Raw genomic sequence first — 57,671 nt, 5'->3', positions numbered from 1 at the left:
AAACACTGACCCTCAATCTGTACTTAATGGAAACTTAGATTTATTTATAGAGGCATCACTTGCCAAGCGCGTTCATGGGAAAGAGAAAAACATTGAGAACGCATATTAATCCGAATTTTTTATAGTTTTTTAATTTTATTTCGCTGAACCTCAATTGATTAGTCAAAATAACAGAGCTTATGCCATTTGAATAGAAGCAAGGGAAAAACCTTTTTTGCTATCATGAATAGCTAAATTACAATAACTTTTATTTTTTATTTTTATAGCTGTATTAAACAATTGAGTTAATTTATGATCCCTGATCATATAAAAGCTTAGCAGCAGCTAAAACATTTTGAGCATGCCCTGATACACTGACTTTACGCCATTCTTCCACTATTTTACCAGATGCATCAATCAAAAAAGTACTTCGTTCAACACCCATGTATTTACGCCCATACATGCTTTTTTCAACCCAAACCCCATATTTATCAAGGGTCATTTTTTCTTCATCTGAGACAAGAATAATATCAAGCTCATGTTTTTCCTTGAATTTGTTATGTTTTTTAACATTATCTGGAGACATACCAATAATAACAGCGCCAATTTCATCAAATTTCGTCTTCAATTGTGTAAAACAAATAGCTTCGGTTGTACATCCACTAGTGTCATCCTTAGGATAAAAGTACAAAACAATCAATTTACCTTTTAGGTCAGAAAGACACACTCTTCCTCCACCATCACATGGTAAATTAAAATTAGGAGCTAAGGTACCTTTCATTGATTTTGTCATTATTTTATCTTTCTTTCTTTATTTATTGGGAGGTAAGCACTAAAATTCATGAAAAAATAGCTATTCAACCCCAATGGGATATATAATACGCATAAAAAATGTAAATTAAGATACAATTATAAATAAATTACATTATGAGATTTTAATTAAAACGTGCTTTTTTTTACCGAAAGAAAGCTTAATTACTCCCTCTGGAGTAATATCATTTTCAGTAATAAGGCGTGTTTCATCTTCGACAATTTGGTCATTTACACGTATACCTCCACCTTGAACATAGCGACGAGCTTCACTCTTGGATTTCGCCAACTCTGCTTGTACTAAAAGGGTTAGTAATCCAACACCTGTTTTAAATTCTGTAATATTAAACTCTATAGTGGGAAGTTCTGCTCCTAAAGTTTTTTCTTCAAAAGTTTTTCGAGCAGTTTCTGCTGCTGCATTTGCAAGATCACGTCCATGTAATATCGCTGTAACTTCTGTGGCAAGAATCTTTTTTGCTTCGTTAATTTCAGTACCTTGCAACTTAGAAAGTTTAAGAATCTCATTCATTGGTAATGTGGTATAAAGTTTTAAAAACCGTGTAACATCAGCATCTTCTGTATTACGCCAATATTGCCAAAATTGATAAGGTGAAAGCACATCGGCATTAAGCCATACAGCACCATTTAACGACTTTCCCATTTTCGCACCAGAAGAAGTGGTAAGCAATGGTGAAGTTAATGCGTATAATTGTGGTGTATTTAAACAATGACCCAATTCGATTCCGTTAATGATATTACCCCATTGATCAGAACCACCCATTTGCACACGTAATCCATAGCGCTTATAAAGCTCAAAAAAATCATAGGCTTGCAGAATCATATAATTGAATTCAAGAAATGATAAAGAATGTTCGCGTTTAAGTCTAAGCTTAACAGAATCAAATGATAACATACGATTAACAGAAAAATATTTTCCTATATCCCGCAAAAATTCTAAATAATTCAAATGGCATAACCATTCAGCATTATTAACAATACATGCACCAGTTTTCGTATCATCAAATGTCAAATAATTAGCAAATACCCTTTGAATACCAGAAATATTTTTTGCAATATCATCTTGTGTAAGTAGACGTCGAGCTTTATCTTTGAAAGAAGGGTCACCGATCATACCTGTTCCTCCACCCATTAAGATAATAGGTCGGTGTCCAGTTTTTTGTAACCAATAAAGCATCATAATTTGAAGAAGACTTCCAGCATGTAAACTCGATGCTGTCGGATCAAAACCAATATAAGCAGTTACAATCTCTGTAGAGAAGAGGGCATCCAAGCCTTTTTCATCCGAAACTTGGTGGATAAAACCACGTTCACTCATAATATTTAAAAAGTCAGATTTGAAGGCAAACACAGATTTTTATTTCCTAACTAAGATTGTACTTAATTTATAATAGGCTCCTAATATACTATCTTTATCACAGATAATATATAGATCACAAGACAACGAAAAATAAAGATGATACCTAATAATGGCTTTACTTGTATATTTGAAAGTAAATTTTATATCAATAAAAGCACGTTTATTTTCCTTTTATTATAAGAGGAGTTAACAAAGATACGGAACAATTAATTTTCATCAACCTTTAATGTTTTTAAGTAAGTAAAGATATTTCGTGTAGTGGAAGCGCCAATTCATTTGTAAGATGACTATCTAAATAGTGCGCGCATCGTTCAATAAGTTCTTCATTATGGCCACTAAAAAAGTGATTAGCACCTCTTAATATTTCTTGTGTAATGACGATACCTTTTTGTGTTTTTAATTTATCAACAAGACCCTGAATATCTTTAGGAGGAGCAACCTTATCTATATCACCATGGATAATAAGGCCAGAAGAAGGGCAAGGAGCAAGAAATGAAAAATCATAAATATTAGGTTGAGGGGCAACAGATATAAAGCCTTCAATCTCTGGTCTGCGCATTAAAAGTTGCATACCGATCCAAGCGCCAAATGAATATCCAGCTACCCAACATTTTTTAGAATCAGGATGTTGGGCTTGTATCCAATCGAGTGCAGAAGCAGCATCTGAAAGTTCTCCTATTCCATAATCAAACTCTCCTTGGCTACGTCCAATACCACGAAAATTAAAGCGCAATGTAGTAAAACCACGTTGTTGAAACATGTAAAATAAATCATAGACAATTTTATTATTCATCGTTCCACCAAATCGGGGATGAGGATGCAAAATAATTGCAATTGGTGCATTTTTTTGTTGTGAAGGCTGATAACGTCCTTCAAGACGGCCTGCGGGACCATTAAAAATAATTTCTGGCATTAAATATTCCTTAAATGCTATTAAAGCTCTCTCATTGACCTTAGTTTATTTCTGTTATAGTAACTTTTTACATGATCATTTCATTTTAATGAACCGTTAGATATTCTGTTTTTGATGCATTTTTCAAGAAAATTGCATCATTTTAAAAAATCAATTTATAAGATTAATGATTGAGATGCAAAATGGTTATAAAACGCCGATACTTTGATCATAACGCAACAACACCTCTTTCAAAAGCAGCACGAACAGCATTATTAGAATCTCTAGAAGTATTTGGTAATCCATCATCTGTACATGCGGAAGGGCGAGCTGCTAAAGCTTTACTACAAAAAACGCGACGGCAAATTGCTAGTAGACTTAATGCAGATCCAAATCATATTGTATTTACATCTGGCGCTAGTGAAGCAGCAATGACTGTGCTAACACCATTTTATAATATGGGGAAATCTAAGATTCAGTTTTCCCATTTATATATTGGAGCTACTGAACACCCTTCTGTTGCAGAAGGGGGGCGTTTTTCTAAAAAATTGATTAGCGTAGTTTCTGTTGATCGGAACGGTTTAATTCAACAAGATAAATTAAATTCCCTTTTAGCTATTCACGATAGCACAAAAGGTCTTCCTCTTGTTGCTATTCAAGCCGCAAATGGTGAGACTGGAGTCATTCAAGAAATAAAGGAAATAGCTGCTATTGTTCGAAATGCCGGAGGCATTCTGATTGTTGATCTAACACAGTATGTAGATAAAAATTTTATTAATGTTAATGAAATAGGAGGAGATTTTTTTATACTATCTGCTCATAAAATTGGTGGTCCTAAAGGAGTTGGTGCTTTTGTTTCATGCGGTAATCTTTTAATGCCTTGTCCACTTATTGTTGGAGGGGGACAAGAAAGAGGATTGCGGGGAGGAACAGAAGCATTACCACTTATTGCAGCATTTGGAGCAGCAATCACTGATTGTTTTACTCAAGAAGAAGTAAAGCAATTAATTTATTTACGTAATAAATTAGAAGATGGCTTACTAAAAATTAGTGATGATGTTGAAATTTTTGGAAAAGAAGTGCAACGTTTGCCAAATACAACTTATTTTTCTGTACAAAATATAAAAGCTGAAACTATGCAAATTGGTTTTGATTTAGCAGGGTTTTCTGTATCATCGGGTTCAGCTTGTTCTTCAGGGAAAGTAAAACAAAGTAAAGTTTTGCAAGCAATGGGATATAACATTTTGAACGGTGCAATACGTGTTTCAACAGGACGTGATACAACTGCTAAGGATATTGACGATTTTTTATTCGCTTTTTCTCAAATCATAAATAATCATAAAAAGTGAAGTTTATCATTTGAAATTTAGAATTATTAAAAAAATAAAATAGCTTGATTGAAACTTTTTCATTTTGCATGTAGTTTAAGGGAATAAATTGCTTACTATAATTCTTGTAAGACAAGTAGAACAAGATTTTTATTACCTACTCTTAATACAAGAAAGAATGGAGAAAGCTGATGCCTGCAGTACAGGAAACAATACGCCAGGTACGTGAGATAGATGTCGATCAATATAAATATGGTTTTGAAACTAATATTGAAACAGATAAAGCTCCTAAAGGGTTAACTGAAGATATTATTCGGTTTATTTCGATTAAAAAACGTGAGCCTGAGTGGATGTTAACGTGGCGTTTGCAGGCTTTCCAACGTTGGCTGGCAATGGAAGAGCCACATTGGGCGCGTCTTCAATATCCGAAAATTAATTTTCAAGAACTTTATTACTATGCCGCTCCTAAAAATCATACTGGACCAAAGTCTTTAGATGAAGTTGATCCTGAATTGCTGTTAACTTACGAAAAACTTGGTATTCCCCTTAAGGAACAAGAAATTTTAGCAGGTGTAAGAAAGCAAGGAGATCCTTCTAAACTCGATGATAATGTTTATGCTTCGGGGAGAGTAGCTGTTGATGCGGTTTTTGATTCCGTTTCTGTTGTCACAACATTCAAAGAAGAGTTAGCGCGTGCTGGCGTCATTTTTTGTTCCATTTCAGAAGCAATTATTCAACATCCAACTCTTGTAAAAGAGTATTTAGGGGCGGTTGTACCAACTGGTGATAATTATTATGCTGCTTTAAATGCAGCTGTTTTTACAGATGGTTCTTTTGTGTATGTTCCTAAAGGAGTTCGTTGTCCTATGGAGCTTTCAACCTACTTTAGGATTAATGAACGTAATACGGGGCAATTTGAGCGGACACTAATTATCGCAGATGAAGATTCATATGTCTCTTATCTTGAGGGTTGTACTGCTCCTCAACGTGATGAAAATCAACTTCATGCTGCTGTTGTTGAGCTTATTGCATTAAAAAATGCAGAAATTAAGTACTCTACAGTGCAAAATTGGTATCCTGGTGATAAAGAGGGCAAGGGCGGTATTTATAATTTTGTGACTAAGCGAGGAGATTGTCGAGGCGATAATTCCAAGATATCATGGACACAAATTGAAACTGGTTCTGCAATCACATGGAAGTATCCATCTTGCTTGTTACGTGGCGATAATTCACGTGGAGAGTTTTATTCTATTGCTATTGCAAATGGCTATCAACAAATTGATTCTGGAACTAAAATGGTGCATTTAGGAAAAAATACATCAAGTCGTATTATCTCTAAAGGCATTTCTGCGGGTTTTTCAAATAATACCTATCGAGGACAAGTGTCTGCACATCGAAAAGCACATAATGCACGAAATTTCACTCAATGTGATAGTTTGCTGATTGGTAACGACTGTGGTGCTCACACGGTACCGTATATTGAGGCCAAAAATGCGACAGCTCAATTTGAACATGAAGCGACAACATCTAAAATCTCAGATGATCAGCTTTTTTATGTTATGCAACGAGGAATTCCTGAAGAGGAAGCTATTGCGTTAATAGTTAATGGTTTTGTAAAAGAAGTTATTCAAAAACTTCCAATGGAATTTGCTGTTGAAGCACAAAAGCTCATTGGTATTAGTCTTGAAGGTAGTGTAGGTTAATTTTTCTATAAAGAATAATATGCTGAGTATAAGCGGCAAGAACAGGATTAAATATGTTAGAGATAAAAAATTTGCACGCTCGTATTTCTGGAACTGATACAGAGATCATCAATGGTTTAAATTTAACTGTTAAAAGTGGTGAAGTTGCTGCTATCATGGGACAAAATGGAGCCGGAAAATCTACGTTGTCTTATCTTCTAGCTGGTCGTGATGACTATGAAGTCACAGAAGGTGATATTCTTTATAATAAACAATCGCTTTTAGAAATGGATCCTGCAGAGCGTTCTGCATTTGGTGTTTTTCTTGCATTTCAATACCCAATGGAAATACCTGGTGTTGCAACAATGGAGTTTTTAAAAGTTGCAATAAATTCTCAACGTAAAGCGCGCGGCGATGAAGAACTTAAAACACCTGATTTTATAAAACGTGTTAAAGAAATTTCTTCTAAGCTCGATATAGATATGTCTATGCTAAAACGCCCTTTAAATGTTGGCTTTTCAGGTGGTGAAAAGAAAAGAATTGAAATTCTGCAAATGGCGTTATTAGAACCAAAACTTTGTGTTTTAGATGAAACAGATTCTGGTTTAGATATTGATGCACTAAAAATTGTTGCAAATGGTGTTAATACATTTCGTGATTTAGAGCGTTCATTTTTACTTATTACGCATTATCAGCGTCTTCTTGATTATATTATTCCTGATACGGTGCATGTTCTTCATAAAGGTCGTATTATAAAAAGTGGAGATAAATCATTGGCGCTTTATTTAGAAAAAAATGGATATGCTAATATCATTAATGCAGCAGCTTAAGGTCATTGGGTATGTCCATGAATTTACAACGAAAACTGATACAAGTTGAAACAGATATTATAGATAATTTTAATCAATGTATTGATATTTTACCTGGAGATGAAACGGTACGCACAATACGAAAAGGAGCTATTGAATTATTTCAAAAAGCACAATTACCTTCGCGTAAAATTGAAAATTGGCATTATACCAATTTGCGCGCTTTATTGAAATTTGTCAGTGATTTTGTAGAAACAAATAATAACCAATTTGTTGATGCATTATTTCCAGAAAATAGAGTATTTTCTATTGAAAATGGAAAAACATTTATACAGTCAAAAATATTAAATGTTTCGGTAAAGAGTCTCGCAGATTCTTTGAAAAAAAATTGCATTAAAATAGCTCCAGTTACTGTTAATGAAGACTTTATTGGACAATTAAATACAGCTTTTTTTTCAGATGGTTGGGTTTTTCATATTCCTGAGAATACAAAATTAAATACTCCTATAGAGATACAAAATATTCAAAAAGGAGGACAATCGCATACTTTTTCAGAAATAAAAATTGATAAAAATAGCCAAGCTACTATTATTGAACGTCAGATCGGTAATGATGAAGATACTTTTGTCAGTTCAGTATTTTCGTTACATGTCGCAGATAACAGTGATGTAACATGGATTCTTATCCGAAATAGAGGAATGAATTCTACTCAATTTAGTCGATTACGGGCTGCGCTTGGAAAAAATGCTAATTTAGCGCTTTATATCATTAATGTAGGCAGTCAACTTAATCGTCAAGAGGTTGATGTTAAATTACAGGAAGAATCTAATTTTCAATTACGAGCAATAAATTTGTTGTCTGGCAAAACGCATAATGATCTTACAATGACAGTTCGTCACGTTGCAGAAAAATCGACTTCAACAGAAATTGTTCGCAACGTTGCTACTGATAAAGCGCGTGGCGTATTTCAAGGAATGATACGAGTAGCGCAGGAAGCTCAGAAAACAGATGCTCGTATGGCGTGTAATAGCCTGATTCTTTCAGATGATGCAGAATTTGATGCAAAGCCTGAATTAGAAATTTTTGCTGATGACGTTGCATGTGGTCATGGAGCAACTGTTGCTAGGATTAACCGTGATCAGCTTTTTTATTTAATGACGCGTGGTATTCCTTTTAAAACTGCTAAAGAAATTTTGATTAAAGGTTTTGTTTTAGAGTTAATTGATGAGATTACTCATGATAAAATTAAAGCTGCTCTCAATGATGTTATTGTTCAATGGTTAAAACAAAATATTTAAGGCAAAATAAAATGGAAAATAACGTACCAGCGTTAGATTATGATGTAGAAAAAATTCGTCGTGATTTTCCTATTTTACAATGTGATATTTACGGCAAGCGGCTGGCTTATCTTGATAATGGTGCATCTGCACAAAAGCCGCAATCAGTACTCGATGTAATAGATTACTTTTATCGATATCGTTACGCAAATGTGCACCGAGGAATGCATTTTTTATCGAATACAGTTACACAATCTTATGAAGATGCTCGAAAAACAGTTTGTACTTTTTTAAATGCTCAAACAACCAAGGAAATTGTTTTTACCAAAAGTGCAACGGAAGCTATTAATACCGTCGCTTATGGCTGGGGTATGTTTAAATTGAATGAAGGTGATGAAATTGTTCTTACCATTATGGAACATCATTCAAATATTATTCCTTGGCATTTTATCCGTGAACAAAAAGGGGTTAAGCTCACTTTTGTTCCAGTTGATGAGAATGGCGTTTTACATATTGAAGATTTTCAAAAAGCTTTAAGTGATAAAACAAAACTTGTTGCCATTACCCATATGTCTAATGTTTTGGGAACTATTCCTTCTGTTAAAGAAATTATTAAAATAGCCCATCAAAATGCTATTCCTGTTCTAGTAGACGGTTCTCAAGCAGTTGTACATTTAACAGTTGATGTGCAAGATTTAGATTGTGACTGGTATGTTTTTACAGGTCATAAGCTTTATGGCCCTACAGGTATTGGTGTTCTTTATGGAAAAGAATATCGTTTAGAGGAAATGCGTCCTTTCCAAGGGGGAGGCGAAATGATCGAGGATGTAACGACTGAAAAAGTTTTTTACAATGCTCCACCATCTCGTTTTGAAGCAGGAACTCCTCCTATAGTCGAAGCTATTGGGTTGGCTGCAGCCATTGATTATATACAAAAAAAAGATAAAAATGCTATTCATGCACATGAAACAGCTCTTTTAACTTACGCACATGAACAGCTTGAAGCGATTCAATCATTAAAGATTTATGGTCGTTCTCCCCATAAAGGGGCTATTATATCATTTGAAATGGAAGGTATTCATGCACATGATATTGCTATGTTTATTGATCGGCAAGGTGTAGCTATACGCGCAGGAACACATTGTGCGCAGCCTTTGTTACGGCATTTTGGTTTAACATCTGCTTGTCGCATATCGTTAGCAATGTACAATAATCATGAAGACATTGACCAATTAGTGGAAGCATTAGAAAAAACAAGGACATTTTTTAATGGCTAAGTTAACTGATCTATATGGTTCTGTTGAATCTAGCAGTAAAAACAATGAAAAAGACAAATCTTGTATGTCAGCAATTTCAGAAATTGAAATTGAGCGTATGACAAATGATATTATTTCTGCTCTTAAAACAGTTTATGATCCAGAAATTCCTGCTGATATTTATGAACTAGGACTCATTTATCGTATTGATATTGAAGATGATCGTTCAGTAAAAATTGAAATGACTCTTACAGCGCCGGGATGTCCTGTTGCAGGTCAAATGCCTGGTTGGGTAGAAGATGCCGTAAGTGCGGTTGAAGGTGTCTCACATGTTGAAGTTATAATGACATTTGATCCACCGTGGACACCAGACTGTATGTCAGAAGAAGCTCAAGTTGCTATAGGGTGGTATTAAAGGCTTATTTCACTTATATTTATCCAGATATATAATTCAGATTATTATCAAAAATGAGATGTTGCTATATCAAGAGAATAGAGGGTTTCTATATTATTTATAAATTTATTTTATTTTCATGAAATAATAATTTTCTCTATTTTTGATAGTTTTTTAATATATTAGTATAATTTCTAAATGGTTTTTTATACGAGTTTTAAAAAGAAAATACTGTAAACATCAAATTATAGTATTAATAAACTACAGAAAAATTATATTCTTCTGTAGTTTATTACACATTTCATATTTTTTACTCTATAATACCACATGCAAGACGTGCACCGCCTCCACCCAATGGCTGTGGTTCATCTGAATGGTTATCTCCCCCTAAATGAATAATTAATGAGTGATTACTAATTTCAGAAATCTTTTTAATTCGTGGTGCGAGAACACTCATTGTCGCTTGTCCATGTTCATTAACATAAAGTGCTGGTAAATCACCGAGATGACCATTAAGGTTATAAGGACCAAGGTGTTTTTCAGTATTTTTGGGATCATAATGTCCTCCTGCAGCCCCACCAACTACACCATCTTTTGTATCACACGAAGGATTCATGTGAACATGAAAGCCATGTAAACCCTCTGGAAGGTTAGATAAATTTGGTGTAAAAATCAATCCGTGCGCATTTTCCTCAATTTCTATTACACCTATGCTTTTTTTAACATTGTCTTTTTCTAATTCATAAATTTTTACTTGTGTTGGTGCAGACAATGCTAAAGTGATACAATTTAAAAATGCAAATAAACCCAATAAAGGAAGAAAGATTCTATTCATAGAACACCTCTTTTTATTTTTGAATAAAATAAATACTTAATAAAAATATAATTACTTTTATGATAAAGTGTTGAACTTTATATTTTATTACTTTAGTAAAAATATTTTTTTTATAAATAGGACATGATTTTTTTTCAGCAAATGTAATTGATAAAAACGCTTATAAATTTTACAAATTTAAAAGAGCTATCAAATAAAGGGCTTTTAAAGCATAAAAAATATTAATAATTCAAATAGTATTTTTATTAATTACAGTATAACTTTTCAGATTATAATCTATAATTTATCGGCTATACGTATTTTCAAAATGTTTTGAATAAAAAACAAATTTCCTATAAAAGCGCAAAATGCTCCAGCAATAATACCTATTATTGATCCTATTATTGCACCAATTGTCGCGCTAATTAAAAATGCTACGCTAACGCCCATTGCAATAATTGGTCCAAATCCAGGAAGTGCAATGTAACCATGAGCTGCAAGAATTGCCGCAATTGCTCCTGATACACTACCGTTTAAGCTTCCAATGAGTGCAAGCTCTTTGATAGGATAGAAAACTTTTTGTAATAAAATTCTTTTCCAATTATTTGAGTTAACGTTGCTGTATGGTTTAAAGTCCACCATGTTTTTTTCTTTCATTTTTGATAATAATTGTTCCTGAATAATCAACAGATACAAGGAAATGGCATTTTTTAAATTTTACTAAAGCACGCCAAATTCCTTGATCATCTAGACGCAATCGTTTAATATCTTTGAAACCTTTTCGCATAAGATATTTCTTAATTTGCAAAGCGGTGAATGAGTTTTGTCCTGGTTTAGCTATGTTTTTATTGAAGTTTGAACTAGAGATTTTGTAACAGAGGTCGCTGACTTCCATACTCGTGGAGTCTGTAATTGTAAATGAAATACATATGATCGCTATCAAAAAGACAGTTAAATTAAAGTTTTTATTTAATTTCATTTTCTCACCATCTATTTAATTAAACGATGCTTTTAAGTATTCACCTCATACGATCAATTAACCTTTTTATTGCTTTCAAGTTCCCAGGCCTATTTTATTTTTGATATTATACTTAACAGTAAGATTATTAAGAAATTTAACCAATTAATTAAAATCGTTTTCTAAGCGTAGTTTTTGCATTGTAAAAACCATTTTTTCATAAAGTCGGATATTTTTGAATTCATTTTAATAATATTCATATCATTTAAGGAAAAATGATACGAAAAAGGATATTTATACAATAAATTCTACGTATATTGATTTTAATGCGGTTTATAATTTAGAAAAATGTTTTTAAGTTGTGGTTCATTAACACGCCTTATCGCTTCTGAGACTGTAACCCATTCATATAATCGTTGGTTTTTTTCTGGCCATTTTTCTTCTTGATGCGAATAGAGTACAGCAAAAACGTAAACACAAAGTTTGCCATTTTTTTTAATTAACAAATCTGATTTCTTATATTCATATGTACCTATAGGATTTGTATCACTAGTCCCTCGCACCCCAGCTTCTTCAAACGCTTCTTGTAATGCAGCTTGAGAAAAAGACTTTTTGGGAATAGGCCATCCTTTCGGTATGATCCATCGGCCGGAACCTCTGCTAGTAATGAGAAGAAACTCAAGGTTATCATTTCTTATACGATAAATTAATGCACCAACTTGCAAGAAATATCCATTATCTAGCAAAATATATTTATTATCAGCTATATCATAGTTATTAATTTTTATCATGTAGGCTAAATTATTGATTTGATTTAATTGAGAGTATTTGCATAATTTCTTTAAAACCATAACCAGGATACATACCTTCTCGCATCAAGAAGTGACGTAACGGTGAACAGCGGCGCAGCACTTCAAATCCAAGGCTTCGTATGATATGAATAGGTAACATATTAGAAAGTAAAGTATTATTAAGCATATGAATAGATCCGCTCCTAATAAGTATATCAGATTTTCGAAGTTTGTTATAATGCGCAATAAGCGTTTTAAAGCTAAAATTTGATATCTTGTTAGGCAAAATATCGATCAAAGTTTGAACATCACGAAATCCTAAATTTAAGCCTTGTGCTCCAATTGGAGGAAAGACATGCGCTGTTTCTCCCACTAAAATTGTTCGATTAACAGCAAAACAACGAGATATCTGTCCGAAAAGGGGCCATGCTTGTACTGATGTTGTTAATGTTAACTTTCCAAGTATTGATTGCATTTGATCTTCAATTATTTTTGCAATCACTTTCAAGTCTAAACTTAATAGTTCTTTAGCACGCGAAGGATGAACAACCCATACAAGACTAGACTTATTCCCTGGTAATGGAACTTGTGTAAAGGGACCATATTCTGTATGGAACTCAATCGATGTGTTTTGATGAGGAACATCGTGTAAGAAATTCATAACCAATGCTGTTTGTGAATAGTTCCATCGTTTAATATCTATACCAGCAGCGGCACGCGTTGGGGAATTTCGCCCGTCAGCAGCAATAACAAGAGGCGTTTGAATAACTTTATCATCTGCAAGAGTAATGTACACATGATCTTTTTGATGATCAAAAAGCTTTGCTGAAGAATAATACCTTATGATATTGGGCGTTTGCGTAATAAGATTTTCTAACGCATTATTTAATTCAACATTAGGAATATTATACCCAAAGCTTTCTTCACCAATCTCGGCTGCACAGAAAGTTACAGGAGGAGCGCGTACAATTCTAGATGTTATATCAATAATTTTTATAAAAGATAAAGCTGCAGCATGATTCTTAAGACAATTCCAAATATTTAGTTTTTGCAACATATGAATTGCTGGCATCATAAGGGCAGTTGTACGTAATTCATTAGTATGAGCAGGAGGACCAACAAGGAAGACGGAGTATCCTTTGTATGCAAGATTGAGTGCTGTCACCATACCAACTGGACCTGCACCAACAACAGTAATATCGTTATGTTTTTTCTTGTTAGATGTCACAACTTTTAAAGCCTTTCTCATCTTCCAACTATTTTAATATTGCTTTCTAATAAAAAATTCCTTTTTATTGCATAAATATCTTCTATTATTATATTATGTAATTAATTATGCGATATAAAAAAGTAACTTTTTTGTGCTTTTTTATCAATGAATCATATCATAAAAAAATGACGTATTGATAAAGGGGGGATAAAGGCTTTTGAAAAAGTAAGGATAAGAAAACTTTGAAACGTAAATTGACCAAAAAAATAAAGACTAAAGCTGATTTGTTGCGCCATAAAAAAGTAACAATGCCGCAAGCGAAAGCTTTTTCTGTCCATTTATTAACAGCTTCCGGTTCATTCTTGGCATTTCTATCTCTTATATCCGCATCTGAAAAAGAATGGACTTCTATGTTTTGCTGGCTTGGTCTTGCACTTTTAGTTGATGGTATCGATGGGCCAATTGCGCGCAAACTTGATGTTAAATACGTACTTCCAACATGGTCTGGAGAATTACTGGATAATATTATTGATTACGTAACATATGTTTTAATTCCAGCTTTTGCACTTTATCAAAGTGGCTTTATGGGGTCAGGAGTATCGTTTTTATTAAGTGCTATCATAGTTATTTCATCAGCTATTTATTACGCAGACACTGGAATGAAAACAAAAGAGAATTTTTTTAAAGGATTTCCTGTAGTTTGGAATATGATGGTCTTTATGCTTTTTGTGGTAAGGCCAGAGGAATGGATTGCTTTTGTCATCATTTCCTTATCAGCAGTTATATCTTTTTTACCAATTTACTTTATACATCCAGTAAGAGTTATCCGTTTACGTAAGCTTAATTTTCCGATTTTTCTTTTATGGTGTACTTTTGGTGTTATCGCATTTTTTTATCAACTTAATGCTCCGTATTGGGTAAAAACAGGTATCTCAATAACAGGTATCTATATGTATTGTATTGGTGCTATCATGCAATTATTTCCTCAATTAGGTGCTCAAAAAGAAACAAAGTAACTGCTTTAAGAAAGAAATAAAATGCGAATTGATTTTGGGGGAGGCGATGATATTTCTTTTACGAAAGAGGGGTATGCTGGAATTATAAAACTTACACGTCCTTTTGCACTAAACGCCCTTAATCACAGGATGATTTCTGCTTTTCAAGAAGCTCTTAGTACATGGGAAAAAGATGATAATATTTTATGTGTTTTAATTGAAGGGGAGGGGCGCGCTTTTTGTGCTGGTGGCGATATTGTAGAAATTTATCATATGAAGGAAGCTGCTTCTTCTTATCAATATTTTAGTGATACTTATCGCTTAAATGTCTATATTAAAAATTTTTCAAAGCCTTATGTTTCTTTCTTAGATGGTATTTGGATGGGAGGCGGAGTTGGTATTTCTATCCACGGTTCATATCGAATAGTTACAGAAAATACGCTTTTTGCTATGCCTGAATCGGCTATTGGCTTTTTTCCAGATGTGGGTGCAAGCTTTTTTTTGCCGCCACTTCCTGATTATTTTGGCGTTTACCTTGCCTTAACAGGTATGCATATAAAATGGGGAGATTGTTTAAATTTAAGGTTAGCCACTCACGCGGTTCCGGAAATTGAACTAGATACGGTTAGAAAAGCAATCATTGAGCAGGGAAGTCCTATTTTAGCCTTGAGAGAACGAGCAATCACAAAAGATTATGAAACAAATCATGAAATACGTTGTATTATTCGCTCTTGCTTTGGTGTACATACATTGGAAGAATGTATGGAATTGCTTTATAAAAAAAGTAATGAAGGAATTTTATTTGCTAAAAAGTGTTATGATATTTTGCAACTACGTGCTCCAACAAGTTTAAAAATTATTTGGAGACAAATGAAGCAAAACATATTTCAAACTTTAGAAGATTGTATGAAAGTTGAAAATCGTATTGCTTATCGTATGATTAATTCGTATAATTTTCGTGAAGGTATACGTGCAGCCTTAATTGATAAGGATCATGCACCTAAATGGCATCCAGATAAGCTTTCAGATATAACTGATGAAATGGTTAATCTTTATTTTCAATCCATTGAATGAGAATTATAGTTTTGATAAATAGTACCCAAAAGCAGGTTTCAAAAATCGATATTTTGCTATTAATTTACAGCTTTTATCTAAGATTTTTAGCGTTAGTTTGCTTTAGTTTAGGTGCTCTTTACTGGTTACGCCTTGTTGGAGTATTTCCCGGTTCTCTGTGGCGGTTTGACCTTATGCCATGGCAATGGCAATTTTTATCAGGAACGTTAGCTGTTATTTATCCTATCGCATTAATTGGACTTTGGATGTATTCACCTTGGGGAATTGTTTTATGGTGCATAGCAGCATTTACTGAAATATTTATGATAAAAAACTTCTTTTTTGATATAGTGTCGTCTTATCAATCACTCATGCCATTATTTCATGGGATATTATTCTTAATGTTTATGATATTACAAATTATGATAGTTTTCTTAAAAAAAATCTACAAAAATGATATTACTCGGATAGACTCAAACTAGTGATATTAATTCTATCCGAGCGTTCTCGTTTATCTTAAGTAAATGGAACCCACCATAGATCCCATACGCTGGTTATTTTTGTTGAAAATATCCATAATATTGTTGCTATTGCTCCCCAAAGTGATGCTGCTACCATATATTTGTCCTTTCTATTCAAAAAAGTTCCATAATATATATTATGCGATAATAGGTGCAAAACGAATAAAGAACTTATAACTTCGTTAGCAATAATCATATTATCGTCACGCATTTCACTTTTAAAACACAATTATGTTCAAAATAAGTCTTTTATGAGTATATAAAGCAGCATGACATATTTTATACATATTGCTATAGAAGTCGATTTGGTTTTAAATATTTTGTTCGTTATGGAATAGTTGATCAATAAAAAAATAATTTGAAAAGTATTACACTTATTCAAAGTTATAATTTCATTAAATTTTGACTAGAGAACAATGTCTAATTACAGCAAGACAAAGATAACAAAATTGGAAATCTATATTTGCTTTATACAGAACTACTCCCAATTTTATTTTTTATTAAAAGCTCATTATGGCAGTAATAAATATCCGCATAACTTATCACTTTGTGGTGTTATTGTATTAAGATATTTTTCTCTGCATATACATCACATGCTATTTTCCTTAAATATGAAATAATATTCGAAATATTTCTTATTATATTTCAAACACGAGACCTTGGTATGCAGGTTTTACATATGGGGGAATATACTTTACAAGCTCATCGTAATCGAGTGATTTATCCATATGTGTTAATATGGCTTTCTTTGGCTTGAAATATTCTATCCATTGCAATGCTTGATCAACTGAAAAATGACTTGTATGAGGCTCAAACTGAAGAGCTTCAAGAATTAAAACATCCAAATTCATTAATTTGGGTAATGTCTTCTCAGGAAATTTATTAACATCGGTACAATAAGCTACATTTCCAATACGAAAACCTAAGGAATGGATACTACCATGAAATTGTAAATGCGAATTAATAGTAATTGTACCACCCTGCCCCTGAATTATAAATTGACTATCTTCATTTATAAGGTTTTCTTTCAAAATAGGAGGATAAAGTGAACCTGTAGGTTCTTGAAAACAGTATTTAAAAGAATGTTTGAGATGTTTTAACGTAAATGCATCTGCATAAATATTTATTAAGCACTTTTGAGCGAGTGCATAGCTACGCAAATCATCAATACCATGAATGTGATCTGCATGAGAATGCGTATAAACAGCGGCATCAATATGATTAACATGCGCATCGAGCATTTGTGACCGAAAATCTGGACCAGTATCAATAACCACTGTTGTTTTTTTTCCTGATTTATTGATACGTTCGATTAATAGAGAGCTTCTATAGCGTTTATTTTTAAAATTATTAGGATTACATGCTCCCCAGTCTCCATTGGGACGCGGTACTCCAGGAGAAGAGCCACAGCCTAATATTGTAAATCGATATCGATCAAACATACCTTGTCACATTACTTCATTTTATTAAATAAACGAAAAGCATTCTGCGTTGTTATTTGAGCTATTTCTTCAATATTTAAATCAATAGTTTCAGCTAAAACAGCTGCTGTATAACGCACAAAAGATGGTTCATTTGTTTTCCCTCTATGAGGAATAGGCGCTAAAAAAGGAGAGTCTGTTTCAATTAATAAACTCTTATGAGGTACAATTTTAGCTACTTCACGGATTTCCAATGCATTTTTGAATGTAAGAATCCCTGAGAAAGATATATAACCACCAAGCTCTATACCAACATGAGCTAATTGCATTCCTGATGAATAACAATGAAACACAAACGGGAAAGCTCCCTCTTTTGTCTGTTCATATAATATTTTTGCCATATCTTCATCAGCATTGCGAGTATGGATGATAACAGGTAACTGCGTTTCTCGAGCAGCAATAATATGTTCCAGAAAAATCTTTTTTTGCTCTTTTGGTGAAGAATAATCATAATAATAATCAAGCCCCGTTTCTCCAAATGCGACAACTTTGGGGTGTTTGGAGAAATGAATAAGCTTTTCAGCTGTAATATTTTGTTCTTCATGAGCATGATTAGGGTGAGTGCCAACAGAACAAAAAACTTGATCATATGCCTGTGTAATTTCCAATAGTTTATCTAATTTATGAACATATGTTGAAATTGTTATCATACGCTTTACGTCAGCATCTAAAGCTCGTTGTATTACATTATCAAAATCTTGTGAAAAATCTTCAAAATCAAGATGGCAATGTGTATCAATCAGCATGATGGAGGTTATCTTTCTTAAGCATAAAACGAGGGAAAATAGGCTGTGGTGGCGGCAGATCAAAACCTTCTTTAATTTTTGAATTATTTACGTGATACAATAGCCTATCTTCCTCAGGAATTGCAAGACTATCAAGGATTTTAGAAGCAGACTGAGGCATGAAAGGCAATAACATAATTCCAATTTGTCGTAAAACTTCTGCAGTTACGTAAAGAACTGTACAAAATCTTTTTTGATTATTTTTTCGTAAACTCCAAGGTTCTTCATTGGCAAAATAACGATTAGCATTTGCTACAACAGAAAAAATAGCTGAAAGCGCTACATGAATTTTTTGGGATAACATAGCTTCGCGCATAATTTGAAGTGTTTGAAGAGATTGTTTCAAAAGCTGTTCATCTTGATCTGATAGTATAGCTGGTATAGGAACTTTTGCATCGCAATTTTTAGCAATCATAGATAAAGAGCGCTGAGCTAAATTCCCAAGATCATTTGCAAGATCTGCATTAATGCGATTTACAATACTATCATGGCTATAACTTCCATCTTGTCCAAAAGGCACTTCACGAAGAAGAAAGTAACGAACTTGATCAAGACCATAATTATCAACCATTTCGAAAGGATCAACCACATTTCCAATGGACTTGGACATTTTTGTACCACGGTTAAGTAAAAAGCCATGAGCAAAAATACGTCTAGGCAATTCAATTCCAGCAGACATTAGAAATGCAGGCCAATAAACTGCATGGAAACGAATGATATCTTTCCCAATGATATGAATATTTGCAGGCCAAAAATGATGTTTTTCTGACTTTTTATCAAAAAAACCAATCGCCGACAGATAATTTGTAAGAGCATCGACCCAAACGTACATAACATGTTTTGGATTTCCCGGAACACAAACCCCCCAATTAAAACTTGCTCGTGAAATAGAAATATCCTTTAGGCCAGATTTGATAAAACTAATAACTTCATTGCGCCGTTCTGTAGGAGCAATAAAATCAGGATGTTTTTCATAATATTCAAGAAGAGCCTTTTCATAACGGGAAAGTCTAAAAAAATAACTCTCTTCTTCATTCCATTCAACTGGAGAGCCCAATTCTTTTTCACGGCGAATTTTATCTTCTCCAATTTCAGTATCTTTTTCTTCATAATAAGATTCTTGGCGAACTGAATACCAACCACTATAACGATCAAGATAAATATCACCATTGGCTTCCATTTTTTTCCAAATTTCCTGACACGCCTGAAAATGCCGTTCTTCTGTTGTACGAATGAAATCATCATTAGAGCAATTCAATGCTGCAAGCATTTTTTTAAATACAGCACTGTTATTATCTGCAAGTTCTTTAGGTGTTATACCCAATACCTCTGCTGTCTGTTGCATCTTTAAACCATGCTCATCCGTACCAGATAGAAAAAACACATTTTTACCATCTAGTCGTTGAAAACGAGCCAAAGAATCGCTAGCAATTGCACTATAAGCATGCCCAATATGCGGAGTACCATTGGGATAAAAAATAGGAGTTGTTATATAATATGTGTCACGCATGTCATACTCGTTTCAAAACGCAATAAAGAATAACACTGACATAACGTTTGTTAATCACATTGTCACGGAAAAAGCTCACTTTCACGAATGATCTTATGAACTCTAAAAAGCAAATTAATAATAAACTGTTTTTTATCAATATTAAATAATTGTATTTCCCTTATTTCTTGATGAATTTCCTGCCACATTTGTGCGCACTTTTTTGAAAGAGCAATATTCCCTTTTTCAGCTAATATGATAGCTTTTTTATAAATTTTATCAAGAATTTCATCACAAAGCTGTTGAAATTGAATACTTCTAGAAGAAGATAAGTATGTTTGAGCAAGATTATGCACGATAATTGGATTATAAACAGGATTTTCTAAGAGAGCATCAACAGTTTTTTTAACTTCAAATCCACTAGGGCTAAGAAATAAAGCTGCTTTTCGAGGGACTCCTTCAGAGGTTTCAATAATCATCTCAATATTTTTTTCATCAGTAACTGCTTTATTGAAAAAAACATGCTCAATAACTTGCTTCATCTCGTAATTACATAATGGACGAAAAAAGATTCGTTGGCACCGTGAGCGAATTGTCGAAAGCAGCCTTCCCGAAGAATGAGTGATAATAATAAATAAAGCTTTTTTAGGAGGTTCCTCAAGCGTTTTAAGAATTGCATTAGCTGCATTTATATTCATATCATCTGCGGGATCAATAATAACAATACGCCATCCATTATCCTGCGATGTTTGGTTTAAAAATTGAATAATATCGCGAACATCATCAACAGATATTACTGTTTTAAACTTTTGCGTTTTTAAATCAAAACGACGTGAAATGTATAAAAGATTAGGATGACTTCCTTGCGCAATTTGGCGCCATATAACTGAATTATGCTCTGGTTTTAAGAAATTATCTCTTTGAGCGCTTAAAATATTCCAAGCAAGGTGAAAAGCCAACGTTGCCTTTCCAATCCCGTACTCCCCCTCAAATAACAATGCATGATGCAAACGCTCTTCTTTTTGCATTTCTACTAAAAAATGACGAATAGCTTCATGTCCAAAAATAGTATCATTTTCTGAAGGTAATAAAACTGAATCTATCTCATCATATTGACGCAAAAAATTTATATTATTCATAACACATGATTTACCATTATCTGATGAGAAATGCATTGTATTTTATGAGCAACAGCTTCTACTGTTTTTGTAGCGTCAATTACATGAAATCTATGAGGTTCCTGTTTTGCTAGCTGAAGGAAAGCTTGACGTCTTTGTTCCTGAATCTCTAATTCACTTTTTTCAAAATAGTCAATTATGTCCCTTTTTTTTCTTCGCAAATTTGCACGTTTCATACCAGATTTTGCTGACATATCTAACAAAAATGTTAAATCAGGCATTACCCCATTTACAGCAACACATTCTAGAACTGAAAGAGTCGAAGGATTTATCGCATCATTGAGCCCTTGATAAACACGTGTAGAATCGATGAAGCGATCACATAAAACAACTTTTCCTTTTTTTAAAGAAGGAGCAATGACTTCAGTGACATGATCAATGCGTGCTGCTGTAAATAAAACCGCTTCAATAAAAGATCCATAGGATTGAGCTTGACCTGACAATAAAATATGACGCATTGCTTCTGCACCTATTGTTCCCCCTGGTTCTCGTGTTGTAATAACATCATAGCCTTGGCTATAAAGGTATTGAGCAAGCAAAGATATTTGGGTCGTCTTTCCTACTCCTTCCCCTCCTTCAAATGTAATAAAATAACCTGACATGTATAAAGCCTAAATCTTTAATTAATGATGCTTTTCAAATATTTACGTAACCAGCCAATGGTTATCTCATAAAGTGCATCCTTTACTTTTTTTAAAAACCTTCCTTCGTGAACAGTAACCCCAGAAAAAACTGGTTTTTCAATAAGAACTTTATTATCCTTTATAATTTGGATAACACCAACTTTTTCCAAAAAAGAAATAGGAGCTTTCAATGGACCTTGATATTTAATTTTTGCTTTAATATCATTTCCCTCTTCATTTGAAAGCATAAAATTTATAGGTCCTTCAACAATGAGTGGGATAGAGCTTTGTGTTCCACCATAAACAGAAGCTTGGCCAACCATTTCTCCTTTCGAAAAAACTGTTTTAACATCAAAAGATGTCATCCCCCATTGAAGAATGCGTTCTATTTCTTTTGTATGCCCTTTGCCATCATGTAAACCATTTATTGCTAAAAAAAGACGCCGATGGTTTTCATAAACAGTAACAATCATTGAAAACCCCTCCTCTTCACTATAGCCAAAACCGAATCCTTCTACACCAACTCTTTTTAAAATAAGAGGATTCTTATTACGTTGAAAAATTTTATTCCAAGTAAAATGAGGCTCACGATAAAGTGCGTAATAATCAGGATATTCATTAACAATATGACGGGCTAAAGTAATCATATCACGTAATGTCACAAACTGCCCTTTTTCTGGAAGTCCTGTTGCATTAACAAAATGGCTGTGTAACAATCCGATTTTTTGGGCTCGCTGATTCATCAATTTTGCAAATTCATCTTCACTTCCTGCGATACCTTCAGCAAGAGCAATGGCTGCATCATTGCCATTCACAACAATTAAGCCGTGTAAAAGATCAGAAACACTAATCTCTGTTTTCACTTTTGCAAACATAGTTGTCGTCCCAGAGGGAGCTCCACCTTTGCGCCAAGCATTTTCACTTACCTTGAATATTTTTGTACTGCTTAATATGCCTTCCTTTAATTGATGAAATACCACTTCTGCAGTCATCAATTTTGTTAATGAAGCCGGAAAAAAAGTAACGTCACTCTGTTTTTCAAAAAGTATCGTATCTGTCTTATCATCTATCAATAACAGTTGTGATGCAGAAGTTTTAAAACTTTTTGTCTCTCCTCTTTCACTCACCATTAATGCCAAAAGTAAAGTTAATAAAACTCTTATCACTGTATGCATAGCTGTCCCTCTCCACAACCAGCATAAAAAATCTTTTGATATAAGAAAAGGCTTGTTTATTTTTAACAAGCCCTAAATTATTTCTATAAAGTGAAAACAGACTTTTACTTCTATCTATTCACAAAGCGGGACAGCGTAACACACTATTCTTAAAAATTCTCCATATTTTTATGACACAGAACATAATCTAGTTCTTACATAAATAATTTTTATTAAAAACATTCAAATTTATATCATCTTATTACAGTTAATCATTTAAAATATTCTTGGCTACAATATTATGTATAATTGAAAAATAATACTATTTTATCTTCTTGCTCAATGCATTCATAAAAGCTATCTGATTGAACGATGTTGGCTTATCAAGCAAAACAGGACCAATTTCCGGTAATTTTATTGAAGCAAGCTTATTCAACTGCTTTTTCTTTAATGTAACATGATTTGATTGGCTCTTATTATCTTTTAAAGCTAATAAAGATGGCACATCATCCCCAAGCGTATAAGAGGCCATTAAATAAGAATCATCATAATAATTAGCAGGCGCCTCAGAAACATATTCGACTTTAACATCCGTTACACCTGCATTAACATAACCAAGCATTGTTGCTGCTTGTTTTGATAAATCAATGATTCTATCCTTCATAAAAGGTCCTCGATCATTTACTCTAACAATGATGGAAGATCCATTTTTTAGATTAGTAACACGAGCATAACTAGGTAAAGGCATCGTAGGATGAGCTGCAGTTAAGAGATTCATGTCATAAACTTCACCATTTGCAGTTAAACGTCCATGAAAATATGGACCATACCACGACGCTTCTCCAACACGTTTATAAGTTGGATCATTTTGAGGGTAGTACCATTTTCCTTTTATTTTATAAGGCTTTAAGTTTATTGCCTTTTTTCTAGATTGATCTTGTTCATTCATCGTCTTTTTAGGTAAAGAAACAGATTTTGCATCTATCTTCTTATTATGATCAGTATCTTTTGCTGCAAATTGTGCTGTTTTAATTATACTGCAAGATATTAATAACTGAGAAATAGCTATTATAAAAGAAAACCGAAATGTTAATTTAATAATAGAAATAATTTTTTTTGAGCTGTTAAGCATTTGTTATCCCGCTTATTTTACTAATTATTTATCATAAAAACATGGATATATCTCTATACGTGATAAGAAAGTTGACTCAATAAGTTACTTTTCTTAATCATTAATGGGTATCCTTAAAATTCACTTTTTATCAAGAGATTAACACATATTAATTTTTCATTACCTGCAGAAAAAAGGTGAATATTATTTAGTAAGATATCTAAATGCAATAAAATTTAAAAAAAATCAATATGTTACTAAAAGTACAACATGAATATATAAATTGTGAATAAATAAAATACATTTTTGAAGTAACAATAAACAACTTCAATTAACGAAAAAAAGCTACAAATTCCTAAAATGATTGTTTGCTTTTGAAGAATCTCAAAACACTAACAATTGGTGAGCGCGCAGGGATTCGAACCCTGGACCTACTGATTAAAAGTCAGTTGCTCTACCAGCTGAGCTACGCGCTCTCCGACAAACTTATATGCTTGTAGAAAGTGAATGAAACATACGGTCGACTTTTCATTTGGTCAACACTTTTTAAAAAAAATATTATCATTTATTGAAGTTATCAATATATTTTCCCACTAATCTTACCTTTTTATTGCTATATACAGTTTTTTTCTGTCTGATTTAAATAAAATTAAAGACTTACCAATGAAAATATATCTATCGAGAAATACAATCCTTATTATTGTTCATTCCGTACTCTCGAAAATTTGTTTCCTGATTCTTAAAGTTTGAGCAATGGCAATAACCATACAGTTATGTTTTTAAAGTTTAAACTCAACATAGTTAAAACAACAAAGATAAAAAACACGATTAAAATATTTTAAATTATAAAAAAGTTATTCAAAAAGTAACACGTAAATTATTTTAAATACGCCCTTATAATATATTAATTATAAAGTTTTTATTTTATAAAATTTTATAATATAAACAAATATATATTAAAATTTATTATAAATAATATTACTTTATAAGTACATTATATCTATAATACATAACATATATATTTTATTTATTTTTCAATTTCTATTGGAATGTTTAATGCTTACATATAAACAATATGAGCTTCTCCTGTTCATTTATAATCATACAAAAGAAACCGGTATTCCTCCCTCTTTTGATGAAATGAGAGCCGCTTTAGAACTTGCTTCAAAATCTGGTATTCATAGACTTGTTACAGCTCTAGAAGAGCGGGGTTTCATACACCGCCTGCCTAATCGTGCTCGCGCAATGGAAGTGATTCGATTCCCTGAGAAGATAACATTTAACCTTTCTTCAGCACGTAAAATTTTCCCCCGTATAATAGAAAAAAATAAAAGAGAAGTATCACAAAATTTGAGTGAATTTAATTCAGAGGATAAAAAAAACGTTACCATTCCCATTATGGGTTGTATCGCTGCTGATGTACCTATTACTGCTATACTACAACAAACGAGTACGCTTTCTTTACCACAAAATATGATTAGTTTGGGTGGACATTACGCTTTAGAAGTTAAAGGGGACTTTATGACTGAAGCTGGTATTCTTGATAAAGATATTATCATTATTAAATGCCAAAGTGCAGCAACATCAGGTGAAATTGTTATTGCGCTTATTGACAAAAAAGAAGTGATTTTAAGACGTTATAGATATGAAGGAGTTTCTGTTTTATTGGAAGCGGCAAATTCCCGTTACAAAACGCGTATATATAAATCTGAACGTATACAAATACAAGGAAAAGTTATCGGACTTATTCGCAAATATTAAAAATATTTCGGACATTTTTTATATATGGTAAAAAATCATCGAGTATATTGTATACGTTGATTATTGTTATTTTCAATAAAATATTGTTTATCATATCTAATGTATCTATAATAACAAAATACTAATTTTTAGTAAGTTAATAAGAATAAATTAACATCTTAGATAATATTCTTCCCCCTATAAACAACACATTATACGAAATACTATTATCATGTGAGGAAAAATATTCTCTTTAAAATTATCGTTTTATAAATTTATAATATTGCTATTCAAAACTATAAAAAAATTAAAATTTTATTTTTTATATTTAATATTTTAATAAACTTTCAAAATCAAAAAGCTTTTTATCAAGTAAATGGCTGGGACGCACATTTGTTAAAGCACGAATCATTGTATCTTTACGCCCAGGCATTCTTTTTTCAATATTGTTTAACATTTCCTTCATTAAATTACGCTGTAAACCATCCTGACTACCACAAAGTCTACAAGGAATGATGGGAAACTGCATTGCTTGAGAAAGTTTTTGCATATCTTCCTCAGCTGCATAGACAAGAGGACGCAAAATAAAAATATCTCCTTCATCATTTATAAGCTTTCCCGGCATAGCCGCTAATCGACCACCATGAAATAAATTCATAAAAAACGTTTCTAAAACATCATCTCGATGATGACCAAGAACCAATGCAGAGCATCCTTCCTCACGTGCAACTCTATACAAATTACCCCGTCGCAACCGAGAACAAAGCGAACAATATGTTTGAGTATGATTTAATTTATCTGTAACAACTGAATAGGTATCTTGGTATTCAATGCGATACGGAATTTGATAAGAATTTAAAAAATTTGGAAGAATATGTTTTGGAAAGCCTGGTTGCCCTTGATCAAGATTACAAGCTAAAATCTCAACAGGCAAGAGCCCACGCCACTTTAAATCTAAAAGAAGCGCTAATAAGCCATAAGAATCCTTTCCACCTGACAAAGCAACAAGCCACTTTTTTCCAGAAGAAAGCATCGAAAAATCATCTAATGCTTGCCGCATATGGCGTAAAAGTCGTTTACGCAGTTTATTAAACTCAACAGTTGAAGGTGCAGTCCGGAATATTGGGTGACAATCATCAACTCCTTCTACAAAAGAATCAACCTTATTTACGTTCTTTTTCATTGTATGACACTTAACTGATGGAGTACCCATAAACACCATATCTGCACAATATAAAATAAAAATTATTATGCACTAAAATAGGTATAATTAATATAAAGCCAACTTAAACTATATTGATTCTAATTATTAAGATGCTATAGGATCAAGTAAAAAATATATCCATATAGACCATGCTACTAACACAACAACAAGATAGCATGACCCTGTGTTTAAAACTCAATATCTTCAGCGAAGCTAAAATAGTACCCCACGCACAGAAAGAGTACTATCTCTCTTATAAAATTTAGCGAGAATAAAACTCAACAACTAAATTAGGCTCCATCTGTACAGCGTAGGGAACATCCATAAAAGCAGGAATACGGGTAAACGTTGCTTTCATTTGGTTATGATCAGCTTCAATGTACTCGGGCACATCACGCTCTGCCAATTGGACAGACTCTAAAACCAAAACAAGCTGTTTCGACTTTTCTCGAACCTCAATAACATCACCAGGCTTGCAGCGATATGACTGAATATTTGTGCGTCGACCATTCACATTAACGTGGCCATGATTTATAAATTGACGGGAAGCAAAAATTGTAGGTACAAATTTTGCTCGATAAACAATAGCATCCAAACGCGATTCTAAAAGCCCGATGAAATTTTCTCCAGTATCACCACGGCGACGAGCAGCTTCTTGGTAAATTTTACGGAACTGCTTCTCTGAAATATCACCATAAAACCCTTTCAATTTTTGCTTAGCTCGTAATTGCACACCGTAATCAGAAAGCTTTCCTTTACGGCGCTGACCATGTTGACCTGGACCATAATCGCGGCGATTAACAGGAGATTTTGGCCGTCCCCAAATATTCTCTCCCATACGGCGATCAATTTTATACTTAGTTGTTTCACGTTTACTCATCGCATTTCCCTTTTTAAACACAAGATACTGCTACTAGATTTTCAGGAAACGCGCCCTCCTCTGCCTTAAAATTAAAGACTGACAGGATAATATCTCAACATATAATCTGCAAAGCTACCCACGGGACACGTTAATGAACACCATTTTCCGAAAGAAAAATCTCGAGTGATACTATTATCTTATACTAAAAAGTCAACTCTTTTCACTATCTCTAAGCCAAATCTTTTTAACAAATTCTTAGTTGAAGGAGTTATATTTTCTGATGTAAATAAAGCAAAATCTTTATATTTATTTATATCTTTGCGAGATATTTTTTCCGGCAGCAATGACCTTGCATGCTTAGCGACGTCTTTTGCTGGATTAATCCATCTAACTGGCCATAAAGCTTGTTTACGCAATAAGTTAATTAAAAACGGATAATGTGTACAAGCTAAAACGATGATATCGGTGTATTTACCATCTTTTTCCACAAAACATGGTAAAATTTCATGACGTAACTTCTCAGAATCTATAGGTTTTCCACGTAAATGATCTTCAGAAAATTCAGCAAGTTTTTTACTTCCAACAAGCTGAACATGACATTGTCCAGCAAACGAATTAATTAATTCATGTGTATATGCACGCTTAACTGTTCCAGGAGTGGCTAATATAGAAATAAAACCAGACTTTGTTTGTTTAGCGGCTAATTTTACTGCAGGAACAGTTCCAACAAATAGCATATGTGGAAAATGCTCTCGCAATTCTTTTATCATCAATGTAGAAACGGTATTACAAGCAATCACGCACAAAGTGGGATTGTAATATGTTAAAAGATTTGCAAACAGCATTAAAATACGATCTTTTAAAATATCTTCTTCTAAGTTTCCATAAGGAAATCCTGCATCATCAGCTACATAAATAAACTGAGCTTCAGGAATAAGAACGCGCATCTCTTTCAAAACAGTTAAACCACCAATTCCACTATCAAAAAAAAGGATAGATTGTTGAGACATCGATTTTAACACTTATTTTGATTTTTTTTACGATCACGCCCTTCTGGTGCTCCACTTCCCCGCGGACATTGAGGAGAAAAATGATCTAATGAGGACACAATTCCCCGCAACAAATAAATTTCGGATTCACTAAAGTTAGCGCGTGTAAAAACAGAACGCATATTTGCAGTCATTACTTCTTTTCGTTCTTTGGGTCTAAAATATCCACGCATATCTAAAGCATCTTCTAATTGAGATAAAAAACCATGAAATGTTGCTTTATCAGCCGGCTTCATTTCTGCTGCACGAAAAGCTGTATCGTTTATATCCTGTAAACCTGATTTCATCCATTCGTAAGCCATAAGCAAAACTGCTTGAGCTATATTAAGTGATGCAAAAGCAGGATTCACTGGAAAAGTTATTATTTCATCAATCAAACTAATTTCATCATTTTCTAATCCCCATCTTTCTCTTCCAAATAAAATACCCGTTTTATGTCCAATATTTTCGCGTTGACGCAATATACTCGCTGCTTCAACAGCACTTTTTACAGTCTTAAAACCACATCTTTCACGAGCTGTTGTAGCAAAAACATAATTCAAGTCTGCAATTGCATCACGCAACGTATCAAAAATCTTTGCATCATCAATTACATGATCCGCTTTACTCGCTGCAGCTTTAGCCTTTGTATTTGGAAATTTTTCTCGCGGTTTTACCAATCGGAGCTTGGAGAGCCCAAAGTTTGCCATTGCTCTTGCTACCATACCAATATTTTCTGGCAATTGCGGCTCAACTAAAATAATGGCTGGGCCATTTGTTAAATTTTCACGACTCTTATTTGTTCCAGCCATCAATCTCACCTAATTTTACCAATTATGCTATATTACTGACTTTTTGTACAAAACAGTCATTTTATTAACAAACTATAATCAATTTTATTTTTTACTTAGCATTAATAAATTAAATAAAAACTCCTAAAAAATTGCAAATGAATTCTTGCACTTAAATTATGTAAATTACCATAATAGTTCCCCCCCACTGAACTAATACATGGTATAAATTATTGCGAGCTATAATTTGAGTTGCATTATAATATCATGCGCTTTAAAAAAAGTTATGCTCTTTACTTCTAAACTCTTTCCTGCAAAACTTATTCGCCGTTATAAACGTTTTCTTGCAGATGTTAAACAAGATGACCAGAATATCTTCACCGTTTCAGTTCCTAATACAGGATCAATGCTTGGATTAACAATTAGTAACTCCAACATTTGGCTTTCATACAACAATAATTCTAAGCGAAAATATTCGTACCAATTAGAAATTGTTGAAGCGAATAATACTTTGGTTGGCATCAACACAACTTTACCGAATAAACTTGCACTAGAAGCAATCCAAAATGGACTATTGCCAGAATTAAACGGATACAAAACAATTTTAAAAGAACAATACTATGGGACAAAGTCACGTATTGATTTTCTTTTGCGTGATAACACCTTCCCCGACTGTTATTTAGAAATAAAAAATGTTCATTTTATTCGCAAGAAAGGAATAGCGGAATTTCCTGACACTGAAACAAAGCGCGGTGCACGTCATCTTGATGAACTTACAAAAATTGTACAACAAGGGAAAAGAGCTGCTATGCTCTATGTAATTCAACGGGAAGACTGCTCCTCTTTTGCAGTTTGCCATGATCTTGACCCCATTTATGGAAGCAAATTTGATTCAGCACTCAAATCGGGGGTAGAATTTTATGCTGTAAAATGTCACGTAAGTACAGAAGGTATTTTCCCGATTCATCAAGTGGAAATAGAAAACAGAAAAAATAATGATTAATTATATTGAATATAACAAAATACCCTTAAGTTTAAATGGAAAAATACGCATTTTTGATGACTATGCTTTTACTAAAATGCGTGAAGTTGGTCGTATTGCCGCAGAATGTCTTGATGCACTCACAGATATTATTAAACCTGGCGTAACCACACAAGAAATTGATGATTTTGTATTTATTTTTGGCGTTAAACGAGGAGCTCTACCTGCTGATTTAAATTATCATGGATATAGCCATTCATGTTGTACATCCATTAATCATGTTGTTTGCCACGGAATCCCGAATAAAAGACCTTTACAAGAAGGCGATATTGTTAATGTTGATGTAACTTTTATTCTCGATGGCTGGCACGGTGATTCAAGCCGTATGTACCCTGTTGGAAAAATTAGAAGAGCTGCAGAACGTCTACTCAAAATAACTCATGAAAGTCTCATGAGAGGAATTTCTGTAGTTAAACCTGGAGCAACTACAGGTGACATTGGTGCAGCTATTCAACATTTTGCAGAATCTGAGCGATGTTCAGTTGTAAGAGATTTTTGTGGACATGGAATTGGTCAACTTTTCCATGACGTACCTAATATTCTGCATTATGGAAAGCCTGGAGAAGGAATAGAGCTAAAGCAGGGGATGATGTTTACTATCGAACCCATGATCAATCTTGGTAAACCACAAGTTAAAATTCTATCCGATGGTTGGACCGCCGTTACACGTGATCGATCTCTTACTGCACAATATGAACACACAATCGGTGTAACAAATGAAGGATGTGAAATATTTACTGAGTCTCCCAAAGGAATTTTTTATATTTCAAATTCACATATCTAAGTCAATGTAGAAATGTTATGGCTAAAAAAATAACGAAAAAGGAAAACAATCAAAGCAATTATTCTGCATCGAAATTGGATTCTTCGCTTAACCCAATAACGGAAGAGAAAAATAAAAAGCTTAAAAAAAGATCGCCAACGCATAAGTATTACCATGGTCATCGTGAACGTCTTCGCCAACGTTATTTAAAGACAAAAGGAAATGCAATTGAAGATTATGAATATCTTGAGTTATTACTTTTTCGTACTATTCCTCGAGCAAACACAAAACCAATAGCTAAAAACTTAATAGAATATTTTGGATCATTGGCTGATGTATTAGGTGCAGATATTTATAGACTTCAGGAAATTCCTGGATGTGGTCCAGCCACTGCAATTGATTTAAAAATTATCTCAGATGTAGCCGGACGTCTTGCCCGTACACAATTATTTAAACGTGATATTTTTTCATCGTGGGATAAAGTATTAGCTTACTGTAAAGCTGTTATGGCTCATGAAACACGTGAACAGTTCCGCGTCTTATTTCTTGATAAGAAAAATGGTTTACTTGCAGATGAGGTACAACAGACTGGAACTATTGATCATACACCTGTTTATCCTCGTGAAGTAATTTCTCGAGCTTTGCAATTATCTGCCTCAGGACTTATCTTAATACATAATCACCCGTCCGGTAATGCTTCACCTTCTCAAGCAGATATATCAATGACATATAGATTGAAAGATGCAGCAAACGCATTAGGAATTATTGTTCATGATCATCTTATTATTGCTCGTAACAGCCACACAAGCTTTAAAGCATTGAAACTTATATGACCCTTTAATTCACATATATACAGAACAGCACTAATGCCTCTACTACAGTTTTAAAAAAATTGTAATATAGCTTATAAGCAAAATATTTAGAAATTAAACATATAAAAGGTTTCATTCAATTATTTTAAATCGTTTAATTTTCTAAATCTATATCTAATATGGCCATTGAAAAATTGTATGACAATTCATCCTCATCTTCATCTCGATAAATGATACCTAAAAACTCATCCCCGATATAAACTTCACAAGAATCATCTTTTTTAGGCCGCTTTCTTACCTGTAATGCTGAATTTTGGAATGTATTTTTAAAATAACTGTCAAGTTTTTTTATTTCATCAGCATTCACTACACTCTCCTATTATTAGAGATCATAAATTAATTCTTTTTGTCCAATAAGAACTTTTTATAATTTTATAAAGATGATCAAAACTTTAATATTCAATTTATATTTTATAACATGTATTAAAAGAAAAACCACCTAACACTTTCGCTAAAATGCTTTTATTTTAAAACTAACCACTCCAAAACTTATTTACACAAATAAAATTGCAAATTAAAAGAAACTCTTATCTGTAGTTTCTTTAATTATAATTATATTTTAATAAAATATCGAATACTAGCCATTAATTTTTTATCTGATACAAAGCTAAATAAAAACGCGCTCCTCTTATAAGAGGGTTACTTATCATAAAATCCATTTTATAGACTCTAATACCAAATAAAATAAGTTCTGAAAGAATAAATAAAGACGAAATTCTTTTGTTAACGATTTAACCTATAAACTGTTTAAAAAATAGGATAACGAGAAAGAAAATCGATTACCCCTTTTTTATAGATTTTGTCTCCCACAGCAAGCATATGGTCTCGATCAGGAATTGATAAAGATTCACCATGAGGCAATAATGCAACGAGCGGTTCTGACGCACCACCAATATCATCTAATGAACCAACAGCAACGAGTGCAGGTTGCTTAATTTCATACACTTCAGATACCGTTAGTTCTTGTTTTGACGTAATAACACAAGCTGCAAGAGCACGTTTATCACTCTTAGTTTGATCTGCAAATTTACGAAACATTAAACCGCGCGCATTGGTAATGGTAGAAATATCTTCCGCCAACAAGGCTTCATGAACAGGTTTCCAATCCCCTGCTCCTGTTACCATACCAATTCCTAAACCACCAAAAATAACACTATGTACATATGTTGGATGAAGAAGAGCCATGAATGCACTGATTCTAGCACCCATAGAGTACCCCATAACATGAGCTCGAGATAATTTTAAATGCTGTAATAATCTAACAGCATCACAAGCCATAGCTTGAGGTGTATAAAAAGAAGGATCATAGCTTTTACATGAATCTCCATGCCCACGATTATCAAGAGCAATAACACGGTATCCTGCTTCAACAAGAATACGAAACCAACCGGTTGCATACCAATTTATATATGCAGAAGAACCAAAACCATGAATCAATAAAACAGGTGTACCCTGACCTTCTTCCCGATAAGCAAAGCGTAAACCATCATATTCAAAAAAACAAACATTTTCAGCGGTCATTTTTATTACTTTTACACTCCCCACAAATAGCAGAATGAATAACACGTTGTCCTTTTTGTATCTGTTTTTCAGAAACTTCACCAGCATTAACTTCAATAACAAAAGTTGCAGGCACTTTTGACGAAATTATATCCGTTGAAAACGGCTCCGTCTTTTCAACAATTGAAACAATGGTTCCTTCAGCATTTAAAAAAATCATATCTAAAGGCAAGGGTGTATTTGCCATCCACATAAACATTTCCTGCTCACTTTTTTGATCATTCACCCGATTCTTAAAAAGCACTGCACGATCACGTGGAAAATCAGTGCGGTACATCAAACCAGTTGATGATTGCAATGCCGTAAAAGCAAGTTCCACTTTATATATAACTGCACCCCGTTTTGTTTTTATTACTAAAGGAACTGGATGTACAGGAATCTTTATTGGTTTTTTTATTAAACCTATACCAGCTACTAATAGAAAAGACAGCCCCAAGAAAACAACTATTCCTTTTCGATTGAACATTGACACCCCTTCTCCATCACAACCCCATTAGCTCTATTACATAAAATGAAAAGCTGCAGAATTTTAAAAGCGGAACAAAAATGAGATAATCAATTCAATATCAAATTAATGTGTAGCAAATGGAATCCCCATATCCGGGTAAATTTCAGCTGTCATCAAACCTTTTTTCCCTTTGCCAAAGCGAACAAGAACGACCTGACCAGAACGAAGCTCTGCTAAACCAAAACGACGCAGCGTTTCCATATGAATAAAAATATCTTCCGTTCCTTGCCCTCTACTAAGAAAACCAAACCCTTTATCACGATTAAACCACTTAACGATTGCACGTTCTAAACCACTTTCTGGTGTTACGATGACATGTGTACGTGGTGGAATCTCAGAAGGATGAACAGCCGATGAGCAATCTATAGACTTGACTTGAACACACTTCAATCCTCGCTCAGTTTTTTCTACAGCGCAAACGATTTTTGCCCCTTCTAACGCCGTTTGAAAACCATCCCTCCGCATTACTGTGACGTGCAACAATATATCTGAAAATCCCGGTAAATCAGGTAAAATAAAGCCGTAACCTTTACTCCCATCAAACCACTTAATGACGCCACTAATCTCAATAATTTCACCACAAGCGCCTAAACCGTCCTCAGATATGAAATGATCTTTTAATGCATCCTTACTCGTCATAATAAAACGCGATCCCGTTAGGTCTAAATTACACCACATTGATTCTTTCGTGTAAGTAAATATCGTTCCTACATTAACACGCAAGTCCCAAGATAAGATTTCCCCACATTGTCGCATCTCACGTATTTATATAGGCCTATAAAAATATTTTAAAATACGTTGTACGTTTTCTTAATAAAATAGACGACATAAAAGACTTTTTACACAGTTATATTTTCACGAATGAAACTTGCATAATGAATAAGTTCAAGATAAGGTGCGAGAAATTTGCTACTAAAAAGGGAGGCATGCAATGCAATTAAAAAAAATTTTTGTTGTATTCGCTATAATAATGACATTTATAACAAATGTTTATGCAAGCGAACCTATTAAGATTGGTGTGTATCTCCCTTTAACCGGGCCGTTTGCTTTTGGGGGAGAGCTTGAGGGTGCAGGTATAAAATTAGCACATAAAAAAATTCCGGAAGTATTAGGCCGTAAGGTTGAGCTCATTATAGTTGATAATAAATCTGATAAAGTGGAAGCTGCTAATGCTATCATGCGTTTAACCGCTAATGATAAAGTTAACGCGATCATTGGAAGTTATGGCTCTTCATTATCTTTGGCTGGTGGAGAAGTAGCTGAAAAAGCGAAAACTCCCGTTGTAGCATCTTCAGCAACAAATCCACTAATAACGCTCGGTAAAAAGTACTATTTCCGTGCATCTTTTACTGATTCTTACCAAGGTGAAAGCGCAGCAGCCTATGCAATTAAAACTTTGCACGCAAAAAAAGCAGCAATACTAAAAGATATATCAAGTGATTATGGTGTTGGTCTTGCAAATTATTTTGGAAAATCATTTAAACAATTAGGTGGTGAAATTATCGCGAACTTGAATTATAACTCTGGAGATCAAGATTTTTCAGCTGCTCTTATGCAAATTATAGCGAAGAAGCCTGATATCTTATTCATCACTTCTTATTTTTCTGAAGGTGCTATTATTCTAAAGCAAGCACGTGAATTAGGTGCAAAGTTTCGTATTATGGGTGCTGATGCTATGGATAACCCTGAAACGGTGACAATAGCTGGAGAATCTGCAGAAGGCTTTTTACACACTACGCTAGCCTACGATGAGGATATGCCAAATATGTCAGAAGCTGCACAACAGTTTACTAAAGAATGGCAAGAAACCTATCCTAATGAAAAAACGAATATGAACGCAGTTGCTGGCTATGTAAGTTACACAATGATTATGAAAGCCATTGAAAATGCGGGCAGCGCTAATCGTGAAGATATTACGAGAGAACTTGGAAAATTGAAAAATTTCCAAACACCTTTTGGCAAAATATCTATCGATAAAAACCACAACCCTATAATGCCAGTTGGTGTAATTGAAATAAAAGGTGGAAAACGTGTCTATTTAGGTGAAGTAGAATCCGACGTTTGAGAAACGTTTTTGGAAGATGAATCGTTCAAATAAAATATGCTATGTATTTAAAAATTAATCAAAATAATAAAACAAAAACATAGCATTTCATCTTGTATAATTATAGTATGGAAGGATGAGAGATGAGCACTGAAATGTTCATCCAGTACTTTTTTAATGCGCTTGCATTAGGGTCGCTTTATGGGCTTATAGCGATTGGTTACACCATGGTCTATGGTATTTTAAGATTAATTAATTTTGCCCATGGCGATATTTTTATGCTAGGCGCATATTTTGTTTTCTTTTCTACAGTTAGTTTTATGCCTGCTTGGGTTGCTACTCTTCTTGTATTACTAGCTATTCTCATGTATTACTCAGTATTTATAGGATTTAAAAAACGACCTCAAATTCATTGGATTTGTCTTTTTTTAATTCTTACTATTGGATTTGTTTATTATTTAAAAATTGCTCCTCAAGATTTTGCACCAGTTTGGGTTTTGGCGGTCTGTTTTTCAGTTTTTATTACAAGTGCTATAGGTATTTCTATTGATCGATTTGCCTATAAACCTTTGCGTGACGCTCCACGTGTCTCAGCTCTTGTTGGTGGGATTGGTGTTTCTTTTCTTATCGAGAATTTAGCAACTGTTCTCTTTAGTGGTGTCCCTAAAAGTGTAAAGCAGCCAAGTTTTTTTGTAACACCAATTGAATGGCATTTAGGACCAGACAGTGTAGCTCGCATCGTTCCTATGTCTATCATAGTTCCTATTATTTCATTTATTCTTGTTGTTTTGTTGTTGTGGATTGTTAATAATACGAAGCCTGGTCTTGCTATGCGAACGATTTCTCATAACATTGAAGTCGCTCGCCTAATGGGTATTTCAGTCGATAAGGTTATTGCATTAACATTTGCTATAGGATCAGCGTTGGCAGCTATTTCAGGGATTATGTGGGCTTTACGTTACCCTCAAGTTCAGCCTTACATGGGTATTTTCCCTGGATTAAAAGCATTTATAGCTGCTGTTGTTGGAGGGATTGGATCAATTCCAGGGGCAATGTTTGGTGGACTGTTGTTAGGATTTATTGAAATTATGACTATCGCCTTCTTTCCAATTCTATCTGGATATAGAGATGCTTTTGCCTTCATTTTATTAATTCTTATCCTATTATTTATGCCTAATGGTTTGATGGGCAAAAAAAATCAGGAGAAAGTTTGATGGCGAAATCAACAGCGATTCTTTTATCACTTATTGGTATTATAATCATTATAGCTTTTTTATTTTATGCTGGAAGTCATTTCAACGACTACACGCTTCGTATTATCAATCTTATTGCTATCAATGCTATATTAGCTATCTCTCTTAACTTAATTTATGGATTTACAGGCATGCTCTCTCTTGGGCATGCAGGTTTTATTGCTATCGGTTCTTATACATGTGCTATTTTGCTTCTTTCTCCTGAACAAAAAGAAATAATGTGGATTCTTGAACCTATAGCTGAACCGTTGCGCTATATGCAATTACCGTTTTTCGCAGCTGTTATTGTAAGTGGCTTATGTGCAGCAGTTATAAGTTTATTAATTGCTCTTCCAATATTGCGGCTTGGTGGTGATTATCTCGCAATAGCAACATTAGGTTTTGCAGAAATTATTCGCATCATTATCGTCAATGCTACTTCTTTAACGAATGGTGCATTGGGAATAAAAGGGATACCACAGAATGCTACATTATGGTGGAACTATGGTTGGTTAGCATTTACAGTTGTTTTTATTGTTTTTTTGCTACGAAGTAATACTGGAAACGTATTGCGCGCTATTCGTGATGATGAAATTGCTGCAAAAACAATGGGGATCAATGCATTTTTCTATCGTATCATGTCCTTTACTACTGGTGCATTTTTTGCTGGTATTGGAGGTGCATTAATGGCTGCTCTTATTTCGTCTATAGATCCAAAAATGTTTAACTTCCTATTAACTTTTAATATTTTAATGACTGTTGTTGCTGGTGGCCTTGGTTCTGTAACAGGTAGTATTATAGGAAGTATTATCATTACGATAGCATTAGAATGGTTTCGTATTATTGAAAATCCCATAGACTTAGGATTCATATGTATCCCAGGGGTTCCAGGTCTGCGTATGGTTATTTTTTCGCTTTTGTTACTAGCAATTATTTTATTTTGGAGAAAGGGGTTATTAGGTCAGCGTGAATTTTCATGGAATGGAATTTACTATTTTTTAATGAAGAGAAAAACTCTTAATAAGGAAAAACCATGAAGAATACTATTCTTTCGCTGCATGATATTGTAATGAATTTTGATGGATTGATTGCTGTAAATAATGTTAACATGGAAATTCAGCGTGAAACAATCACTGGCTTAATTGGCCCTAATGGTGCAGGAAAAACTACTGTTTTTAATATAATTTCTGGTTTTTATGTGCCTACAAGTGGAAAAATTCTTTTAGATAAACAGGAAATTTATAAACTGTCGCCGCACATCATATGTAAACGCGGCATTGCACGAACATTTCAAAATATTCGACTCTTTTCAGGATTAACAGTATTACAAAATGTCATGGTTAGCGCTCATGTTAGACAAAAACAACCGTGGTTTGCTTCAGCTTTATTTTTACCAAATGCTGTTAAAGAAAAAAATGAGCTTTATAAAAGTTCAATGGAACTTCTTGAATGGTTTCAACTTGATCACCTTGCTGACCAATTAGCAACTACCCTACCTTATGGTGCGCAACGGCGTTTAGAAATTGCTCGGGCATTAGCAACAAAACCAAAGTTGCTTCTTCTTGATGAGCCTGCAGCCGGCATGAATCCTCAAGAAAGTGAAGAGCTAAGGCAATTTATAGACAAAATAAGAAAAAGATTTAACCTGACCATTTTAATCATTGAACATGATATGAAAGTCGTTATGGGGCTTTGCGAATATATTTATGTACTCGAATATGGCCGCTGTATAGCTGGTGGTACGCCTAATGAGATTCGTAATGAGCCTAAGGTTATTGAAGCTTATCTTGGTGGAGATATACATGAATATTCTTGAAATAAAAAACCTTCATGTTCATTATGGTAGCATTCAAGCTGTTTATGATCTCTCTATGTCTATTAAAAAGGGAAGTATAGTTACTTTAATCGGTGCGAATGGAGCAGGAAAGAGCAGTATTGCGCGTTCTATTATGGGACTTAATAAATCAGTTACTGGAGACATAATTTATAAAAACCAGTCTATTATAAAAAGTCCGTCAGAAAAAATTTTGCGATTAGGCATTGCTCTTAGTCCTGAAGGAAGGCGTATTGTACCTTATTTCACTGTTTTAGAAAATTTACAATTAGGAGCTTATATTCGTACTGATAAAGCAAGCGTTGCTCGTGATATTGAATGGATATTTGATATGTTTCCACGTTTACGTGAAAGATCAAAACAATTAAGTGGTACCATGTCAGGTGGTGAGCAGCAAATGCTAGCTGTAGGTCGCGCGCTTATGAGTAATCCTGATACTGTAATATTGGACGAACCATCCCTAGGCTTAGCGCCACTTCTTGTACAGGAACTTTTTTCAATTATTCGAAAAATTAATGAAATGGGAAAAACTGTTCTTCTTATTGAGCAAAATGCGTTTGCAGCCCTTTCCATTGCTGATTACGCTTATGTTTTGGAAGTAGGACAAGTTCTATTTCACGGTGAAGGAAAAGCCATGCTTTCTGATCCACGTGTCAAAAAAGCTTATCTTGGCGGATGATAAATATTTAAGCCACATGAATCATTAATATTAAAGCTTGCAGTTTATATTATTTTTTTCCATTTCACTTTATTTAAAGCACTCAACTTTATATAAAATTATATGATATAAAGTTGTGTTTGCATAGAGGAATCAAATTTTTGATTTCATATCCACCATTTTTTAGCACTTAGAGTTCCCGCTTCCTTTTCTATAACATGAGCTATTTGAAAAATTATTTCCTCTGCAAAAGGCTTTCCAATTAATTGTAACCCTAATGGTAAGCCATCCAATGATAAACCTGCAGGAACAGAAATTCCTGGTAAACCTGCCATATTAACTGGCACAGTAAAAATATCATTAAGATACATTGTTAAAGTACCACTTTTAACTTTTTCATCAAAAATACCAAATGCTGGTGTTGGTGTCATCGGTGTTAAAATAGCATCAATACCGTCTGCAAAACAGTGATCAAAGTCACGTTTTATTAATGTTCTAACTTTTTGGGCTTTAAGATAATAAGTGTCATAACAACCTGCTGAAAGAGCATAAGTTCCAATTAAAATACGCCGTTTAACTTCATTACCAAAACCTGTTGAACGTGTATTTTTATACATCTCAGTAATATCTTTTCCTGGCATACGAAGCCCAAAACGAACACCATCATAACGCGCCAAATTAGAAGATGCTTCTGCAGAAGCCACTATATGATAAGCAGGCAAGGCATACTGTATATGAGGGAGTGAAATATCAACGATCTCTGCTCCCGCATCCTTTAACCAACTCATTCCAGTTTTCCACAATTCAATAATTTCAGTAGATAGCCCTTCGATATAACACTCTTTTGGAATACCAATTTTCATTCCTTTAATTGATTGACCAAGATAACTTTCATAATCAGGCACTGGTAAATTAACAGAAGTTGAATCTTTTTCATCAAAAGAAGCCATAGACTTAAGCATAATTGCACAATCACGCACATCACGTCCTATGGGACCAGCCTGATCAAGCGACGAAGCATAAGCAACAATCCCCCACCGCGAACACCGTCCATAAGTCGGTTTTATTCCAACGCTACCAGTAAAGGCTGCCGGCTGACGTATTGACCCACCAGTATCAGTTCCTGTTGCACCTGTACAAAGTTGTGCAGCAACAGCAGCTGAAGAACCGCCTGAAGAACCGCCTGGTACAAGTTTTTCATCAGAGCCTTTTTTTCTCCATGGATTAACAACCGGACCATAATATGATGTTTTATTGGAAGAACCCATAGCAAACTCATCCATATTAAGCTTGCCCAACATAACCGCCCCATCTTTCCATAAATTAGCAGTCACAGTCGATTCATATTGTGGTTTAAAGTCCTTAAGCATATATGAGCAGGCTTGAGTGTGAACACCTTGTGTTGCAAAAATATCCTTAATTCCCAATGGAATTCCCTCTAAAATACCCCCCTGCCCTTTAATTAAGCGACTATCTGATTCGGCAGCCATTTTCATTGCTTGCTCTTCTGTTATTGCCACATAAGCATTTAAAATTGGATTCGCCAATTCAATTGCTTTTAAATAAACTTCTGTTAATTCAGTTGCTTTAAAATCTTTTTTTACTAAAGCATCACGGGCTTGTGCAATTGTTAAGGTTGTTAAGTCAGTCATATTGATTCTCAAATTTTTTAAATATAATAAAATTACTCGACAATTTTTGAGACAAGAAAGAAATTTTCTTCAGAAACAGGCGCATTTCCCACGATGTCTTCCGCTTTATTACCATCTGTGATAACATCTTCACGCATACGTAAAGCCATCGAAGTTACTGAGGTTAATGGTTCCACTCCACTGACATCAACTTCATTAAGCTGTCTTACAAAGTCTAAAACAACATTAAACTCTTTCGTCATACGCTCTACTTCATCGTCATGGACAGCAATACGTGCTAGATGTGCCACCCGCTTGACTGTTTCTTTATCAACCGACATACTACGCCTTTCTACTTTTTTTGTTTTGACGTTTGTGTATTCATACTTTGGCTATACAAGGCTGTGTTTGTAAGCGCAAGAATATTGATATTTAAAATAGAAAATTTAAACTCAAATCCAAAATATTAAAAACTTAAATTATAGATCACATGACAGTTATTAACATAGAAGAAGTTACTAAGCATCTTTTACCCAAGCAAACAATAGCGGGCTTAGATTTAGGGACAAAAACCATTGGAATTGCAATTTCTGATATTGGTCTAACTTTTTCAAATCCACGTTCTACACTTCAAAGAAAGAAATTTACGCTAGATGCTCATGCGCTTGTACAAGTCTTTAAAAAAGAAAATGTAGGAGTTGCCATCATTGGTTTACCTCTTAATATGAATGGAAGCAGTGGTCCTCGTGTTCAAGCAACCAAGACTTTTGTCAGTAATATGGCGGCTTATACAAAAACTCCATTCATTTTTTGGGATGAGCGTTTGTCAACAGTTGCTGCACAACGCTACCTTTTAGAAATGGATGTATCACGCAGTAAAAGAACAACCCGCATCGACTCCGCTGCTGCCGCCTTTATATTGCAAGGTGCTCTCCATAGAATCAAAGCTATTAGTCAAACAGAAGGATAAAGAACATTCAACAAATGTCCTGCATTATATCGTGCAATCAGCATACCATAGGAAGATCTCCATTGGCCTCCAAGACGGCTTTCCATATAGGCGTTTGCAACGTGATCTATGTTTAGTGAATGTAAAGATGCAGCCGCAACTGCATATGCTACTTGTTCAACAAAAAATCTACCTGCTCCCTCATTTGTTGAAGCCATCCCTACCGCAGACTTAATAATTTCAATTGCTCGAGATCCCGCTGGCCCAATATCAACTGCAACTCTTTCCAATAATTTTTGAAATAATCCAGGTGCTTTTTCAGCTATGAGAATTGAATCCTTTATTAATTGATTAGCAGAACTATTTCTTACAGTTCGGGCAGGTCCACTACACAACATCTGCGATAAAGGATTACCCTCTATGAAACTTTCTGTCCCAAGCTGCGCAACAATTTCACCAATAATGGGAATAACCAATTGGCTCACATGATAAGCAATAATAGGCGTCATAATACGGGCAAAAGCTGCTTCAAAGCGATCGTTTGCAGCATTATCAAATGCCCGCGCCAAACGAAAAACCAATGCCTGTGAAGCAGCAATATCAAGCGCAATATCTGCAAAAATACGCTCTGTTAAAGGTGGCAAAGGTTGATTGGGTGTTTTCTTCCGAAAAAAATCGATGCCAAATTGCAGAGCTGCTCGTAAGACACCTACAGATATTACTGATTGATCAAAACGCATCATAGTTTCAATATCTTTAATGGCCTTTGTACCTTCTCCAGCATTCCCTAAAAGCCAACCATAGGATCCTTGAAAATCAACAACACCCTCTGGCATTGAAATTTCTCCTGGGCGCTGTATTAAATGGCGAATGGATATAGTACCATTTAATGCACCATTTTCCTGCAAACGTGGAATTAAAAAGCAACTTAAATCACCTTTTAAATCTGCGCTAACGAGATATCCATCGGCTGTAGGATTAATAACATTAGTTTTTACAGCATTTAAACGATAGAGATCACGCCCCATTTTTTCATCAAAAGAGACTTTCTGAACGCTTGGAAAGTTTAAAAAATATTTTTCACGTTTCTCAACATTATCAAAAGCACAAGTAAGTGAAGCTGCTTTTTTGTCATTAATGGGCTTAGGCGACAAATCATATGCACGCGATAGGAGAACATTTTGCCATTTTTTAAATAACTCAATATCGCTAATTAATACTGCAACAGCTGCACTTGTTATAATAACTTCATTCAAATGCCCTGTTTCTAAGCCAGCCGATAAAGCCAAGCGAATAGCCCGTGCTTGATAGCGTACTCCATTTTCTGACTCTGTGTTTTCCCAAAGTGAAGTAACCAAACCTGCTTGTCTGGAATATTGTTGCAATACTTGATAGGAAGAGTGTAACTCTAACTGTTCTGTAAGATTTCCCCATCCATCATTACAACGCAATACCGGCCGATAACGGTTTGCCAAATAAGATAAATCTCTTGCTTCAAGACTAGATACAAAGTCTCCTATTTCTTCAAAGCTTGCCAATAAAAATGAAGGTAAAGTAGAAGCAATACGAAACATAAGCGTATCACTAAGAAATGCATTTTTTCGGCGGGCATTTTGTGCAGATGCGGCACTCATAGAGGCATATTCCTATTATTTAAATCATCCGTATATCATAAATTATTAATTTTTTTTCAATTAAAAAACATTTATCATATTCAAACAATATGATAATAGTTGCGTAATCTCTTTAAATAGAGATAGAAAAGAATGCTATGAATCAAAATATTTTTTTTCCTATTTTCTCTCATCAACATCTTTTAGGCATTAAAGGTCTAAGTAGGCAAGACCTTGATACATTACTTAATCGTGCAAATGCAAATGTTGACTTTCCTGAAACAATTGATGAAAAAAAATCTACATTCCGTGGATGTACACAAATTAACCTTTTCTTTGAACCTTCTACACGAACACAATCCTCATTTGAAATAGCTGGAAAAAAATTAGGAATAGATGTTATCAATATTTCTGTTGGCAACTCATCCGTAAACAAAGGAGAAACACTAATTGATACAGCGACAACCCTCAATGCAATGAAACCAGATATATTAGTTCTGCGCCATAAGTGTGCTGGAGCAGCTTCTTTGTTAACTCATAAAATTGATTGCTGTATGATTAATGCTGGTGACGGTGCCCATGAACATCCAACACAAGCTTTATTAGATGCTTTAACCATTAAAAGAGCAAAAGGTCATATTGAAGGATTAACTGTTGCAATTTGTGGTGATATTTTACATTCACGTGTTGCGCGTTCCAATATCCTTAGTCTTAATACTTTAGGAGCACGTGTACGCGTTGTCGCTCCTTCAACACTTTTACCTGCAGGAATTGAAAATATGAGTGTTGAAGTTTTTAATACAATGAAAGAAGGTCTCAAAGATGCAGATGTTATCATGATGCTACGTTTGCAACGTGAGCGTATGGTAAGTTCTTTTATTCCATCTACTCATGAATATTTTCATTATTTTGGTCTACATGAAGAAAATTTAGCCTATGCGAAAAGTGATTGCATTATTCTACATCCTGGTCCAATAAACCGTGGTGTAGAAATCTCATCAAATATAGCAGATGGACCACAAAGTATGATTCATACGCAAGTAAAAATGGGGGTTGCTATACGCATGGCTGTTATAGAAGCTTTATTGGATTCACGCCTTAAAGAAAACAGAGAAAGAAAATGACTAGGCCTATCGTTTTTCAAAACGCTCGTATTGTTGATCCTTCACGCACAATTGATGAGATTGGGACAGTTATCATTGAAAATGGATTAATAACAGCTGCTGGGAAAGAAGCAAAAAATCAAGGAATACCAGAAGGAGCAAAGGTTATTAATGCACAAAATAAAGCAATTTTGCCTGGACTTGTTGATGCTCGTGTCTTTATTGGACAAGGAAGAAACAGTGAAACAATTGCATCAGCAAGCAAATCCGCAGCAGCAGGAGGAATTACCTCTTTTCTCATGATGCCTGATACACACACAATCATTGATAATATCGCATTTATTAAATCCATTATATGTACAGCACATAAAGTATCATTGGTTAATGTTTATCCCGCTGCTGCTATTACTCAAGGCTTTAATGGACAGAAAATAACTGAATTTGGGTTACTAAAAGATGCAGGAGCAATCGCTTTTAGTGAAGGCAAAAAAACACTTCAAAGTTCATCCGTTATGCGTCATGCAATGACCTATGCACGCGATTTTGATGTTCCATTAATGCATGAAACACAAGATAATGACCTTACAGAGAAAGGTGTTATGAATGAAGGTTTGCTAGCAAGTTGGCTTGGTCTTCCTGGAATACCTCGTGAAGCAGAAGTTATTCCGCTTGAAAGAGATTTACGATTAGCAGCATTGACACAAACACGCTATCATGCCGCACAAATATCGACAGCTATGTCTGCTGATGCTATTCGCTTAAGTAAGCAATATAATGTAAAAATTTCGGCCGCTGTATCCATTAACCACTTATCCCTTAATGAAAATGATATTGGTGAGTATCATACCTTTTACCGTTTAATGCCTCCATTACGTGCAGAAGAAGATCGTCTAGCAATGATTGAAGCAATCAAAGATGGAACAATAGATGTTATTGTATCTTCACATGACCCTCAAAGTACTGATAAAAAACATTTACCGTTTAGTGATGCAACTGCAGGTGCCATTGGTATGGAAACTTTATTGAGTGCAGCCTTACGCCTTTATCACAATAACAACATATCTTTGCTGCGCTTAACTGAACTGTTATCAACTGCGCCTGCAAGACTTTTAAATTTGAATGCAGGAACACTTAAAAAAGGGGCTAATGCTGATCTCATTTTGGTAGACCTTGATGAACCGTGGGTGGTATCGACAAATAAACTGTATTCACATTCAAAAAATACACCTTTTGAAAAGGCTCTCTTTCAAGGGAGAGTTCTCCAAACCTTTATTAAAGGACAATCAGTTTTTAAATTACATCAATGTAATTAGTGAGATTTTAATGAGCGAAGTAGAAATACATTTTCAACTCTATCTATGGTGCATCTTTTTAATATCCTATTTTATCGGATCTATCCCATCTGGACTGCTTTTTACAAAACTATTCAAACTGAACGATGTGAGAACAATTGGTTCTGGAAACATTGGAGCAACAAATGTTTTACGAACAAAAAATAAAAAGGCTGCTGCTCTCACTCTTTTTTGTGATATATTAAAGGGAGTTATTACCGTTCTCATCGCAAAATCTTTTGATTATCCTGCAGGAAATGATATTATTGTTATTTTAGCTGGGTTTTGTACTTTTCTGGGACATCTTTTCCCGATATGGCTTAAATTTAAAGGTGGTAAAGGAGTTGCTACCTATCTTGGTGTGAGTTTAGGAGTTTTTTGGCCGGCAGCAATTGTTTTTATTACTGTATGGATGACATTTTTTCTACTTACGCGCTACTCTTCATTATCTGCACTCATTTCAGTTACTATAACTCCTATGTTTTTTTATTTTTTCTATCCAAACTCTTACACTTATTGTATGATGATCGTAATGAGTATACTCGTAATTATAAAGCATTATGCCAATATCATTAGATTATTTATTGGAGAAGAAAGTAAGATTGGCATTAAAAATGAATAAAGGGATTCTTCTTACTGATCATCAGCGTCTGAATTGGTTACGGTTATTGCGCAGCCAAAATATTGGGGCAGTTAGTTTTTATAATTTGATTGATCATTATAAAACAGCAGAAAATGCTATAGCTGCACTTCCTGAGCTTAGTAAAAAAGGAGGTTCTTGTACACCTCTTCGTATAGCAACATTAGAAGAAGCTGAACAGGAGATGCAAGAAGCAGAAAAACTAGGTATTCGATTTGTAGGTATAGGAGAACCAGATTATCCACCACTTCTTAAAAGAACAGAAGCATCACCTCCTCTCATTGCCATAAAAGGCAATGTCTCAGTTTTCCAAAAACCTTCTGTTGGAATTGTTGGTTCTCGAAATGCTTCAGCCGCTGGTAAAAAAATAGCTGCTCAATTTGCTCATTTTCTTGGTAATGCTAACTTCACAATTGTCTCTGGATTAGCCCGTGGAATTGATAGTATTGCTCATCAAACAAGCCTTTTAACAGGTACGATTGCAGTTATGGCTGGTGGAATTAATCATATCTACCCTATCGAAAACAAAAAATTATATGAAGATATTATTGCCAATGGCGGAGCAATTATCAGTGAAATGCCTATTGGTTGGAAACCACGTGCAATCGATTTTCCTAGAAGAAACCGTATTATTGCAAGCCTATCACTTGGCCTTTTAGTTGTAGAAGCCGCTATGCAATCAGGCTCCTTAATTACTGCACGCCAAGCTGCTGAAATGGGACGATTAATTTTTGCCGTTCCAGGCTCTCCTCTTGATCCGAGATCTATTGGAACAAATAACCTTATTAAAGACGGAGCTTCACTCACCACACATCCTTCTGACATAGTCGAAGCACTTACCCCACTTATCCCCAATTCTGTTAATTCACAGCTTAATTTTTTTGAAGAATCGACTTCTTATCAAATTCAAGAGGAAAACTGGAGCGTACCTGATATAAAAAAAGACACGCCCTCTTCTTTCGGCAACGAAAAAGAACGCGCTGCCCTTCTTTCATCGCTCTCAACAACTCCCATAGATTTGGACACACTCAGCGCCCATTCGGGCATCGCCTTACAAGACCTCTATCTTTTGTTAGTTGAACTTGACCTTGCCGGCAAACTTATTCGACACTCTGGCGGTTATGTGTCATTGTCGAATTCGAATCCTCCCTAAGGGTTTCAGCACTGTTAATAATGCTCTGTCCCTCTTTAGCCACCATATCTAAAAGTAGCGCCAAAAGTGGACTATGAGTTTGACGCGCCATTAAGTTCATTTGTTTTGACATATCCGTAATATACTGGATAACTTTTAAATGATTTACAAACATAATCCTCTATCCTTGAGTATTTTCCCCTCCACCTCTTAATAGATGTCATTTTAATATTTCGCCGTATTCTTATATTAACCGTGGGAAATAAGTTATATAATTCCATATAGGGCATGTTTAAATAATAACAACAAAAAGTTGTACAATATTACGTACTCTTACCAATTGTTATTAGCTATTCTCGTGAAAGAAGTTTATAGAGGAGGTTTCTATTTCAACATTCAGGTAAAATTATGAATATAGTTATCGTTGAATCACCAGCTAAAGCAAAAACAATTAATAAATACCTTGGGTCTCAATATAAGGTAGTTGCGTCATTTGGACATGTACGTGATTTATCTGCTAAAGATGGTTCTGTTTTGCCTGATGAAAACTTTTCTATGAAATGGGATATTAGTACTGCCGCTGCTAAACGCTTAAATGAAATAGCAAAAGCAGTAAAAGAAGCTGATAGCCTTATCTTAGCAACGGACCCGGACCGTGAAGGAGAAGCTATTTCATGGCATATTTTAAATGTTCTTAACCAAAAAAAAGTTCTAAATGATAAACCTGTTAAACGGGTTGTATTCAATGCAATCACTAAAAAATCTGTACTTGATGCTATGAGAAATCCACGTGATATTGATATATCACTCGTGGATGCTTATCTCGCACGTCGCGCTCTTGATTATCTTGTTGGTTTTACACTCTCACCTGTTTTATGGCGCAAACTTCCTGGTGCACGCTCAGCTGGTCGCGTTCAATCAGTTGCTTTACGTATTATTTGCGACCGTGAATTAGAAATAGAACACTTCACCAAAGAAGATTATTGGTCCATTATTACACACTTTAAAACCATCAGAAGTGATGATTTTCAAGCAAAGTTAACAATGTTTAATCAAAAAAAGATTGGCAGACTTGATATTAAATCTCAAGAACAAGCAGATCAAATTCAACTTGTATTAGAAGAAGCAAAGTACCGTATATTAAATATTGAATCAAAGCCCACAAAAAGAAACCCTGCCCCTCCATTTACAACGTCTACTTTGCAGCAGGCAGCTTCTTCTAAATTAGGATTTTCAGCTTCTCGTACAATGCAAATTGCTCAAAAGCTGTACGAAGGCATTGAAATTAAGGGAGAAACAGCGGGGCTTATTACCTATATGCGTACTGATGGTGTACAAATAGCGCCAGAAGCTATTGATTCAGCACGCAAAGTGATTCATGAATCTTTTGGTAGTAATTATATTCCTGAAAAACCACGTTTTTATTCATCAAAAGCAAAAAACGCACAAGAGGCACACGAAGCTATACGACCAACGGACTTTCAACGTACACCTAATGACGTAAGCAATTTCCTTGATAGTGACCAAGCAAAGCTCTATGAACTGATATGGAAACGAGCTATTGCAAGTCAGATGCGTTCTGCTGAAATTGAACGTACAGTAATTGAAATTGAAGCACAGCAAAAGGATAATCATGCCAATTTACGTGCAACAGGTTCAGTCGTTCGTTTTGATGGTTTTCTTTCTGTCTACACAGACTCAAAAGACGAAGAAAGTAATGAAGAACAAGAATCAACACAATTGCCACAAATTAACACTGGCGAATTACTTAAAAAAAATAAGGTTGAAGCAATACAACATACCACAGAGCCACCTCCTCGTTATTCTGAAGCTTCATTAATTAAAAAACTTGAAGAATTAGGAATTGGCCGACCTTCAACTTATGCATCTACATTAGCAACACTTTGTGATCGTGGATATATCGTAATTGAGAAACGAAAGCTTATTCCCGATGTAAAGGGACGTATTGTTACAGCATTTCTTGAAAATTTTTTTAATCGTTATGTAGAATACAGTTTTACAGCAGATCTTGAAGAAAAGTTAGACCTCATATCAGATGGAAAACTTTTTTGGAAAGATGTTTTACGTAATTTTTGGGATGAGTTTAATGCGTCTATTGCTAACATCCAAGAACTGCGTATAACAAATGTTCTTGATGTTTTGAACGTAACATTAGCACCCCTTGTTTTTCCTATACGTGAAGACAAAAGCGATACCCGTACCTGCCCTCTTTGTACAGACGGTCAATTGTCATTAAAACTAGGTCGGTATGGTGCATTTGTTGGCTGTTCCAATTATCCAAACTGCAAATATACACGCCAACTTGGCACAGAAACAGAAGAAGAAAATGAAAATATACGCAATGACGAACCCGTTATACTTGGTGTAGATACTAATACAGGAAAGGATATCTCTCTTCGAAATGGCCGTTTTGGACCTTATATTCAACTTGGTGAAGGAAAAGAAGCTAAACGTGCAGGATTACCAAAAGAGTGGAAAACAGAAAATATTACTCTTAATAAAGCTTTATCCTTAATATCTCTGCCCCGTGAAATTGGAATTCATACTGAAACAGGAAAAATGATAACAGCCACAATTGGACGCTATGGCCCATACCTTGCTCATGATGGGCAATATGCTCCTCTTTCCCATGTGGATGAAATTTTTGATATTGGCATTAATCGTGCTATTACAGTCCTTGCTGAAAAACAAGAAAACAAAATAAAGCGGAGCAAGACAACATCCGCAGCATTAGTAACATTAGGAGAACATCCAGAAGGAGGAACTATTACTATACGCGATGGGCGTTACGGCCCTTACATTAACTGGAACAAAATTAATGTAACATTGCCAAAAAACAAAGATCCCATTAATTTTGTTCTTTCAGAAGCCTTAGAACTTATATCAGCAAAAATATCCGATAAAAAAAATACCTCAAGAAAAGCTTCTTCCAAAACATCTACCAAAAAAAAAGAGAAATAAATTTTGGTTAAAGGCGAAAAAAAAATAAAGTATTTGCAATTGCGTACTGCAGAACATCTGCCTGATAAGGCAGAAATTCTTGCTTTTATCAATGATAACCCCAATCGATCAAATAAACGGGAAATTGTTAAAGCTTTTAACTTAAAAGGTGATTCTCGTATCTGGCTAAAAAATATATTGCATGATTTGAAAAGAAATAATTTAATAGCACCAAAGCATACAAAGGAAATAAATGCAAAACAATTACCTTCAATTGCTGTGGTAAAAATTAATGCGTGTAATGAAGAGGGAAATTTTATTGCACACCCTCTAGAGTGGAAGGCTAATCCAAAGCCAGAAATTGAAATACTTCCATTTTTACGTAAGAAAGAAATAAGAGTTGGAGATCATATTCTAGCAAAAATTTTTCAAAATAAAAGTTCTCAAAATACCCGTTATACAGGACGAATTATTCGTAAGATTGATATTCCTTCCAAAACTATACTTGGTGTAATTAAAAAGTTAGAAAATAGTCAATGGCGACTTGATCCTATAGAACGCAAAATTAGCGAATTAATTATCGATATATCTTCAGAATTTTATGTAGAGTCTGGCGATCTCGTTGAAGTTGAAATTAAAAGAAATAGTGTTCGTGGACAAAGAATTGCAAAAATAAAGAATGTTTTAGGGCATATTGATAACAAAAAAACGCTTTCTATGATTGCGCTTCTTTCTAAAGGAATTCCTCATATTTTTCCTGAAGATGTTCTTGAACAAGTAAAAAATGCAAAACAGGCTGGTATAAACAATCGTGAAGATTGGCGAAAATTGCCCCTCGTTACAATTGATCCACCAGAAGCAAAAGACCATGATGATGCTGTTTATGCTGTAAAGGATAAAGACCCTGAAAATAATGGTGGGTGGATTATTATTGTTGCAATTGCAGATGTTTCTTACTACGTCAAAACAGGAAGTCCCTTAGATAAAGAAGCGCTAAAACGAGGGAATTCTGTTTATTTTCCTGATTATGTTGTACCAATGCTTCCAGAGCGCATTTCTAATGATTTATGCTCTATGCATGAAGGAAAAGATAGACCTGCTTTAGCAGTTCGTATGGTTTTTGATGCAAATGGTAATAAACGAAAACATAGCTTTCATCGTGTTATGGTACATGTAGTCGCCAAATTATCTTATAAAGAAGTACAATCAGCCATTGATGGAAATATAAATGACAAAATGGCTCCTCTTTTCGAAACTATCTTAAAGCCATTATGGCATGCTTACTGTACCCTTAAAATCGCGCGTAATCGTAGACAGCCACTAGAACTGGAAATAACAGAAAAAAAAATTATTCTTGATCAAAAAGGTAGCATTAAAGATGTCGTAGTAGAAACGCACCTAGAAGCACATCGCTTAATTGAAGAGTTTATGATACAAGCCAACATTGCAGCATCCGAAACATTAAAAGAGTATCATCAGCCACTCATTTATCGTATTCATGATAAGCCTTCTCTCGCGAAACAAGAGATATTGCGGACTTTTCTGCAAAGTTTAGGGATATCGCTTTCCCGAGGAGTACAACTTACATCAGCTCATCTTAATAGCATCTTAGCAAAAGTTACGAATACCAAACAACAAGAGTTGGTCAATCAAGTAATTTTACGCTCACAATCTCAAGCTGAATATAATCCTAAAAATATCGGTCATTTTGGTCTAAATTTGCATAACTATACACATTTTACATCACCAATCCGTCGTTATGCTGATTTGATTATTCACCGTGCACTCATTAAAGCACTAAAATTGGGAGATGATCAATTAATAGATGCACAAGAACAAAATCTAGCAGAAATTTCTACCCAAATTTCTTTACACGAACGTCGCGCTATGACAGCCGAACGAGAAACTGTTGATCGAATTATTGCACAATATTTAATGAACAAAATCGGCCATACTTTTACAGGTCGCATTTCCGGAGTTACAAAAGCAGGTCTTTTTATTTCACTTGATAAATTGGGAGCAGATGGTTTTGTACCTATTTCTAAACTAAAAAATGATTATTATTATTTTGATGAAGTACAACATGTTCTTATTGGAAAACGTAGCCGTAAAGGCTACCAGCTCAGTGATGCAGTAAAGGTAAAGCTGATAAAAGTCCAATCTCTTGCTGGAGCTTTGTGCTTTGAAATATTAACAGAGCCCCGCCCAATAACTTTCTCATCTTCATCGTATCATAAAAACAAATTAATAACCAAAAAATATAAACATGCTTTTTATAAAAAAAATAAGCAAAATATATAAAGATGTATTTATCTTAATTCGTAAATAATTACTTATTTAAAAGAATAAATTCCAAAAGCACATAGCTTACTGAAAGTAATATATTTAATAATATATTTTCTTTTTAAGTAGGTATTATTATTTTTATATAACATATATTTAAAATAATATACAAATAATCAGTTATTTATATTACTATGATGACTGAAATTATATAATTATACGTATTTAAAATAATAAAAATTAATTATATTATTAAATACATAATAAATAAACTATGCTATTATTTCTTTATAATTTTTGCATTTTAACTATCATCAACACAAAATAGTTACCCAAACCGCTTTTCATGAAAATATTCATTATTTGATACAATGGGAAATAATACATTTATCCAATAACATCATAGAGTCGGTATTATTGTAATTTCAATTTTTTATTTTATAAAAAGGTAAATTTATTTACTTATGAGTCAAATATCTTGAATTTAGTTGAAGTTTTTATATAAAATGATTGAATAAATACTTATAAATTTTTCTGCTTTTACACAATAAAACTTTTGTATATCGCTAAATATATATTTATTTAGAAATATGCTTTTATTTTAGTTCATCCTTATGTAACGCAACCAGTATGCTACATCTAAATACGATTGTTATATATCTCACCTTAACAATTTATTTTTTATTTATGCGATATTGTTATATTAGTTCAATTCATTAAAAAACTAATCTGCTCTTGACTTTTTTAAGAACATTTGTAGTGTCATAATGAAATTTGATTGTATTCGGAAATTAGAATTTAAAATAATAAAGTGATATCGTTTTCAGCATAAGTAGGACTCCTTATTATGGCAAAGGCAGCAACCATTAAGATTAAACTTTTATCGACTGCGGATACTGGTTTTTTTTACGTAACAAAAAAAAATAGTCGTACAATGACCGATAAAATGACTAAACGTAAATACGATCCGATTGTGAAAAAGCATGTTGAGTTCAAAGAAACAAAAATTAAATGATGTTACTTTTTTATTAAGGTGAATTTTAGCTACCTTTATCTTTGAATTACATTTTAAAAGATGTTTTTTTCTTTTTGAGACTTCGAATATACCGTATTCGTCATACATATACCATAATTGTATGTTTCAAATACCAATTGAGTTTTGCTCCTTATATCTTCATCGTAATGTGTTTTGGCAGTAATGTAGGCGCGTTATTTTGTGCAATGAAAGATTAAAGTGGTGATTTCTCGTGAGAATTTATCATTTGGTATTAAAAGCAGATGTATCATGGTAAAAATTAATTTTTTAAAGAAAAGCTTTTTTAGCAATCTAAATGATAAAGAGATTGCTAAAAATATTTTAAAGGTTGTTTTTATTTTTGAAGCAGCCTTTTTTCAGTGTGAGAAAGCGTACTCTAAAAAAACATATTCTGTTTCTCATGCGCCTGTTAATAATAATCAGTCTATTAAAGGGCGTGCGGCAATCATTGATGGTGATACCATTATAATCTCTACTCTTAAGATTCGACTTTTAGGCATTGATGCTCCTGAACTTCGTCAATTTTGTGGTATAAAAAAGGCAAAATATGCATGCGGACTTGAAGCAAAAGAATATTTAAAAAAGCTTATAGCCAATAAGCCAGTTACATGTTACTGGGATAAAAAAGATAAATATCAGCGTGTTCTTGCGACATGCCAAACAAAGAAAGTCGATAATATTAACGCAGCTATGGTTCGTGATGGTTGGGCTGTAAGTTATTATGATTACTTTAAAGAAGAGCAAGAAGCTAAGAAGAAAAAAAATGGTATATGGCGATCTAAATTTCAACAACCAAGAGAATGGCGAAGAGCTCATCTAAAAAAATAAAGAAAAGGGATTCGCTTTTATTTTCTCATGAAGAAAAAAGAAATTACAAAGCTTGAGAAGGAGATTTATTCTTGTCGTATTTGTGCTAAGAATCCTAAGTATCCCCCTCTTCTTCTGCATGAACCAAATCCGATAGTTTATTTATCTAATACAGCTTCAATTGCGATCGCAGGTCAGGCACCTGGTTTGCGTGTACATGAAAGTTCTATTCCTTTCAATGATCATTCTGGAGATAGATTGCGTAAATGGTTAAATGTAACGAATAGTGAATTTTATAATAGAGCTTTATTTGCTATAGTTCCTATGGGGTTGTGTTTTCCAGGTTATGATAAAAATAAATCTGATTTACCACCAAGGCGTGAATGTAAAGAAATATGGCATGAAAAGATATTTCAAGCTATGCCACAAATAAAGCTCGTTCTTGCCATCGGAAGTTATGCACAGAAATGGCATATTGCGCAATTAAAGCATAAAACAGTTTCAGAAACAGTTAGTGATTGGAAAAATATTCTTTCTGTGCGTCAGCCTCGAGGCTACAATGTTATGCCGTTACCTCATCCTTCATGGAGAAACATTTCTTGGTTACAAAAAAACCCTTGGTTTAATGATGAGCTTCTTACCTATCTTCGCACTTTAGTGCGTGAACTTTTATAAGCTGAGTATATAACATAAAAATCAGCTTTAAAAAATTTTGCGTCTTTTTCAAAAATTTAATGCTCTTCTTTCTAAAACTGTTGAAAAGACCAAATCTTTGGAGCTTTTTTATTGCAAATCTCAAAATTCAAAAGATAGTGTGTTTCTATTGGTCAATAGCTGTTTTTTTTATACACTTTATTATTTCACTTACATGAAAATCATAAATTCATTAAAAATTATACAGAAACTTCATCTATTTTTATAATAAGATATATTAAGAATTTGATAATATTTAATTTAATTGTATTTTTGTACAAAATAACATAGAAAAATTAAATAAATATCATATTTAAAAAATTTAATCTTCCTGTTTTATAGGAATCATTTGTGTATGTGTTAAAACAGCAGCCTTAACAATACCAGCAGCTACAGCAGCTCCAACCCCTTCCTCAACATTCATATTTAAATCTAAAAGCGGTTCTTTCCCAATTTTTTCTAAAAGCTTACGATGCACCAACTCAGAAGAAACATGTCCAACGATTGCATGATCAAGAGCTCTGGGGTGCATCTTATAAAGTATCGCCGCTGCTGCTGTTGCCACAAAACCATCCAAAATAACTGGTATCTTTTCCATCCTTGCAGCTAAAATAGCACCCACTATAGCCGCAATTTCACGTCCTCCTAAGCAACGCATTATTTCAAAAGGATCATCAAAATGGTGTTTATGTAAAGAAACAGCTGTCTTAACTGCTGCTATTTTACGCTGATAAAAACTTTTTTCAGATTCTATACTACTCTCCACCCATTCCTCAACTTCTCCACCAAACAAAGCTAAACACAAAGCTGAAGCTATTACTGAGTTTCCAATTCCCATTTCACCTATACACAAAAGATCCGTTCCACCAGCAATAGATTCCATTCCAAATGCCATTGTAGCAGCCGCACTACGTTCATCCATTGCTGCATCCCTAGTAATATTCATTGTAGGATATTCCAACGCCAGATCAAATATTTTTAATCCAAGATCATAAGCTATACAAACTTGATTAATAGCAGCACCACCATCTGAAAACTTTTTTACCATCTCTTGTGTCATAGACTGCAGAAATGGTGTAATATTTTCATCTGTAATTCCATGGTTACCAGCAAAAATGGCTACCAAAGGCCTCATTACAACAGGCTTACCTACCCCCCTCCATCCAGCATACCAGACAGCAATATCCCCTAATTTTCCTAGCGACCCTCGCACTCTTGTTAAATTTTTTTGCCTTTTTTTTGCCAAAACTATAGAAAACTCATCAGCAACAGGTAAATTTGTGAGTAAAGCGCGAAAATCATCAAATGGACTAACGGTCATTAAGACACCTTTTTAAAACCTATAATGCACAATAAAAACCTTGTCATATAAATAGGATATAAATA

General features: G+C 34.1%; 57 protein-coding genes and 1 tRNA gene (1 of these 58 only partly in view). 29 read left to right on the top strand and 29 right to left on the bottom strand.

The features are described 5' to 3' along the window. Positions 1-109, top strand: a protein-coding gene (gene prfB, locus V5N68_RS02315; RefSeq protein ID WP_332065582.1) for a peptide chain release factor 2 (it extends 1,020 nt beyond the left edge of the window). Within the gene, positions 1-109 belong to an annotated coding region that runs on past the window's edge; the region does not span the whole gene. Positions 110-289: 180 nt separating this feature from the next. On the opposite strand, the gene V5N68_RS02310 is transcribed toward prfB, so the two are convergent. From V5N68_RS02310 to V5N68_RS02300, 3 genes are all read right to left on the bottom strand, one after another. Next, positions 290-772, bottom strand: coding sequence for a peroxiredoxin (locus V5N68_RS02310; protein ID WP_332065581.1), 483 nt, complete (start codon positions 770-772; stop codon positions 290-292). Between the two features lie 132 nt (positions 773-904). Beyond that, positions 905-2,158, bottom strand: a complete 1,254-nt coding sequence (gene tyrS / locus V5N68_RS02305; RefSeq protein WP_332065580.1) for a tyrosine--tRNA ligase — start codon at positions 2,156-2,158, stop codon at positions 905-907. A 241-nt stretch (positions 2,159-2,399) separates the two neighbouring features. Next, on the bottom strand, positions 2,400-3,080 hold the full coding sequence (locus tag V5N68_RS02300; protein ID WP_332065579.1) for an alpha/beta hydrolase: 681 nt from the start codon (positions 3,078-3,080) through the stop codon (positions 2,400-2,402). A 182-nt stretch (positions 3,081-3,262) separates the two neighbouring features. Here V5N68_RS02300 and V5N68_RS02295 point away from each other — a divergent pair, with 182 nt between their 5' ends. From V5N68_RS02295 to V5N68_RS02270, 6 genes are all read left to right on the top strand, one after another. Then, positions 3,263-4,408, top strand: coding sequence for a cysteine desulfurase family protein (locus V5N68_RS02295; protein WP_332065578.1), 1,146 nt, complete (start codon positions 3,263-3,265; stop codon positions 4,406-4,408). A gap of 170 nt (positions 4,409-4,578) precedes the next feature. Beyond that, positions 4,579-6,090 (top strand): Fe-S cluster assembly protein SufB, encoded by a 1,512-nt coding sequence (gene sufB / locus V5N68_RS02290; RefSeq protein ID WP_332065577.1) that lies wholly within the window; start codon positions 4,579-4,581, stop codon positions 6,088-6,090. Between the two features lie 53 nt (positions 6,091-6,143). After that, entirely contained in the window at positions 6,144-6,899 is a 756-nt protein-coding gene (gene sufC / locus V5N68_RS02285; protein WP_332065576.1) for a Fe-S cluster assembly ATPase SufC, read from the top strand. Between the two features lie 11 nt (positions 6,900-6,910). After that, complete coding sequence (gene sufD / locus V5N68_RS02280; RefSeq protein WP_332065575.1) at positions 6,911-8,176, top strand: Fe-S cluster assembly protein SufD; 1,266 nt, start codon at positions 6,911-6,913, stop codon at positions 8,174-8,176. 11 nt (positions 8,177-8,187) lie between these two features. Further along, positions 8,188-9,432, top strand: a complete 1,245-nt coding sequence (locus V5N68_RS02275) for an aminotransferase class V-fold PLP-dependent enzyme (RefSeq protein ID WP_332065574.1) — start codon at positions 8,188-8,190, stop codon at positions 9,430-9,432. Beyond that, a complete protein-coding gene (locus V5N68_RS02270; RefSeq protein WP_332065573.1) occupies positions 9,425-9,826 on the top strand; it encodes an SUF system Fe-S cluster assembly protein in 402 nt (133 codons plus the stop codon). Before V5N68_RS02275 ends, V5N68_RS02270 begins: the two co-directional genes overlap by 8 nt. Before the next feature lie 289 nt (positions 9,827-10,115). Here V5N68_RS02270 and sodC read toward each other — a convergent pair whose 3' ends face one another. The 5 genes from sodC to V5N68_RS02245 form a co-directional block, all read right to left on the bottom strand. Then, positions 10,116-10,640, bottom strand: coding sequence for a superoxide dismutase [Cu-Zn] SodC (gene sodC / locus V5N68_RS02265; RefSeq protein ID WP_332065572.1), 525 nt, complete (start codon positions 10,638-10,640; stop codon positions 10,116-10,118). A gap of 276 nt (positions 10,641-10,916) precedes the next feature. Then, positions 10,917-11,261: a hypothetical protein gene (locus V5N68_RS02260; protein ID WP_332065571.1), complete on the bottom strand. Its 345-nt coding sequence runs from the start codon at positions 11,259-11,261 to the stop codon at positions 10,917-10,919. Beyond that, complete coding sequence (locus V5N68_RS02255; protein ID WP_332065570.1) at positions 11,248-11,598, bottom strand: hypothetical protein; 351 nt, start codon at positions 11,596-11,598, stop codon at positions 11,248-11,250. The genes V5N68_RS02260 and V5N68_RS02255 overlap by 14 nt, the downstream gene beginning before the upstream one ends. A 302-nt stretch (positions 11,599-11,900) precedes the next feature. Next, positions 11,901-12,368 carry an NUDIX hydrolase gene (locus V5N68_RS02250; protein WP_442879685.1) on the bottom strand — a complete coding sequence of 156 codons (468 nt, stop codon included), beginning with the start codon at positions 12,366-12,368 and terminating at the stop codon, positions 11,901-11,903. Between the two features lie 10 nt (positions 12,369-12,378). Further along, a complete protein-coding gene (locus V5N68_RS02245) occupies positions 12,379-13,596 on the bottom strand; it encodes a UbiH/UbiF family hydroxylase (protein ID WP_332065568.1) in 1,218 nt (405 codons plus the stop codon). Between the two features lie 224 nt (positions 13,597-13,820). Between V5N68_RS02245 and pcsA the strand changes: the two genes are divergently transcribed. From pcsA to V5N68_RS02230, 3 genes are read left to right on the top strand one after another with little or no spacing between them, the layout of a single operon-like run. Continuing rightward, complete coding sequence (pcsA, locus tag V5N68_RS02240; protein ID WP_332065567.1) at positions 13,821-14,594, top strand: phosphatidylcholine synthase; 774 nt, start codon at positions 13,821-13,823, stop codon at positions 14,592-14,594. A gap of 21 nt (positions 14,595-14,615) precedes the next feature. Further along, entirely contained in the window at positions 14,616-15,647 is a 1,032-nt protein-coding gene (locus tag V5N68_RS02235; protein ID WP_332065566.1) for an enoyl-CoA hydratase/isomerase family protein, read from the top strand. Positions 15,648-15,658: 11 nt separating this feature from the next. Next, positions 15,659-16,108 (top strand): DUF6163 family protein, encoded by a 450-nt coding sequence (locus V5N68_RS02230; protein WP_332065565.1) that lies wholly within the window; start codon positions 15,659-15,661, stop codon positions 16,106-16,108. A gap of 677 nt (positions 16,109-16,785) precedes the next feature. On the opposite strand, the gene V5N68_RS02225 is transcribed toward V5N68_RS02230, so the two are convergent. The 8 genes from V5N68_RS02225 to V5N68_RS02190 all read right to left on the bottom strand — a co-directional run bounded on the left by V5N68_RS02225 (position 16,786) and on the right by V5N68_RS02190 (position 24,444). Continuing rightward, positions 16,786-17,589: an MBL fold metallo-hydrolase gene (locus V5N68_RS02225; protein WP_332065564.1), complete on the bottom strand. Its 804-nt coding sequence runs from the start codon at positions 17,587-17,589 to the stop codon at positions 16,786-16,788. A gap of 11 nt (positions 17,590-17,600) precedes the next feature. Next, positions 17,601-18,374, bottom strand: a complete 774-nt coding sequence (locus V5N68_RS02220) for a TatD family hydrolase (protein WP_332065563.1) — start codon at positions 18,372-18,374, stop codon at positions 17,601-17,603. Beyond that, a complete protein-coding gene (metG, locus tag V5N68_RS02215) occupies positions 18,364-19,923 on the bottom strand; it encodes a methionine--tRNA ligase (RefSeq protein ID WP_332065562.1) in 1,560 nt (519 codons plus the stop codon). The genes V5N68_RS02220 and metG overlap by 11 nt, the downstream gene beginning before the upstream one ends. Positions 19,924-19,985: 62 nt before the next feature. Continuing rightward, a complete protein-coding gene (locus V5N68_RS02210; protein WP_332065561.1) occupies positions 19,986-21,041 on the bottom strand; it encodes a DNA polymerase III subunit delta' in 1,056 nt (351 codons plus the stop codon). Next, positions 21,038-21,682, bottom strand: coding sequence for a dTMP kinase (gene tmk, locus V5N68_RS02205; protein ID WP_332065560.1), 645 nt, complete (start codon positions 21,680-21,682; stop codon positions 21,038-21,040). The genes V5N68_RS02210 and tmk overlap by 4 nt, the downstream gene beginning before the upstream one ends. A 17-nt stretch (positions 21,683-21,699) precedes the next feature. Continuing rightward, on the bottom strand, positions 21,700-22,878 hold the full coding sequence (locus tag V5N68_RS02200; protein ID WP_332065559.1) for a D-alanyl-D-alanine carboxypeptidase family protein: 1,179 nt from the start codon (positions 22,876-22,878) through the stop codon (positions 21,700-21,702). 301 nt (positions 22,879-23,179) lie between these two features. Next, positions 23,180-23,989, bottom strand: a complete 810-nt coding sequence (locus V5N68_RS02195; RefSeq protein ID WP_332065558.1) for a septal ring lytic transglycosylase RlpA family protein — start codon at positions 23,987-23,989, stop codon at positions 23,180-23,182. A gap of 379 nt (positions 23,990-24,368) precedes the next feature. Beyond that, a tRNA-Lys gene (locus V5N68_RS02190) sits at positions 24,369-24,444 on the bottom strand. Between the two features lie 580 nt (positions 24,445-25,024). Here V5N68_RS02190 and lexA point away from each other — a divergent pair. Continuing rightward, complete coding sequence (lexA, locus tag V5N68_RS02185; protein WP_332065557.1) at positions 25,025-25,729, top strand: transcriptional repressor LexA; 705 nt, start codon at positions 25,025-25,027, stop codon at positions 25,727-25,729. A 307-nt stretch (positions 25,730-26,036) separates the two neighbouring features. On the opposite strand, the gene ttcA is transcribed toward lexA, so the two are convergent. The 4 genes from ttcA to V5N68_RS02165 form a co-directional block, all read right to left on the bottom strand. Then, positions 26,037-26,891 carry a tRNA 2-thiocytidine(32) synthetase TtcA gene (gene ttcA / locus V5N68_RS02180; RefSeq protein WP_332065556.1) on the bottom strand — a complete coding sequence of 285 codons (855 nt, stop codon included), beginning with the start codon at positions 26,889-26,891 and terminating at the stop codon, positions 26,037-26,039. Between the two features lie 283 nt (positions 26,892-27,174). Next, positions 27,175-27,792: a 30S ribosomal protein S4 gene (gene rpsD / locus V5N68_RS02175; protein WP_332065555.1), complete on the bottom strand. Its 618-nt coding sequence runs from the start codon at positions 27,790-27,792 to the stop codon at positions 27,175-27,177. Positions 27,793-27,971: 179 nt separating this feature from the next. Then, a complete protein-coding gene (murI, locus tag V5N68_RS02170; protein ID WP_332065554.1) occupies positions 27,972-28,784 on the bottom strand; it encodes a glutamate racemase in 813 nt (270 codons plus the stop codon). Positions 28,785-28,789: 5 nt separating this feature from the next. Next, positions 28,790-29,614 carry an RNA methyltransferase gene (locus V5N68_RS02165; protein ID WP_332065553.1) on the bottom strand — a complete coding sequence of 275 codons (825 nt, stop codon included), beginning with the start codon at positions 29,612-29,614 and terminating at the stop codon, positions 28,790-28,792. Positions 29,615-29,879: 265 nt separating this feature from the next. Here V5N68_RS02165 and sfsA point away from each other — a divergent pair, with 265 nt between their 5' ends. From sfsA to radC, 3 genes are read left to right on the top strand one after another with little or no spacing between them, the layout of a single operon-like run. Further along, positions 29,880-30,596 (top strand): DNA/RNA nuclease SfsA, encoded by a 717-nt coding sequence (sfsA, locus tag V5N68_RS02160; protein ID WP_332065552.1) that lies wholly within the window; start codon positions 29,880-29,882, stop codon positions 30,594-30,596. After that, the gene (map, locus tag V5N68_RS02155) at positions 30,589-31,419 is read left to right on the top strand and encodes a type I methionyl aminopeptidase (RefSeq protein WP_332065551.1); all 831 of its coding nucleotides are present in this window, start codon (positions 30,589-30,591) and stop codon (positions 31,417-31,419) included. The genes sfsA and map overlap by 8 nt, the downstream gene beginning before the upstream one ends. A gap of 17 nt (positions 31,420-31,436) precedes the next feature. Then, complete coding sequence (gene radC, locus V5N68_RS02150) at positions 31,437-32,231, top strand: RadC family protein (protein ID WP_332065550.1); 795 nt, start codon at positions 31,437-31,439, stop codon at positions 32,229-32,231. Between the two features lie 133 nt (positions 32,232-32,364). Here the strand turns inward: radC and V5N68_RS02145 are convergent, their stop codons facing one another. The 4 genes from V5N68_RS02145 to V5N68_RS02130 form a co-directional block, all read right to left on the bottom strand. Then, the gene (locus V5N68_RS02145) at positions 32,365-32,577 is read right to left on the bottom strand and encodes a DUF3126 family protein (protein ID WP_332065549.1); all 213 of its coding nucleotides are present in this window, start codon (positions 32,575-32,577) and stop codon (positions 32,365-32,367) included. Positions 32,578-33,017: 440 nt separating this feature from the next. Further along, positions 33,018-33,791: an alpha/beta fold hydrolase gene (locus V5N68_RS02140; protein ID WP_332065548.1), complete on the bottom strand. Its 774-nt coding sequence runs from the start codon at positions 33,789-33,791 to the stop codon at positions 33,018-33,020. Beyond that, a complete protein-coding gene (locus V5N68_RS02135) occupies positions 33,781-34,296 on the bottom strand; it encodes a DUF192 domain-containing protein (RefSeq protein ID WP_332065547.1) in 516 nt (171 codons plus the stop codon). Before V5N68_RS02135 ends, V5N68_RS02140 begins: the two co-directional genes overlap by 11 nt. Positions 34,297-34,401: 105 nt before the next feature. Next, complete coding sequence (locus V5N68_RS02130; RefSeq protein WP_332065633.1) at positions 34,402-34,977, bottom strand: cold-shock protein; 576 nt, start codon at positions 34,975-34,977, stop codon at positions 34,402-34,404. 292 nt (positions 34,978-35,269) lie between these two features. Here V5N68_RS02130 and V5N68_RS02125 point away from each other — a divergent pair, with 292 nt between their 5' ends. The 5 genes from V5N68_RS02125 to V5N68_RS02105 all read left to right on the top strand — a co-directional run bounded on the left by V5N68_RS02125 (position 35,270) and on the right by V5N68_RS02105 (position 40,127). After that, positions 35,270-36,403: an ABC transporter substrate-binding protein gene (locus tag V5N68_RS02125; protein ID WP_332065546.1), complete on the top strand. Its 1,134-nt coding sequence runs from the start codon at positions 35,270-35,272 to the stop codon at positions 36,401-36,403. A 122-nt stretch (positions 36,404-36,525) separates the two neighbouring features. Then, positions 36,526-37,596 (top strand): branched-chain amino acid ABC transporter permease, encoded by a 1,071-nt coding sequence (locus V5N68_RS02120; protein WP_332065545.1) that lies wholly within the window; start codon positions 36,526-36,528, stop codon positions 37,594-37,596. Next, positions 37,596-38,651 carry a branched-chain amino acid ABC transporter permease gene (locus V5N68_RS02115; RefSeq protein WP_332065544.1) on the top strand — a complete coding sequence of 352 codons (1,056 nt, stop codon included), beginning with the start codon at positions 37,596-37,598 and terminating at the stop codon, positions 38,649-38,651. The genes V5N68_RS02120 and V5N68_RS02115 overlap by 1 nt, the downstream gene beginning before the upstream one ends. After that, positions 38,648-39,430, top strand: a complete 783-nt coding sequence (locus V5N68_RS02110) for an ABC transporter ATP-binding protein (protein ID WP_332065543.1) — start codon at positions 38,648-38,650, stop codon at positions 39,428-39,430. Before V5N68_RS02115 ends, V5N68_RS02110 begins: the two co-directional genes overlap by 4 nt. After that, on the top strand, positions 39,417-40,127 hold the full coding sequence (locus V5N68_RS02105) for an ABC transporter ATP-binding protein (RefSeq protein ID WP_332065542.1): 711 nt from the start codon (positions 39,417-39,419) through the stop codon (positions 40,125-40,127). The genes V5N68_RS02110 and V5N68_RS02105 overlap by 14 nt, the downstream gene beginning before the upstream one ends. Positions 40,128-40,273: 146 nt before the next feature. Here the strand turns inward: V5N68_RS02105 and gatA are convergent, their stop codons facing one another. After that, positions 40,274-41,758 carry an Asp-tRNA(Asn)/Glu-tRNA(Gln) amidotransferase subunit GatA gene (gene gatA / locus V5N68_RS02100; RefSeq protein ID WP_332065541.1) on the bottom strand — a complete coding sequence of 495 codons (1,485 nt, stop codon included), beginning with the start codon at positions 41,756-41,758 and terminating at the stop codon, positions 40,274-40,276. A gap of 32 nt (positions 41,759-41,790) precedes the next feature. Next, on the bottom strand, positions 41,791-42,078 hold the full coding sequence (gatC, locus tag V5N68_RS02095; protein WP_332065540.1) for an Asp-tRNA(Asn)/Glu-tRNA(Gln) amidotransferase subunit GatC: 288 nt from the start codon (positions 42,076-42,078) through the stop codon (positions 41,791-41,793). 149 nt (positions 42,079-42,227) lie between these two features. Between gatC and ruvX the strand changes: the two genes are divergently transcribed. Further along, a complete protein-coding gene (gene ruvX, locus V5N68_RS02090) occupies positions 42,228-42,707 on the top strand; it encodes a Holliday junction resolvase RuvX (protein ID WP_332065539.1) in 480 nt (159 codons plus the stop codon). Here ruvX and V5N68_RS02085 read toward each other — a convergent pair. Next, the gene (locus V5N68_RS02085) at positions 42,692-44,320 is read right to left on the bottom strand and encodes an acyl-CoA dehydrogenase family protein (protein WP_332065538.1); all 1,629 of its coding nucleotides are present in this window, start codon (positions 44,318-44,320) and stop codon (positions 42,692-42,694) included. The genes ruvX and V5N68_RS02085 overlap by 16 nt on opposite strands. A gap of 137 nt (positions 44,321-44,457) precedes the next feature. Here V5N68_RS02085 and V5N68_RS02080 point away from each other — a divergent pair, with 137 nt between their 5' ends. From V5N68_RS02080 to dprA, 4 genes are read left to right on the top strand one after another with little or no spacing between them, the layout of a single operon-like run. Further along, entirely contained in the window at positions 44,458-45,423 is a 966-nt protein-coding gene (locus tag V5N68_RS02080) for an aspartate carbamoyltransferase catalytic subunit (RefSeq protein ID WP_332065537.1), read from the top strand. Beyond that, positions 45,420-46,715, top strand: coding sequence for a dihydroorotase (locus V5N68_RS02075; RefSeq protein WP_332065536.1), 1,296 nt, complete (start codon positions 45,420-45,422; stop codon positions 46,713-46,715). Before V5N68_RS02080 ends, V5N68_RS02075 begins: the two co-directional genes overlap by 4 nt. A gap of 10 nt (positions 46,716-46,725) precedes the next feature. Continuing rightward, positions 46,726-47,355, top strand: a complete 630-nt coding sequence (gene plsY, locus V5N68_RS02070; protein WP_332065535.1) for a glycerol-3-phosphate 1-O-acyltransferase PlsY — start codon at positions 46,726-46,728, stop codon at positions 47,353-47,355. Continuing rightward, positions 47,348-48,526, top strand: coding sequence for a DNA-processing protein DprA (gene dprA, locus V5N68_RS02065; RefSeq protein ID WP_332065534.1), 1,179 nt, complete (start codon positions 47,348-47,350; stop codon positions 48,524-48,526). The genes plsY and dprA overlap by 8 nt, the downstream gene beginning before the upstream one ends. On the opposite strand, the gene V5N68_RS02060 is transcribed toward dprA, so the two are convergent. Further along, a complete protein-coding gene (locus tag V5N68_RS02060) occupies positions 48,474-48,680 on the bottom strand; it encodes a hypothetical protein (RefSeq protein WP_332065533.1) in 207 nt (68 codons plus the stop codon). The two genes, dprA and V5N68_RS02060, sit on opposite strands and share 53 nt — an antisense overlap. 233 nt (positions 48,681-48,913) lie before the next feature. Between V5N68_RS02060 and topA the strand changes: the two genes are divergently transcribed. The 5 genes from topA to V5N68_RS02035 all read left to right on the top strand — a co-directional run bounded on the left by topA (position 48,914) and on the right by V5N68_RS02035 (position 56,267). Further along, positions 48,914-51,487 carry a type I DNA topoisomerase gene (gene topA, locus V5N68_RS02055; RefSeq protein WP_332065532.1) on the top strand — a complete coding sequence of 858 codons (2,574 nt, stop codon included), beginning with the start codon at positions 48,914-48,916 and terminating at the stop codon, positions 51,485-51,487. A gap of 3 nt (positions 51,488-51,490) precedes the next feature. Continuing rightward, positions 51,491-53,767: a ribonuclease R gene (gene rnr, locus V5N68_RS02050; RefSeq protein WP_332065531.1), complete on the top strand. Its 2,277-nt coding sequence runs from the start codon at positions 51,491-51,493 to the stop codon at positions 53,765-53,767. 829 nt (positions 53,768-54,596) lie between these two features. Continuing rightward, a complete protein-coding gene (gene rpmG / locus V5N68_RS02045) occupies positions 54,597-54,764 on the top strand; it encodes a 50S ribosomal protein L33 (RefSeq protein ID WP_332065530.1) in 168 nt (55 codons plus the stop codon). Between the two features lie 219 nt (positions 54,765-54,983). Continuing rightward, complete coding sequence (locus V5N68_RS02040; RefSeq protein ID WP_332065529.1) at positions 54,984-55,613, top strand: thermonuclease family protein; 630 nt, start codon at positions 54,984-54,986, stop codon at positions 55,611-55,613. A 27-nt stretch (positions 55,614-55,640) separates the two neighbouring features. Then, entirely contained in the window at positions 55,641-56,267 is a 627-nt protein-coding gene (locus V5N68_RS02035; protein ID WP_332065528.1) for a uracil-DNA glycosylase family protein, read from the top strand. Positions 56,268-56,607: 340 nt separating this feature from the next. On the opposite strand, the gene V5N68_RS02030 is transcribed toward V5N68_RS02035, so the two are convergent. Continuing rightward, the gene (locus V5N68_RS02030; RefSeq protein ID WP_332065527.1) at positions 56,608-57,606 is read right to left on the bottom strand and encodes a nicotinate-nucleotide--dimethylbenzimidazole phosphoribosyltransferase; all 999 of its coding nucleotides are present in this window, start codon (positions 57,604-57,606) and stop codon (positions 56,608-56,610) included. Positions 57,607-57,671: the final 65 nt, after the last annotated feature.

The sequence above is a fragment of the Bartonella eidoli genome (assembly GCF_036576145.1).
Taxonomy (GTDB): domain Bacteria; phylum Pseudomonadota; class Alphaproteobacteria; order Rhizobiales; family Rhizobiaceae; genus Bartonella.
This window is presented reverse-complemented; position numbering and strand designations above follow the sequence as displayed.

What these genes read in the sequence shown, in the direction of transcription:
- V5N68_RS02310 (WP_332065581.1), bottom strand. Translation starts at nt 772, where the DNA reads ATGACAAAATCAATGAAAGGTACCTTAGCTCCTAATTTTAATTTACCA.
- V5N68_RS02300 (WP_332065579.1), bottom strand. Translation starts at nt 3,080, where the DNA reads ATGCCAGAAATTATTTTTAATGGTCCCGCAGGCCGTCTTGAAGGACGT.
- V5N68_RS02295 (WP_332065578.1), top strand. Translation starts at nt 3,263, where the DNA reads ATGGTTATAAAACGCCGATACTTTGATCATAACGCAACAACACCTCTT.
- sufB (WP_332065577.1), top strand. Translation starts at nt 4,579, where the DNA reads ATGCCTGCAGTACAGGAAACAATACGCCAGGTACGTGAGATAGATGTC.
- sufC (WP_332065576.1), top strand. Translation starts at nt 6,144, where the DNA reads ATGTTAGAGATAAAAAATTTGCACGCTCGTATTTCTGGAACTGATACA.
- sufD (WP_332065575.1), top strand. Translation starts at nt 6,911, where the DNA reads ATGTCCATGAATTTACAACGAAAACTGATACAAGTTGAAACAGATATT.
- V5N68_RS02275 (WP_332065574.1), top strand. Translation starts at nt 8,188, where the DNA reads ATGGAAAATAACGTACCAGCGTTAGATTATGATGTAGAAAAAATTCGT.
- V5N68_RS02270 (WP_332065573.1), top strand. Translation starts at nt 9,425, where the DNA reads ATGGCTAAGTTAACTGATCTATATGGTTCTGTTGAATCTAGCAGTAAA.
- sodC (WP_332065572.1), bottom strand. Translation starts at nt 10,640, where the DNA reads ATGAATAGAATCTTTCTTCCTTTATTGGGTTTATTTGCATTTTTAAAT.
- V5N68_RS02260 (WP_332065571.1), bottom strand. Translation starts at nt 11,261, where the DNA reads ATGGTGGACTTTAAACCATACAGCAACGTTAACTCAAATAATTGGAAA.
- V5N68_RS02255 (WP_332065570.1), bottom strand. Translation starts at nt 11,598, where the DNA reads ATGAAATTAAATAAAAACTTTAATTTAACTGTCTTTTTGATAGCGATC.
- V5N68_RS02250 (WP_442879685.1), bottom strand. Translation starts at nt 12,368, where the DNA reads ATGATAAAAATTAATAACTATGATATAGCTGATAATAAATATATTTTG.
- V5N68_RS02235 (WP_332065566.1), top strand. Translation starts at nt 14,616, where the DNA reads ATGCGAATTGATTTTGGGGGAGGCGATGATATTTCTTTTACGAAAGAG.
- V5N68_RS02225 (WP_332065564.1), bottom strand. Translation starts at nt 17,589, where the DNA reads ATGTTTGATCGATATCGATTTACAATATTAGGCTGTGGCTCTTCTCCT.
- V5N68_RS02220 (WP_332065563.1), bottom strand. Translation starts at nt 18,374, where the DNA reads ATGCTGATTGATACACATTGCCATCTTGATTTTGAAGATTTTTCACAA.
- metG (WP_332065562.1), bottom strand. Translation starts at nt 19,923, where the DNA reads ATGCGTGACACATATTATATAACAACTCCTATTTTTTATCCCAATGGT.
- V5N68_RS02210 (WP_332065561.1), bottom strand. Translation starts at nt 21,041, where the DNA reads ATGAATAATATAAATTTTTTGCGTCAATATGATGAGATAGATTCAGTT.
- tmk (WP_332065560.1), bottom strand. Translation starts at nt 21,682, where the DNA reads ATGTCAGGTTATTTTATTACATTTGAAGGAGGGGAAGGAGTAGGAAAG.
- V5N68_RS02200 (WP_332065559.1), bottom strand. Translation starts at nt 22,878, where the DNA reads ATGCATACAGTGATAAGAGTTTTATTAACTTTACTTTTGGCATTAATG.
- V5N68_RS02195 (WP_332065558.1), bottom strand. Translation starts at nt 23,989, where the DNA reads ATGCTTAACAGCTCAAAAAAAATTATTTCTATTATTAAATTAACATTT.
- lexA (WP_332065557.1), top strand. Translation starts at nt 25,025, where the DNA reads ATGCTTACATATAAACAATATGAGCTTCTCCTGTTCATTTATAATCAT.
- ttcA (WP_332065556.1), bottom strand. Translation starts at nt 26,891, where the DNA reads ATGAAAAAGAACGTAAATAAGGTTGATTCTTTTGTAGAAGGAGTTGAT.
- rpsD (WP_332065555.1), bottom strand. Translation starts at nt 27,792, where the DNA reads ATGAGTAAACGTGAAACAACTAAGTATAAAATTGATCGCCGTATGGGA.
- murI (WP_332065554.1), bottom strand. Translation starts at nt 28,784, where the DNA reads ATGTCTCAACAATCTATCCTTTTTTTTGATAGTGGAATTGGTGGTTTA.
- V5N68_RS02165 (WP_332065553.1), bottom strand. Translation starts at nt 29,614, where the DNA reads ATGGCTGGAACAAATAAGAGTCGTGAAAATTTAACAAATGGCCCAGCC.
- sfsA (WP_332065552.1), top strand. Translation starts at nt 29,880, where the DNA reads ATGCTCTTTACTTCTAAACTCTTTCCTGCAAAACTTATTCGCCGTTAT.
- map (WP_332065551.1), top strand. Translation starts at nt 30,589, where the DNA reads ATGATTAATTATATTGAATATAACAAAATACCCTTAAGTTTAAATGGA.
- radC (WP_332065550.1), top strand. Translation starts at nt 31,437, where the DNA reads ATGGCTAAAAAAATAACGAAAAAGGAAAACAATCAAAGCAATTATTCT.
- V5N68_RS02140 (WP_332065548.1), bottom strand. Translation starts at nt 33,791, where the DNA reads ATGACCGCTGAAAATGTTTGTTTTTTTGAATATGATGGTTTACGCTTT.
- V5N68_RS02135 (WP_332065547.1), bottom strand. Translation starts at nt 34,296, where the DNA reads ATGTTCAATCGAAAAGGAATAGTTGTTTTCTTGGGGCTGTCTTTTCTA.
- V5N68_RS02130 (WP_332065633.1), bottom strand. Translation starts at nt 34,977, where the DNA reads ATGACGAGTAAGGATGCATTAAAAGATCATTTCATATCTGAGGACGGT.
- V5N68_RS02125 (WP_332065546.1), top strand. Translation starts at nt 35,270, where the DNA reads ATGCAATTAAAAAAAATTTTTGTTGTATTCGCTATAATAATGACATTT.
- V5N68_RS02120 (WP_332065545.1), top strand. Translation starts at nt 36,526, where the DNA reads ATGAGCACTGAAATGTTCATCCAGTACTTTTTTAATGCGCTTGCATTA.
- V5N68_RS02115 (WP_332065544.1), top strand. Translation starts at nt 37,596, where the DNA reads ATGGCGAAATCAACAGCGATTCTTTTATCACTTATTGGTATTATAATC.
- V5N68_RS02110 (WP_332065543.1), top strand. Translation starts at nt 38,648, where the DNA reads ATGAAGAATACTATTCTTTCGCTGCATGATATTGTAATGAATTTTGAT.
- V5N68_RS02105 (WP_332065542.1), top strand. Translation starts at nt 39,417, where the DNA reads ATGAATATTCTTGAAATAAAAAACCTTCATGTTCATTATGGTAGCATT.
- gatA (WP_332065541.1), bottom strand. Translation starts at nt 41,758, where the DNA reads ATGACTGACTTAACAACCTTAACAATTGCACAAGCCCGTGATGCTTTA.
- gatC (WP_332065540.1), bottom strand. Translation starts at nt 42,078, where the DNA reads ATGTCGGTTGATAAAGAAACAGTCAAGCGGGTGGCACATCTAGCACGT.
- ruvX (WP_332065539.1), top strand. Translation starts at nt 42,228, where the DNA reads ATGACAGTTATTAACATAGAAGAAGTTACTAAGCATCTTTTACCCAAG.
- V5N68_RS02085 (WP_332065538.1), bottom strand. Translation starts at nt 44,320, where the DNA reads ATGAGTGCCGCATCTGCACAAAATGCCCGCCGAAAAAATGCATTTCTT.
- V5N68_RS02080 (WP_332065537.1), top strand. Translation starts at nt 44,458, where the DNA reads ATGAATCAAAATATTTTTTTTCCTATTTTCTCTCATCAACATCTTTTA.
- V5N68_RS02075 (WP_332065536.1), top strand. Translation starts at nt 45,420, where the DNA reads ATGACTAGGCCTATCGTTTTTCAAAACGCTCGTATTGTTGATCCTTCA.
- plsY (WP_332065535.1), top strand. Translation starts at nt 46,726, where the DNA reads ATGAGCGAAGTAGAAATACATTTTCAACTCTATCTATGGTGCATCTTT.
- dprA (WP_332065534.1), top strand. Translation starts at nt 47,348, where the DNA reads ATGAATAAAGGGATTCTTCTTACTGATCATCAGCGTCTGAATTGGTTA.
- V5N68_RS02060 (WP_332065533.1), bottom strand. Translation starts at nt 48,680, where the DNA reads ATGTTTGTAAATCATTTAAAAGTTATCCAGTATATTACGGATATGTCA.
- topA (WP_332065532.1), top strand. Translation starts at nt 48,914, where the DNA reads ATGAATATAGTTATCGTTGAATCACCAGCTAAAGCAAAAACAATTAAT.
- rpmG (WP_332065530.1), top strand. Translation starts at nt 54,597, where the DNA reads ATGGCAAAGGCAGCAACCATTAAGATTAAACTTTTATCGACTGCGGAT.
- V5N68_RS02035 (WP_332065528.1), top strand. Translation starts at nt 55,641, where the DNA reads ATGAAGAAAAAAGAAATTACAAAGCTTGAGAAGGAGATTTATTCTTGT.
- V5N68_RS02030 (WP_332065527.1), bottom strand. Translation starts at nt 57,606, where the DNA reads ATGACCGTTAGTCCATTTGATGATTTTCGCGCTTTACTCACAAATTTA.